We start from the raw sequence: 56,765 nt of genomic DNA, 5'->3' as shown, positions 1-56,765 counted from the left end.
CGATCACGTCGCCACCAGCTGCGCCAGGCACGGCGCCGCGGATAGCAATCAGACCACGCTCGACGTCGACCTTGACCACTTCCAGGTTCTGCGTGCTTTGCTGCACGGCGCCCATGTGGCCCGACATCTTCTTGCCCGGGAAAACGCGACCCGGGGTCTGGCGCTGACCCAACGAACCCGGCGCGCGATGCGACAGCGAGTTACCGTGAGTTGCATCGCCCATACGGAAGTTGTAGCGCTTGATGGTGCCCTGGAAACCCTTACCCTTGGTGACGCCCTGGACGTCGACCTTCTGGCCGACTTCGAAGATGTCCGCCTTGATTTCGCCGCCGACGGCGAAATCGCCGAGCTGCGCATCTTCAACGCGGAATTCCCACAAGCCACGACCCGCTTCGACCTTCGCCTTGGCGAAGTGACCGGCGGCCGGCTTGTTGACCAGTGCGGCGCGACGCGCGCCAACGGTAATCTGCACTGCGCTGTAACCGTCGGTTTCAACGGTCTTGATCTGCGCGATGCGGTTCGGAGTTGCTTCGATCAGCGTAACCGGCACCGAGCGGCCGTCTTCAGTGAAGACGCGGCTCATGCCAGCCTTGCGGCCCACGAAGCCCAACGAATATTTCTTCGTCATGGTCGTAGTCCTCAGGTCAACTTGATCTGTACGTCGACGCCAGCCGCGAGCTCGAGCTTCATCAGCGCGTCCACGGTCTTGTCGTTGGGGTCGACGATATCGAGCACACGCTTGTGCGTGCGGGTTTCGTATTGGTCACGCGCATCCTTGTCGGCATGCGGGGATACGAGGATGGTGTAACGTTCGATCTTGGTCGGCAACGGGATCGGGCCACGCACTTGCGCGCCGGTCCGCTTAGCCGTTTCGACGATCTCGCTGGCCGAACGGTCGATCAAACGATGATCGAACGCCTTCAACCGAATCCGGATCTTTTGTTCCGACATGACGGAAGCTTCCTTCGTTAAAAGAGCGACGGGCAAGGCCTCTGGGATACCTGCCCCGATATTCCTGCGTTGGTGAAATCGCCAGACATCCTGCCGACGAGGGCTTTCCTCCGCCCAAAAACTGAGGCAGCCCGGTAAACCGGCCTGCCCAGACGGAAAAGTATAATGCGCAGATAGAGCACGGTCAACAACAGGTGAGTTGTTGAGTGCTCCATGCAACGCGACCTTCCCGGTCTGGCGAACACGAGCGGCATCCTGCCGTTCTTTTCGCTTGTGAACCCAGCGCCCTACCCAGGGACACCGAGCCGCGCATTATAGCGATGCGGATTTAGGTGCGCAAGCGCTTAACCAAAAAGAATCCGACACCCCGCCCGCACTCCAACGCAAAAAAAGGGCCGGCTTGCGCCGACCCCTTAGATTGCGTCGGCGACCGAAGCCGCCGAACTGCAGGTATTGCTTACTTGATGACCTTGGCAACCACGCCGGCGCCGACGGTACGGCCGCCTTCACGGATGGCGAAGCGCAGACCTTCGTCCATCGCGACCGGGTTGATCAGGGTCACGACCATCTTCACGTTGTCGCCCGGCATCACCATTTCCACACCTTCCGGCAGCTGGCAGGCGCCAGTGATGTCGGTGGTGCGGAAGTAGAACTGCGGACGGTAGCCCTTGAAGAACGGGGTATGACGGCCACCCTCATCCTTGGACAGCACGTAGACTTCGGCTTCGAACTCGGTATGCGGCTTGATCGAACCCGGCTTGCACAGCACCTGGCCGCGCTCGACGTCGTCACGCTTGGTACCGCGCAGCAGCAGACCGGCATTGTCGCCCGCCTGACCCTGGTCCAGCAGCTTGCGGAACATTTCAACGCCGGTGACCGTGGTCTTCTGCGTGTCGCGGATACCGACGATTTCGATTTCGTCGCCGACCTTGATGATGCCGCGCTCGATACGACCGGTCACCACGGTGCCGCGACCAGAGATCGAGAACACGTCTTCGACCGGCATCAGGAACGGGCGATCGACGTCGCGGGTCGGATCCGGAATGAAGCTGTCCAGCGCATCGACCAGCTTCAGGATCGCCGGCACGCCGATGTCGCTCTGATCACCGTCCAGCGCCAGACGCGCCGAACCATGGATGATCGGGGTGTCGTCGCCCGGGAAGTCGTACTTGCTCAGCAGCTCGCGCACTTCCATTTCGACCAGCTCGAGCAGCTCGGCGTCGTCGACCATGTCGGCCTTGTTCAGGAACACGACGATGTGCGGCACACCGACCTGACGCGACAGCAGGATGTGCTCACGGGTCTGCGGCATCGGGCCGTCAGCGGCCGAACACACCAGGATCGCGCCGTCCATCTGCGCCGCACCGGTGATCATGTTCTTGACGTAGTCGGCGTGGCCGGGGCAGTCAACGTGAGCGTAATGGCGGTTCGGGGATTCGTATTCGACGTGTGCGGTCGAAATCGTGATGCCGCGCGCCTTCTCTTCCGGCGCTGCGTCGATCGCGTCGTACGCCTTGAACTCGCCACCGAAACGCTCTGCACCGATCTTGGTCAGCGCAGCGGTCAACGTGGTCTTGCCATGGTCAACGTGACCGATGGTGCCGACATTGACGTGCAGCTTGGTGCGCTCGAATTTAGCTTTTGCCATGACTTATCTACCTCTAATTGGAAAATTTTTGAAGCGGCTGAGCGAACTCAGCCCTTCTTGGTGACGGCGTCGGCGATGTTGGCCGGTGCCTCTTCGTAATGGTCGAATTCCATCGAGAACGTCGCACGACCCTGGCTCATCGAGCGCAGCGAGGTCGCGTAGCCGAACATCTCGCCCAGCGGGATCATCGCGTTGATGATCTTGCCCGACGGGCTGTCGTCCTGACCCTGCAGCACGCCACGACGACGGCTCACGTCGCCCATCACGTCACCCAGGTAATCCTCCGGGCTGACGATTTCGACCTTCATGATCGGCTCCAGCAACACCGGGCTGGCTTTCGCAAAGCCCTGCTTGAACGCCATCGACGCGGCCAGCTTGAACGCCATTTCCGAGGAGTCGACGTCGTGGTACGAGCCGAACACCAGCTTGACCTTCACGCCCACCACCGGGAAGCCGGCGATCGGACCACTGGTGATCGTCTCGCGCAGGCCCTTTTCGACCGAGGGGATGAATTCCTTCGGGATGATGCCGCCGGTGATGTCGTTGATGAAGAGGAAATCGTCCTTGACGTTGTCGCTCTTGCGATCCTCCTCGCTCATCGGCGACAGCTCGATCACCACGTGACCGTACTGCCCCTTACCACCGGACTGCTTGGCGTGCTTGTAGTCGGACTTGACGTCGGACTTGCGGATCGTTTCGCGGTACGCCACCTGCGGCTTGCCGACGTTGGCCTCGACGTTGAACTCGCGACGCATGCGGTCGACGATGATGTCCAGGTGCAACTCGCCCATGCCGGAGATGATGGTCTGGCCGGATTCTTCGTCGGTCTTGACGCGGAACGAGGGATCTTCCTGCGCCAGACGGCCCAGGGCCATGCCCATCTTTTCCTGGTCCGACTTGGTCTTGGGCTCCACCGCCATCGAGATCACCGGCTCCGGGAACACCATGCGCTCCAGGGTGATGATCTTGTCCTGCGCGCACAGCGTGTCGCCGGTGGTGACATCCTTCAGACCCACGGCAGCGGCGATGTCGCCAGCGCGCACTTCCTTAATCTCTTCCCGATTGTTGGAGTGCATCTGCAGGATGCGGCCCACGCGCTCTTTCTTCGACTTGACCGGGTTATAGACCTGGTCGCCCGAATTCAGGGTGCCCGAGTAGACGCGGAAGAACGTCAGCGAACCCACGAACGGGTCGGTCATGATCTTGAACGCCAGCGCCGAGAACGGCGCAGTGTCGGTGGCAGGACGGGTGTCGTCCTTCTCGTCTTCATCGATGCCCTGGACCGGCGGACGATCGGCAGGCGACGGCAGCAGGTGCACGACACCGTCGAGCATGGCCTGCACGCCCTTGTTCTTGAACGCCGAACCACAGAACACCGGCACGATCTCGACCTTCAGGGTGCGCTCGCGCAGACCCTGCAGGATCTCTTCTTCGGTCAGGTCGCCTTCGGTGAGGTACTTGTCCATCAGGTCTTCGCTGGCTTCTGCAGCCGCCTCGACCATGAACGAACGCGCCTCGGTCGCGGTCTCGACCAGATCGGCCGGGATATCGCGATATTCGAAGGTGGTGCCCTGCGAGGCGGTATCCCAATGGATCGCCTTCATCTTGAGCAGGTCGACCACGCCCTCGAAGCCGTCTTCGGCGCCGATCGGCACCTGCATCGGCACGGCGTAGGCACCCAGACGGGCCTTCAGCTGCTCAACGACCTTGTCGAAGTTGGCACCGGTACGGTCCATCTTGTTGACGAAGGCCATGCGCGGCACGGAATACTTGTTGGCCTGGCGCCACACGGTCTCGGACTGCGGCTGCACGCCACCGACGGCACACAGCACGAACACCGCACCATCGAGCACGCGCAAGGAGCGCTCCACTTCGATGGTGAAGTCGACGTGCCCGGGGGTGTCGATGATGTTGAAGCGGTGCTGCGGCATGGACTTGTCCATACCCGACCAGAACGCAGTGGTCGCAGCGGAGGTGATGGTGATACCACGCTCCTGCTCCTGCTCCATCCAGTCCATCACTGCAGCGCCGTCGTGGACTTCGCCGATCTTGTGACTGACACCGGTGTAGAACAGGATGCGCTCGGAAGTGGTGGTCTTGCCGGCATCGATGTGGGCCATGATGCCGAAGTTGCGGTAACGCTCGATAGGGGTGGTGCGGGCCACGGGGAGCCTCTCAATTTCTTGGATTTCGGATGGCCGAACGCCGCCTTTCGGCGGCCTTCGGATTGGATGCGACGCGAGAAGCGTCGCAAACAGCACTCATATGGTGCTGAAGGGCCCCGTTACCAAGGCCCCCGAGGTCACCAGCGGTAGTGTGCGAACGCCTTGTTCGCTTCCGCCATGCGGTGGGTCTCTTCGCGCTTCTTGATCGCGCCGCCACGGCTTTCCGAGGCGTCCAACAGTTCTGCAGCCAGCTTGCGCGGCATGGTGTTCTCGCCACGCTTGCGCGCGGAATCGATCAACCAGCGCATTGCCAGCGCCATGCGACGGGAGGAGCGCACTTCGACGGGCACCTGATAGGTAGCACCACCGACGCGACGCGATTTGACTTCGACAGCCGGGGCCACGTTGTCCAGTGCTTTCTGCACCAGCTCGACGGCATTCGGATTCTTTTCGCCAATGACGTCCATCGCGCCATAGACAATTTTCTCAGCAACCGACTTCTTGCCACTTTGCATCACCATATTGATGAAGCGGGCAATGGTTTCGCTGCCATGCTTGGGATCAGGCAGGACGGTGCGCTGCGGAGTAGAACCTTTACGGGACATTGGAGTATTTCCTTAGCTCTTCGGGCGCTTGGCGCCGTACTTGGAACGACCTTGACGGCGCTTTGCGACGCCGGCGGCGTCCAGCGAACCACGGACGGTGTGATAACGCACACCGGGAAGATCCTTGACGCGACCACCACGAATCAGGACCACGGAGTGCTCCTGCAGGTTGTGGCCTTCACCACCGATGTAGCTGATGACCTCTTCCTGGTTCGTCAGGCGCACTTTGGCGACCTTACGCAGGGCCGAGTTCGGCTTCTTCGGGGTAGTGGTATAGACGCGTGTGCAGACGCCACGGCGCTGCGGACACTTGTCCAGTGCCGGAGAGGCACTCTTGTAGGTGGTCGCTTGCCGGGGCTTGCGGACCAGCTGATTGATCGTTGCCATCAGTCGATTCTTCTGATTGGAGGCCGAAACGGCCTTGCATGAAAACGAAGGCAGGCCGCGAAACGGCCCACCGAGACAGAGAAGTATAGCTGGCAGGACGAAACTCCGTCAACTTCACGGAAACCTAACCCTGCTGGCCCATCCAAAGGCCGGAAAACGGAGGGCCTCCTGCCCTCCTTTTCGCCTGGCTTACGGCAGTCTTGCGACTGCCGTCGGAGCGCTTACTCCTCGTCCGCGCCAGCGTCGGCCACGGCTGCGACCGGTTCGGCCACTGCGGGCTTGCCCGACAGCGTTTCCATTTCCGAGTCGGTCAGACCCGAAGACTTGCGACGGCCGGCGTGATACGCCAGACCGGTACCGGCCGGGATCAGACGTCCCACGATCACGTTTTCCTTCAGACCGCGCAGGTTGTCGCGGGTACCGCGCACGGCAGCCTCGGTCAACACGCGGGTGGTCTCCTGGAACGACGCCGCCGAGATGAACGACTCGGTGGCCAGCGAGGCCTTGGTGATACCCAGCAACACCGGGTCGTACTTGGCCGGCAGTTCGTTGCGCGTGGTCAGACGTGCATTTTCCTCGATGACGCGCTGGCGCTCGACCTGCTCGCCGTTGAGGAACTTGCTGTTGCCCTGGTCGACGATCTCGACCTTGCGCAACATCTGACGCGTGATCACTTCGATGTGCTTGTCGTTGATCTTCACGCCCTGCAGGCGATACACGTCCTGGATTTCCTTGACCAGATACGCGGCCAGCGGCTCGACACCCAGCAGACGCAGGATGTCCTGCGGGCTCGGCTCGCCGTCCACCACGGTTTCGCCCTTGGTCACGTGCTCGCCTTCGAACACGATGATCTGGCGGTACTTCGGGATCAGCTCTTCGTGTTCCGAACCATCGGTGTCCTTGATGATCAGGCGCTGCTTACCCTTGGTGTCCTTACCGAAACTGATGATACCCGAGCGCTCGGCCAGGATCGCCGGATCCTTCGGCTTGCGTGCTTCGAACAGGTCGGCAACGCGCGGCAGACCACCGGTGATGTCGCGGGTCTTGGACGCTTCCTGCGGAATCTTCGCAACCACGTCGCCCACGCCGACGGCAGCGCCGTCCTGCAGGTTGACGATGGAGCGCGGCGGCAGCAGGTACTGCGCCGGCAGATCGGTGTTCGGGATGGTCAGGTCGTTGCCCTTGCCATCGACGATGCGCACGATCGGGCGCAGTTCCTTGGCCTGTGCACCACGACGCTTCGGGTCGGTGATTTCGCGCGACGCCAGGCCGGTCAGCTCGTCGGTCTTCTCGATGACGGTGACGCCGTCGACGAAGTCGATGAAGCGGATGAAACCGGCCACTTCCGATACGATCGGGTGGTTATGCGGATCCCAGTTGGCCACGCCCTGCCCGGCCTTGACCGCATCGCCGTCCTTTGCGGTGATGGTGGCGCCGTACGGCAGCTTGTAACGCTCGCGTTCGCGACCGTGGCCGTCGAGCACGGACAGTTCGCCCGAACGCGAGACCGCAACCAGCGAGCCATTGGCATGCTCGACCGACTTCAGGTTGTTGAACTTGATCGAACCGGTGGTCTTGACGGTGATGTTGTCCACTGCCGCCGCACGCGATGCCGCACCACCGATGTGGAACGTACGCATGGTCAGCTGGGTACCCGGCTCGCCGATCGACTGGGCGGCGATGACGCCGACCGCTTCACCGATGTTGACCTGGTGACCGCGTGCGAGATCGCGACCGTAGCAACGTGCGCACACGCCGAACGAGGACTCGCAGCTGATGGTCGAGCGCACCTTCACCGACTGCACGCTGGCGTCTTCCAGCTTGGCAACCCAGGCTTCGTCGAGCAGCGTGTTGCGGGTGACGATGGGTTCTTCGTCGTTGCCCGGCAGGTACACATCCTCGGCCACGACACGACCCAGCACGCGCTCCTTCAACGGCTCCACCACGTCGCCGCCTTCCACGATCGGGGTCATGATCAACCCCTCGGTGGTGCCGCAATCGACTTCGGTGATCACCACGTCCTGCGCGACGTCGACCAGACGACGGGTCAGATAACCCGAGTTCGCGGTCTTGAGCGCGGTATCGGCCAGACCCTTACGGGCACCGTGGGTGGAGTTGAAGTACTCCTGCACGTTCAGGCCTTCACGGAAGTTGGCCTTGATGGGCGTCTCGATGATCGAGCCGTCCGGACGCGCCATCAGGCCGCGCATACCGGCCAGCTGACGGATCTGCGCCTGGCTACCACGCGCACCGGAGTCGGCCATGATGTACAGCGAGTTCATCGACTTCTGGTCGATGGTTTCGCCCTTGGCATTTTCGACCTTCTCGGTACCGATGGTGTCCATCATCGCCTTGGCGATGCGCTCGCTGGTACGCGACCAGATGTCCACGACCTTGTTGTAGCGCTCGCCGGCGGTGACCAGGCCCGACTGGTACTGCTCCTGGATTTCCAGCACTTCGGCTTCGGCCTCGGTGAGGATGCCCTTCTTCTCGTCAGGGATCAGCATGTCGTCGATGCCGATCGACACGCCTGCGCGGGTGGCGTAGGCGTAGCCGGTGTACATCAGCTTGTCGGCGAACACGACGGTGTCCTTCAAACCCAGCAGACGGTAGCTGGAGTTGATCAGACGCGAGATGTTCTTCTTGGTCATCTCGGTGTTGGCCAGCTGGAACGGCAGGCCTTCGGGCAGGATTTCGCTCAACAGCGCACGACCGACCGTGGTGTCCACGATCGAGGTGCCGCTGGTGCGCTTGCCATCGACGGCGTCAACGTCCACCTGGGTGATGCGGACCTTGACCTTGGCGTGCAGTTCCACCACGCGGTTGTCGTAGGCGCGCTTCACTTCGCTGGTGTTGGCAAACACCATGCCCTCGCCCTTCTTGTTCTCCAGGGCGCGGCTCATGTAGTACAGGCCCAACACCACGTCCTGCGACGGCACGATGATCGGCTCGCCGTTGGCCGGCGACAGGATGTTGTTGGTGGACATCATCAGCGCACGCGCTTCCAGCTGGGCTTCCAGCGAGAGCGGCACGTGGACGGCCATCTGGTCACCGTCGAAGTCGGCGTTGAACGCGGTACACACCAGCGGATGCAGCTGGATGGCCTTGCCTTCGATCAACACCGGTTCGAACGCCTGGATGCCCAGACGGTGCAGGGTCGGCGCACGGTTCAGCAGCACCGGATGCTCGCGGATCACTTCTTCGAGGATGTCCCAGACTTCGGCTTCTTCGCGCTCGACCAGCTTCTTGGCGGCCTTGATGGTGGTGGCCAGGCCACGACGCTGCAGCTTGGCGAACACGAACGGCTTGAACAGCTCCAGCGCCATCTTCTTCGGCAGGCCGCACTGGTGCAGCTTGAGGTACGGACCGACGGTGATGACCGAACGACCGGAGTAGTCCACGCGCTTGCCGAGCAGGTTCTGACGGAACCGGCCCTGCTTGCCCTTGATCATGTCGGCCAGCGACTTCAGCGGACGCTTGTTGGTGCCGGTGATGGCACGGCCGCGACGGCCGTTGTCCAGCAGCGCATCGACCGATTCCTGCAGCATGCGCTTTTCGTTGCGCACGATGATGTCCGGCGCATTGAGCTCGAGCAGGCGACGCAGGCGGTTGTTGCGGTTGATCACGCGGCGGTACAGATCGTTCAGATCCGAGGTCGCGAAACGGCCACCATCCAGCGGCACCAGCGGACGCAGGTCCGGCGGCAGCACGGGAAGCACGGTCATGACCATCCACTCCGGACGGTTGCCCGATTCCAGGAAGGCTTCGATCAGCTTGATGCGCTTGGTGAGGCGCTTGAGCTTGGTTTCCGAACCGGTGCTGGCGATTTCCTCGCGCAGGCGGGTCATTTCCGACTGCAGGTCGATCGTGCGCAGCAGCTCGTACACGGCTTCGGCGCCCATGGCGGCGTCGAAGTCGTCGTTGTACTCCTGGCGTGCGGTCAGGTACTGCTCTTCGGTCAGCAGCTGGCGGCGCTCGAGCGGGGTCAGGCCCGGCTCGGTGACCACGTAGGCTTCGAAGTACAGCACGCGCTCGATGTCGCGCAGGGTCATGTCCAGCATCAGGCCGATGCGCGAAGGCAGCGACTTGAGGAACCAGATGTGCGCGACCGGCGAGGCCAGGTCGATATGACCCATGCGCTCGCGACGCACCTTGGCCAGGGTGACTTCGGTGCCGCACTTTTCGCAGACCACGCCACGGTGCTTCATGCGCTTGTACTTGCCGCACAGGCACTCGTAGTCCTTGATCGGTCCGAAGATCGCGGCGCAGAACAGGCCGTCACGCTCCGGCTTGAAGGTACGGTAGTTGATGGTTTCGGGCTTCTTCACTTCGCCGTAGGACCACGAACGGATCAGGTCCGGCGACGCCAGCGCGATCTTGATCGCGTCGAAATCCAGCGTCTGGCGCTGCTGATTGAAGAGGTTGAGCAGGTCTTTCATTTGATATCTCCGGGTCGGAGGAATTTCGTATCTGAGATGAAACCGAGGGTCTTGCGTTCCGGCTCCCGGCACCGCATCGCGGCGCCGGGGTCCGGCTCGATCACTCTTCCAGTTCCATGTTGATCGCCAGCGAGCGGATTTCCTTCACCAACACGTTGAAGGATTCCGGCATGCCCGCGACCATCTCGTGCTCACCATCGACGATGTTCTTGTACATCTGGTTGCGGCCCTGCACGTCGTCGGACTTCACCGTCAGCATCTCCTGCAGGGTGTAGGCCGCGCCGTAGGCTTCCAGCGCCCAGACTTCCATCTCACCGAAGCGCTGACCACCGAACTGCGCCTTGCCGCCCAGCGGCTGCTGGGTGACGAGCGAGTACGGGCCGGTCGAGCGTGCATGCATCTTGTCGTCGACCAGGTGGTTCAATTTCAGGTAGTGCATGTAGCCGACCGTGGTCTTGCGATCGAACGCTTCGCCGGTACGACCGTCGTACAACTGGGTCTGACCGCTCTGCGGCAGCTCGGCCAGTTCCAGCATGCGCTTGATTTCCGCTTCGCTGGCGCCGTCGAACACCGGGGTAGCCATCGGCACGCCATCGATCAGGTTCTTGCCCAGGTTGAGCAGCTCCTCATCGCTGAACTGCGACAGATCCACGCGCTGTGCATTGATCGCGCTGTCGTGGTTGTAGATGTCGTCCAGGAACTTGCGCAGCTCGCTGACCGCCGCCTGGGCTTCCAGCATGCGCTGGATCTTGCGACCCAGGCCCTTGGCGGCCCAGCCCAGATGCACTTCCAGAATCTGGCCGATGTTCATACGCGACGGCACGCCGAGCGGGTTCAGCACGATGTCGACCGGCTCGCCGGTGGCCATGTACGGCATGTCCTCGACCGGCACGACATTGGAGACCACACCCTTGTTGCCGTGGCGGCCGGCCATCTTGTCGCCCGGCTGGATGCGGCGCTTCACGGCCAGGAACACCTTGACCATCTTCAGCACGCCCGGTGCGAGGTCGTCGCCCTGGGTGATCTTGCCGCGCTTGTCGGCAAAGCGTGCTTCGAATTCCTTCTCGTGCGCCTGGATCTGCTTCTGCGCGCGCTCGATGGCGTCGGCAGCGTCTTCGTCCTTCATGCGCAACTGGAACCAATCGGACTTCTTCAGCCCGTCCAGGTACGCGTCGGTGACGTTGTCGCCCTTCTTCAGGTTCGGACCGCCGTTGGCGACCTTGCCCACGATCTGCGAGCGCAGACGTGCGTAGATGGCCGCTTCCAGGATGCGGAACTGGTCGTCGAAGTCCTTCTTGACGCGCTTGATTTCGGACTCTTCGATCTGACGCGCACGCTTGTCCTTCTCGATGCCGTCGCGGGTGAAGACCTGCACGTCGATGACGGTGCCGTCCATGCCCGGGGGCACGCGCAGCGAGCTGTCCTTCACGTCAGACGCCTTCTCACCGAAGATCGCACGCAGCAGCTTTTCTTCCGGAGTCAGCTGGCTCTCGCCCTTCGGCGTGACCTTGCCGACCATGATGTCGCCGGCGCGCACTTCCGCACCGATGTACACCACGCCGCTCTCGTCCAGACGGTTCAGTGCCTGCTCGGACACGTTCGGGATGTCGGCGGAAATTTCCTCCGGCCCCAGCTTGGTGTCGCGCGCAACGCAGGTCAGCTCTTCGATGTGGATCGTGGTGTAACGATCCTCTTCCACCACGCGCTCGGAGAGCAGGATGGAGTCTTCGAAGTTGTAGCCGTTCCACGGCATGAACGCGATCAGCATGTTCTGGCCCAGGGCCAGCTCACCGATGTCGGTGGACGGGCCGTCGGCCAGCACGTCGCCGCGCGCGATCACGTCTCCCACGTTCACCAGCGGACGCTGGTTGATGCAGGTGTTCTGGTTGGAGCGGGTGTACTTGATCAGGTTGTAGATATCCACGCCGGCATCGGTGCCGCCGCCGATTTCTGCCTCGTTGACCTTGACCACGATGCGGGCCGCGTCGATCTGTTCGATCACGCCACCACGCAACGCATTGACGGTCACGCCGGAGTCGCGCGCCACCGCACGCTCGATGCCGGTACCGACCAGCGGCTTTTGCGAACGCAGCGTCGGCACGGCCTGGCGCTGCATGTTGGCGCCCATCAATGCGCGGTTGGCGTCGTCGTGTTCCAGGAACGGCACCAGCGCCGCGGCGACCGACACGGTCTGCATCGGCGACACGTCCATGAAGTGCACTTCGGCCGGCGGCTTCAGCAACGACTCACCCTGGAACCGGCACGGCACGAACTGCTCGGTGAGCATGTTCTTGGCGTCGGTCAGCGCGTTCGCCTGGGCGATCACGTACTCGTTTTCCTCGATCGCCGACAGGTACTCGACGTCGTCGGAGACCTTGCCGTCCAGCACCTTGCGGTACGGCGTCTCGAGGAAGCCGTACTGGTTGGTGCGGGCGAACACGGCCAGCGAGTTGATCAGGCCGATGTTCGGGCCTTCCGGCGTTTCGATGGTGCAGACGCGTCCGTAATGGGTCGGGTGCACGTCGCGCACTTCGAAGCCGGCGCGCTCGCGGGTCAGGCCGCCCGGGCCCAGTGCGGAGACGCGACGCTTGTGCGTCACTTCCGACAGCGGGTTGTTCTGGTCCATGAACTGCGACAGCTGCGAGGAGCCGAAGAATTCCTTGATCGCCGCAGCCACCGGCTTGGCGTTGATCAGTTCCTGCGGGGTCAGGCCTTCGGATTCGGCCATCGACAGGCGTTCCTTGACCGCGCGCTCGACGCGGACCAGGCCCACGCGGAACACGTTCTCGGCCATTTCGCCGACCGAACGCACGCGACGGTTACCCAGGTGATCGATGTCATCGACCACGCCGCGACCGTTACGGATCTCGGTCAGCACCTTGATCACTTCCAGGATGTCGGAGGTGTCGGTGTGCTCGGCGACCAGGCGCTTGGATTCTTCGTCGTTACGCTCGGCGAAGTACTTCTTGTCGTACAGCACCGACTCGCCCAGCACGTCCTTGCGGCCGACGCGACGGTTGAACTTCATGCGGCCGACCGTGGACAGGTCGTAACGCTCGAAGGTGAAGAACAGGTTGTGGAACAGGTTCTGCGCGGCTTCCTTGGTCGGCGGCTCGCCCGGACGCATCATGCGGTAGATCTCGACCAGCGCTTCCAGCTGCGTCTTGGTCGGATCGATGCGCAAGGTGTTGGACAGGTACGGGCCACGATCCAGATCGTTCACCCACAGGGTGCCCACCGCGTCGACGCCGGCCTTGCGGAAGGCAGCCAGCTGGTCTTCGCTGATCTCGTCATTGGCATTGGCCAGCAGTTCGCCGGTCGAGCCATCGACCACGTCGTGCGACAGGATGCGGCCGACCAGGTAGTCGTCCGGCACGGCCAGCGCGGCGACGCCGGCGGCTTCCAGCTGCTTGACGTGACGGGCAGTGATGCGCTTGCCCGCTTCCACGATGACCTTGTCGCCATCGGCCAGGTCGAAGTTCAGCGTTTCACCACGCAGACGCTCCGGCACCAGCTCCAGCTGCACGCCTTCGTCCGGGTTGATATGGAAGGTGTTGATCTCGAAGAACTCGGCCAGCATCTCTTCGTTGCTGTAGCCGAGCGCGCGCAGCAGGATCGACACCGGCAGCTTGCGGCGACGGTCGATACGGGTGAACAGCGCGTCCTTCGGGTCGAACTCGAAGTCCAGCCAGGAACCGCGGTACGGAATGATGCGGGCGCTGTAAAGCAGCTTGCCCGAGCTGTGGGTCTTGCCACGGTCGTGGTCGAAGAACACACCCGGCGAGCGGTGCAGCTGCGACACGATCACGCGCTCGGTGCCGTTGACGATGAAGGTACCGTTGCCGGTCATCAGCGGAATTTCGCCGAGGTAGACCTCCTGCTCCTTCACGTACTTGATGGCCTTGGTCGACGACTCGCGGTCGTAGATCACCAGGCGCACGGTCACGCGCAGCGGCGCGCCATAGCTCATTCCGCGCTGACGGCATTCACGCTCGTCAAACACCGGCTGACCCAGCTTGTAGCCCACGTACTCGAGCGCAGCGTTGCCGCTGTAGCTGGAGATCGGGAACACCGACTTCAGAGCGGCATGCAGACCGAGGTCCTTGCGCTTGGTCGGCTCCACATCTTCCTGCAGGAATTCGCGGTAGGAATCCACCTGGATGGCAAGCAGGAACGGCACTTCGAGGATCGAGCGCTGCTTACCGAAATCCTTGCGGATACGCTTTTTTTCGGTGAACGAATAAGACGTCATGAGGTCTTCACCCTAGGCTGCGGGGGCCGCGTCGCGGCGGCCCTGAAATAACAAAATTGTCAGTTGGAAGTCGCTGGTATTGCCGGCACCAGCACGCCTTCTCCCGCTACTTCCAACTACCAACTCGGTGAGGCCGGGAGTCGGGAATGGAGAAATGGGAATCGGATGAGCACGCGATGTTGCATTTGCGATTCCCCAATCCCGATTCTCGATTCCCGCCCGAAACGGCCAAAGGCCGGGAGCTCTACGCTCCCAGCCTTCAGTGCATCACCATGAAACGCTGGCGATGCAAGGTATTGCTTACTTGATTTCGACAGTCGCGCCGGCTTCGGTCAGTTCTTTCTTGATCTTCTCGGCTTCGTCCTTGGTGGCGCCTTCCTTCAGCATGCCACCGGCTTCGGTCAGGTCCTTGGCTTCCTTCAGACCCAGGCCGGTCACGGCACGGACGGCCTTGATGACGCCGACCTTGTTGGCGCCGCAGTTGGTCAGCACCACGTTGAACTCGGTCTGCTCTTCGACCACGGCGGCCGGGCCGGCTGCAGCGGCAGCGACCGGGGCGGCGGCGGAGACGCCGAACTTTTCTTCGATGGCCTTGACCAGCTCCATCACTTCCATCAGGGACTTCTCGGCGATGGCGTCGACGATCTGTTCGTTGGTAAGGGACATTGTGATTACCTTTTAGAAATTGATTCTGGAATGGTTTCTAGCAGACGCTAGGACATCAAGCTTCGGCAGTCTCGGCGACCGGCGCGGCGGCTTCGTCGCCACCACCCTGCTTGTCGCCAACGGCCTTGACGGCACGGGCGAACATGGCAGCCGGTTCGGACAGCACGCGTGCCAGCATCGCCAGAGCCTGATCGCGGGTCGGCAGCGAAGCCAACACGTCGACGTGGCTGGCCGGGAACAGTTCCCCGCCGATTGCCACAACCTTGGCCTGCAGCTTGTCGTTGCTCTTGGCAAATTCCTTGATCAGGCGACCGGCAGCGCCGGGCTCCTCCATCGAAAACGCATACACCAAAGGACCGACCAGCTTGTCAGACGCGACAGCAAATTCGGTACCTTCGACGGCACGCACGGCCAGGGTGTTCTTGACAACTTTCAAGAACACACCGGTTTCGCGGGCCTGCTTGCGCATCGCGGTCATCTGGGAGACCGTGGTGCCAGCGTATTCGGCGGCGATCAGGGAGTGGGCCTTGGCGGCGATGTCTGCCAGCTCGGCGACTACTTCTTGCTTCTGGGACAGATTGAGAGCCATTGCACTCCTCCGTTAAAGCCGGGATTGGTGATTGGTGATTGGTGATTCGTCGAAAGCCATGAAGCCGCTCCTGCAAATCCCCAATACCAGATCCCCTAATCCCCGCTTCAAACTACTCCGCTCGCGGCTCCTGCCGGTTGCGGTCCAGGGCAGCCTCCTTCCTGGAAGCCGGGAACATCGACCGATGTTCCTTTGGTGGCCGTTCTAGACCTGGAGTGGGCTCGATCCGGGATGTCCCAGACGCGCGTAAACCAGAAAACTCCAGAAGGGCGACACCATCTACGCCGGCCAGTTCGAAACGAACCAATTAAGCGATCCCGCTGCATCGACGGCGACTCCATGCCAGTGCGAGCATCCCTGCCCGTCGTCGATCTGCGCTGACCGCGCCTGCGGTCTTTGACGGCTACCGCCGGACATGCCGGCGATCGCCTTCAAAATGTCCGTTACCCCAAAGGAGGGAACGGACTCCCAGCACACGGTAACCCGGGCCGGAAAAACAATGCAGTACTGCACAAACACGTCAGGCGCATGACGCCCGACACGTTCGATTACTTCAGCGACAGGCTCGACTGATCAACCGTCACGCCCGGGCCCATCGTCGAGCTGACCGATACCTTCTGCAGGTAGGTGCCCTTCGAGGTCGCCGGCTTGGCCTTGACCAGATCCAGCAGCAGCGCCTGCAGGTTCGACTTCAGCGCTTCGTCGTCGAAACTGGCCTTGCCGATGGTGCAGTGGATGATGCCGGCCTTGTCGGTGCGGTAACGCACCTGGCCCGACTTGGCGTTCTTGACCGCTTCGCCCGGGTTGGCCGACACGGTGCCGACCTTCGGGTTCGGCATCAGGCCGCGCGGACCCAGCAGGGTGCCCAGCTTACCGACAACGCGCATGGCGTCCGGAGTCGCGATGACCACGTCGTAGTTCAGATCACCGGCCTGCATCTTCTCGGCCAGGTCGTCCATGCCCACTGCCTCGGCGCCCGCAGCCAGGGCTTCGTCAGCCTTTGCGCCTGCCGGTGCGAACACCGCAACGCGCACGCTCTTGCCGGTACCGGCGGGAAGCACGGTCGAACCGCGTACCTGCTGATCGGACTTCTTGGCGTCCACGCCCAGGCGCACGGCGACGTCGATGGATTCGACGAACTTGGCCTTGGTGGCGGTCTTCAGGATCTTGATTGCGTCTTCGAAGGCATAGCTCTTGCCCGGAACGACTGCGGCCGCAATGGCCTTAACGCGCTTGTTCTGTGCCATGTCTTAGCCCTCCACCGTCAAACCCATGCTGCGGGCGGTACCCGCAATCGTGCGAACTGCCGCTTCGAGCTCGGCCGCCGTCAGATCGGCTTCCTTGGTCTTGGCGATCTCTTCCAGCTGCTTGCGCGTCACCTTGCCGACCTTGTCGCTGTTAGGACGCTTCGAACCGGAAGTCACACCCGCCGCCTTCTTGAGCAGCACGCTTGCCGGGGTGCTCTTGGTCACAAAGGTGAAGGTACGATCGGAATACGCGGTGATGATCACCGGCGTCGGCAAACCCGGCTCCAGCTTGGAGGTCGCAGCGTTGAACGCCTTGCAGAATTCCATGATGTTCAAACCGCGCTGACCCAATGCAGGGCCGACCGGCGGTGCAGGATTGGCCTGACCGGCTTTGACCTGCAACTTGATGTAGGCAGTTATTTTCTTAGCCATTTCAATACTCTCCGGGTGCTAACGCCTGACAACAGGCTCCCCATCGGACCGGGAGAATCACGCGTCCCGGCGTCGCGTTGCGTACAACACGCAGATGGCCGCCATGCGGCAGCCATTGTTTACCCGGCGGTCGCCAGGTCAGCGAGCCGCGCACTATAGCAGCATTCAAGGCAGGCGCCTAGCAGGCGCCTGCTCGGGTCAGCCCTTCTCGACCTGGCCGAACTCAAGCTCGACCGGCGTGGAGCGACCAAAGATGAGCACGGCGACACGCAACCGGCTCTTCTCGTAGTTGACTTCTTCAACAACGCCATTGAAGTCGTTGAACGGGCCATCGGTGACACGCACCATCTGACCCGGCTCGAACAACACCTTCGGACGCGGCTTTTCGACACCATCCTGCACACGCTGCAGGATCGCATCGGCCTCTTCGTCGCGAATCGGCAACGGACGATCGGCGGTACCGCCAATGAAACCCATCACCTTGGAAGTTTCCTTCACCAGATGCCAGCTTTCGTTGTCGATGCGCGGAATACCGGCTTCTTCGTGGGTTTCGATCTGGACCAGCACGTAGCCGGGAAAGAACTTACGCTCGGACCGACGCTTCTGGCCGGCGCGCATCTCGATGACCTCTTCGGTCGGCACCAGCACTTCACCGAAACGATCTTCCATCTCGGTGCGGACGATGCGATCGCGCAGCGCCTGCGCAACAGATTTTTCAAAGCCTGAATAGGCGTGAACGACGTACCAACGCTTCACTGCTTGATTCTCCTCAACGAGCCAGGAACCACTGCGTGAGCTTCTGGATGACGAAGTCGAAGCCGCCCAACAGCAAACTCAGAATGATCACAACAACAATCACGACCCAGGTCGTGCGAATGGCTTCCTGACGCGTTGGCCAGACCACCTTACGCAACTCAAACCTGGATTCGGACATGAATTCGCGGGTTTCCCGGCCTTTGCCGGTCCCCAGAAAGACAAATGCACCTGCCACCAGCCCGACGATGACAGCCAGCGCACGCAGCTGCGGCGTCCAGGCTCCCAACTGCGTGGCGCGCTCCGGCGCAGAAAACCAGAACCACACAAACAGCCCCGCAACCACCAGGATCGCGGAGAGCACGTATTTCACGATATCAGCGCTGGCAGCAGACGCGCTTTTGGAAGGCTCGATTTTGCTATTCATCCGGCTCTAGTTACCGATCTGACCCGAATCGCTGGGCCGGAAAGAGGAGTGGCACGCCAGGAGGGACTCGAACCCCCAACCTGCGGTTTTGGAGACCGCTGCTCTGCCAATTGAGCTACTGGCGTATGTACTCGTTTACCGCAAACCCTAAGACAACGAAGGCGGACCGCGGTTCAGCCGGCCCGCCATTCGCGCAAATTCGGCGACCGAAGCCGCCGAACTGCAGGTATTGCTTACTTGATGACCTTGGCAACCACGCCGGCGCCGACGGTACGGCCGCCTTCGCGAATCGCGAAGCGCAGACCTTCGTCCATCGCGACCGGGTTGATCAGGGTCACGACCATCTTCACGTTGTCGCCCGGCATCACCATTTCCACGCCTTCCGGCAGCTGGCAGGCGCCAGTGATATCGGTGGTGCGGAAGTAGAACTGCGGACGGTAGCCCTTGAAGAACGGGGTGTGACGGCCACCCTCATCCTTGGACAGCACGTAGACTTCGGCTTCGAACTCGGTATGCGGCTTGATCGAACCCGGCTTGCACAGCACCTGGCCGCGCTCGACGTCGTCACGCTTGGTGCCGCGCAGCAGCAGACCGGCATTGTCGCCCGCCTGACCCTGGTCCAGCAGCTTGCGGAACATTTCCACGCCGGTGACCGTGGTCTTCTGCGTGTCGCGGATACCGACGATTTCGATTTCGTCGCCGACCTTGATGATGCCGCGCTCGATACGACCGGTCACCACGGTCCCGCGACCAGAGATCGAGAACACGTCTTCGACCGGCATCAGGAACGGGCGATCGACGTCGCGGGTCGGATCCGGAATGAAGCTGTCCAGCGCATCGACCAGCTTCAGGATCGCCGGCACGCCGATGTCGCTCTGATCACCGTCCAGCGCCAGACGCGCCGAACCATGGATGATCGGGGTGTCGTCGCCCGGGAAGTCGTACTTGCTCAGCAGCTCGCGCACTTCCATTTCGACCAGCTCGAGCAGCTCGGCGTCGTCGACCATGTCGGCCTTGTTCAGGAACACGACGATGTGCGGCACACCGACCTGACGCGACAGCAGGATGTGCTCACGGGTCTGCGGCATCGGGCCGTCAGCGGCCGAACACACCAGGATCGCGCCGTCCATCTGCGCCGCACCGGTGATCATGTTCTTGACGTAGTCGGCGTGGCCGGGGCAGTCAACGTGAGCGTAGTGGCGGTTCGGGGATTCGTATTCGACGTGTGCGGTCGAAATCGTGATGCCGCGCGCCTTCTCTTCCGGCGCTGCGTCGATCGCGTCGTACGCCTTGAACTCGCCACCGAAACGCTCTGCACCGATCTTGGTCAGCGCAGCGGTCAACGTGGTCTTGCCATGGTCAACGTGACCGATGGTGCCGACATTGACGTGCAGCTTGGTGCGCTCGAATTTAGCTTTTGCCATGGGTGCAAGTTCTCGGTAATCGTTTGGAGTTTAAGACGATTGAGTAATGGTGCTCACGAAAGGAATCGAACCTTCGACCTCCTCCTTACCAAGGAGGTGCTCTACCGACTGAGCTACGTGAGCGAGTTTTGCATTATGCCATGCATTTGCGTTCAATGGAGCGGGAGACGGGAATCGAACCCGCACCATCAGCTTGGAAGGCTGAGGTTCTACCGTTGAACTACTCCCGCGCCGGGAACTGCATACCACAACGTGAAACTGGTGGAGGGAGGTGGATTCGAACCACCGAAGGCGTAAGCCAGCAGATTTACAGTCTGCCCCCGTTGGCCGCTTGGGTATCCCTCCAGCTTTTACTACCGGACCGTGGCGCGGTGAGGCGATTCGGTTCGGGGTGAAGCAGCCCGTTATTTTGTTGTGGGACGCACCCGGTGTCAACAAAAATTTTGAACTCTTCGTCACTACTGAATGCGCGCGACGATCAGCGCCGCGCACACCGGATCAGACGTTGAAACGGAAGTGCAGCACGTCGCCTTCCTGGACCCGATATTCCTTGCCTTCCAGGCGCAGACGGCCCGCATCGCGCGCACCGGCTTCGCCGCGATACTTGATGAAGTCATCGAAGCCGATCGTCTCGGCGCGGATGAAGCCCTTCTCGAAATCGGTATGGATGACTGCCGCCGCCTGCGGTGCGGTGGAGCCCGCCCTGACCGTCCAGGCACGCACTTCCTTGACGCCTGCGGTGAAGTAGGTCTGCAGGCCCAGCAGCGTGTAGGCCGCGCGGATGACGCGATTCAGGCCGGGCTCGCTCAGTCCGAGATCGGCCAGGAAGGTGTCACGATCTTCGTCGTCGAGCTGGGACAGCTCCTCCTCAATCGCAGCCGAGACCGGCACCACTTCGGCGCCTTCGGTCGCGGCGTGCGCGCGCACTGCGTCCAGGTGCGGATTGTTTTCAAAACCATCCTCCAGCACGTTGGCGATGTACATCACCGGCTTGAGCGTCAGCAGGAACAGATCGCGTATCAGCGCCTTTTCCTCTTCATCCAGCCCGGCTGCACGGCCGGCCTTGCCGTCGGCCAGCGCAGCCTGCAACTTGACCAGCACCGGCTTGCGTGCCGCAGCGTCCTTGTCGCCGCCCTTGGCGCTGCGTTCGGCGCGATTGAGCGCCTTTTCCACGCTATCCAGGTCGGCCAGCGCCAGCTCGGTATCGATGGTTTCGATATCGGCAATCGGGTCGACCTTGTTGTTGACGTGGATGACGTCGTCGTTCTCGAAGCAGCGCACCACATGGGTGATCGCATCGACTTCGCGGATGTGCGCCAGGAACTTGTTACCCAGGCCTTCTCCGCTCGCCGCACCGGCCACCAGGCCGGCAATGTCGACGAACTCGACCGCCGTGGGAATCAGCTTCTGCGGCTTGACGATCTCGGCCAGCTGATTGAGACGCGGATCCGGCACCGGCACGATGCCGACGTTCGGCTCGATGGTGCAGAACGGAAAATTGGCCGCAGCGATGCCCGCCTTGGTCAGCGCGTTGAACAGGGTCGACTTGCCGACGTTGGGCAGGCCGACGATGCCGCATTTGATACCCATGGGTTTTCCAGTGAATGGAGAATCGGGAATCGAGAATGGCAAGAGCAGAGCTCCTCCCATTCCCGATTCCCCATTCTCTATTTTTTGGTATGCAGGCGCTTCATCGCTTCGTTGAAATTGCCATCCATCGCCAGCGGCAGGACATCGATGGCCGCATCCACCGCAGCACCGATCGCAGCATCGTCCTCGCGCCCTGCCCGCCCCAGCACCCACGGCACCACGCGATCCTTGTGACCGGGATGGCCGATACCGACCCGCAGGCGGTGGAATTTGCCGTGCCCCAGCAGGCGAATGGTATCGCGCAGACCGTTCTGGCCGCCGTGGCCGCCATCGAACTTGAGCCGCGCCGTGCCCGGCGCCAGATCCAGTTCGTCGTGTGCGACGAGCAGTTGCTCCGGCTCGATCTTCCAGAACCGCAGGGCGGCGGTGATCGATTTGCCACTGAGATTCATGAAGGTGGCCGGCTTGAGCAGCCAGACCGGTTGCCCTGCGATATCGACCTTGGCCGTTTCACCGAACAACTTGCTGTCCAGCCCCCAGCGGGCGCCACTGCGCTCGACGAGGGCATCGACGAAACGAAACCCGGCGTTGTGCCGGGTTTGCGCGTGTTCCGGACCCGGATTCCCGAGCCCGACGATCAGCCGAAGTGCAGACATGCCAGTCACCGCAGCCGATTCCCCGCGCATGCGAGGAATCGGCCGACGGATTACTTGGTTTCTGCGCCTTCGCTGCCTTCTTCACCGGCAGCGTCTTCTTCTTCGACGCGCACGTGCTTGGCAGCAACCACGGCAACATCGTGTTCCTTGCCCAGCTTCAGCTCGGGGATTTCGACGCCAGCCGGCAGCTTGATTTCGGACAGGTGGATCACGTTGCCCACTTCCAGGGCACCGAGGTCGACTTCGATGAACTCCGGCAGGTCCTTCGGCAGGCAGACCACCTGGACTTCGTTGAGCTCGTGGGTCACAACCACTTCGCTCGACTTGCCGGCCGGCGAGGTCGCTTCGTTGATGAAGTGCAGCGGCACGGCAGCGCTCAGCTTCTCGTTGGCGCTGACGCGCTGGAAGTCGATGTGCATGATCAGCTGCTTGAACGGATGGCGCTGCATGTCACGCAGCAGTACCTGCTGCACGTCGCCATTGAGGTTCAGGTCCAGGATCGACGAGTAGAACCACTCGTTCTGCTGGGCGAGCCAGATCTGCTCATGGTTGAGCTGGATGCTGACCGGCTCGAGTTCGCCACCGTAGACGATGGCCGGAATGACGCCAGCGTGACGCAGGCGGCGGCTCGCACCCTTCCCCTCGTCTGCGCGGCGCTCGACCTTGATTTCGTGAGTCTTTGCCATGTTGTTTCACTACCTAGATTGGAATACCGCCTCGCGGCGATGAAGCGTCTCACCCGCGACCAGGAGAGACGTAGTACCGGCACCCGGAAATCCGGGCGCCGAATGCGGGATCAGTCGACGTAGAGCGAGCTGACCGATTCGCCGAAGGCGATACGGCGGATCGTCTCGGCCAGCAGTTCTGCCACGCTCAACTGACGAATCTTCGGGCAGGTGCGCGCCGCTTCGTTCAACGGAATCGTGTCGGTCACCACCAGCTCGTCGAGCTGCGAATTATTGATGTTGTCCACGGCCGGGCCGGACAGCACCGGGTGGGTGATGTAGGCCACCACCTTGAGCGCGCCGCGCTGCTTGAGCGCTGCGGCAGCCGCACACAAGGTACCGGCGGTGTCGACCAGGTCGTCGACCAGCACGCAGGTCTTGCCCTGCACGTCGCCGATGATGTTCATCACTGTGGCGACATTGGCGCGCGGGCGGCGCTTGTCGATGATGGCCAGGTCGGCATCGTCCAGGCGCTTGGCGACGGCGCGCGCGCGCACCACACCACCCACGTCCGGCGACACCACGATCAGATTGTCGGTGCCATAGGCGCGCCAGATGTCGGCCAGCAGCAGCGGCGAGGCATAGACATTGTCGACCGGCACATCGAAGAAGCCCTGGATCTGGTCGGCATGTAGGTCGACCGTCAACACGCGGTCGGCTTCCATCGCGCAGATCATCTTGGCGGCAACCTTGGCGGTGATCGGCACGCGCGAGGAGCGCATACGGCGGTCCTGACGCGAATAGCCGAAGTACGGGATCACCGCAGTGACGGAGGCGGCACTGGCGCGCTTGAGCGCGTCGATCAGCACCAGCAGTTCCATCAGGTTTTCAGCGCTCGGCGCGCAGGTCGGCTGGATCACGAACACTTCCTGCCGGCGCACGCTCTCTTCGATCTCCACCTGCACTTCGCCATCGGAAAAGCGCGTGACCAGCGCCTTGCCCATGCGCACGCCGAGCTCCTTGCAGATGCTCTGGGCAAGCGGCTTGTTGGCATTGCCGGAGAACACCAGCAGGTTACGTTGGTCTTGCATGGGATCTCTCGGGCGGCGGCAAAGAGCGTGCGGGCGATGATGGAACTGGACAAAGCCGACCAAATGCCGGGCTTTTCGTTGAATCCCCGCACATGGATATGCGGACTACTGCAGAGGGATCTGCATATTGGCAGGGGCGGTAGGATTCGAACCTACGAATGCCAGGATCAAAACCTGGTGCCTTGGGCCTCTTGGCGACGCCCCTGCATCAAAACCTTGTCGCGTCCAGTACGTCGAGCAATGGCGAGTGCGCTGCACCTTCCACGACCCACGCCCGCAGGCTGTCCGGCAACTGCGCCAGGGCCTGCTCTGCAGCAGCGCGCGTGGCGAATTCGACGAAACACCCACTTCCCGACCCGGTCAAACGTGGCGTGCCGATCTGTGACAACGCCTGGAACACGGCCTCGACGGCGGGTTCGCGGCGCCGCAGGACCGGCTCGAACGCATTGTCGAGCAGAGAACCGGAAGCGAAGTCCGCTATTTTCACGGGCGCAGCATCCCGCGTCAATTCCTGTGATTGAAATAACGCCGGCGTGGGCACATGAACGCCCGGATCGACCAGCACATAGGCGGCCTGCGGAAGGACGATCGGGGTGAGTTGCTCGCCCACGCCCTCGGCCCAGGCATTGCGCCCGCGCACGAACACCGGCACGTCGGCACCCAGCCGCAGGCCCAGCCCGGCCAGTGCATCGACCGGCAAGCCCAGGCCCCATAAGGCATTGAGCGCCACCAGCACGGTCGCCGCGTCCGACGAGCCGCCGCCAAACCCGCCACCGGCGGGGATGCGCTTGTCGAGGCGAATCTCCGCGCCGACCCGTGCGCCGGTGGACGATTGCAGCAGGCGCGCGGCGCGGATCACCAGATCATCGTCTTCGGCAACGCCGGGCAGACTGTCGCCGATGCGGCGGATCAGGCCGTCACTGCGCACACGAAGATGAATGGTGTCCCCCCAATCCAGCAGCCGGAACACGGTCTGCAGCAGGTGGTAGCCATCGGCGCGGCGCCCGACGATCTGCAGAAACAGGTTCAGTTTGGCCGGCGCAGGCCATGCCGACCAGCCGTCCGGCGCTACCATCAGGGCGATACCGTCCACTGATCGACCAGCAGGCGGACCTTGGCGCTGCCGTTATGGGCTTCGATGCGCTGCGGCAGCTCGGGCTGGCCGTCGCTGACAGGTGCCCAGGCAAGAAATTCGATGGTCCAGCCATCCTGTTGCACGGTACGCGGGCGCCCGGCAGCGTCGAGATCGACGCGTTGCGCGCCGGCATCGGCAATGCGCAGCGCGCGCACCCAGTCCGGCATCTGGTTGACCGGGATGGTCCAGCCGGTCGCCTCCTGCAAGACCTGTTCGGCATCGGGGCCGCTGCGCGGACCGCCGTCCAGCCCCTCAAGCCGACCGGCGCCGGTGGTGGTATCGCCAGTGAGCACCCAGCTCTGGCGGGTCACCGGGGCACTGAGCTGCACGCGGTAACGGGGGCCATCCTGCTGCCAGTCGATGCGCCCGCTACCACCGTTGCGGTCCTTGCTGATCGCCACCCGCCCCTGGAACGACCACTGCGGATGGGCCTGCAGCCAGGCCTGGCGCGCAGTTTCGGCCGTGCGCGCTTGATCGGACACGCGCTCGACCACCGCCGCGCCACCGCCCTGTCCGCGCGGCACGCTTACGCAGCCGGACAGGGCGAATAGCACCAGCCCGCTCAGGGCCAGCGTCCGTCTTGCGGCGCTCATAGACCGAACTTCTCCGCGGCGCGTTGCAGCGCGCGATTGTCCGGATCCAGCCGACGCGCTTCGTCGAAGTAGCGGCGTGCCTCGTCCTGCTTGCCGCTGACCCAGAGCACCTCACCCACGTGTGCGGCGATCTCCGGGTCCTTGGCCAATGCCCAGGCGCGGCGCAGCTGCACCAGGGCTTCCTTGGTGCGGCCCATGCGGTACAGCACCCAACCGTAGCTGTCGACGATGGCCGGGTTGTCCGGGTCGGCGGTGCGGGCGCGGTCGATCAGCGCCAGCGCTTCCTTGTAGCGGGTGGTGCGGTCGGCCAGGGTGTAGCCCAGCGCGTTCAGCGCCGCGACGTTTTCGGGCTCGGCCACCAGGATCTTGCGCAGGTCGGCCTCGGCGCGCGCCACGTCGTCGCGACGCTCCCAGGCCAGGCCACGGGCGTACAACAGCGCACCGTCGTCCGGGTAGGCGGCCAGGCCACGCTCGAAGGCGTCCAGCTCGCCCGGTGCGTCGTCGGCACGCTGATGCAGCTCGGCTTCCAGCACATAGGCATCGCGACGGGCATCGTCGTCGGCGGTGGCATCGCCCTGCAGTGCACGCACTTCCGCCAGCGCTTCGGGCTTGCGACCCAGCTCGTACAGGGCACTGGCCGCGCGCAAGCGCGCTTCGCTCAGCTGCGATCCGCCAGGCACGCCGCGGTACCACTCCACCGCTTCGTCATAACGCTTGAGGAATTCGGCGATCTTGCCCAGCAGCAGGCGGCGGTCCGGGTCGGGCTTGGTGGCGTTGCTCTTGAGCTCGCCATAGAGCGCCTCCAACGCTGTGCGGTCCTTCTCTTTGGCGAGCATGGACGCGCGCAACCCATAGGTCTGGGTGTCCTGCGGCCCGGTGGACAGCACGCGCGCGGCCGCTTCGGTCTGGCCCATGGCATCGTAGGCGAAGGCCAGCGCGCCACGCAGTTCGGAATCCTTCACGGCCTTCGGTTCGACGTTCTTCAGCAACGCCAGCGCTTCGTCGTTTTTGCCTTCCTGTTGCAGCTGGGTGGCGTGCAGCAAGGCCACGCGCGGCTCCTCGGGGAAGCGGCGTACCACCTCGTCGACGATGCGCTTGGCCAGCGCCGGGCGCTCCATGCGCAGCGCGAGCCGGCCAAATTCCTGCCAAACCTCGATCTGGTTGGGGATGGCGCCGGCCTTGACCAGGTCTTCGAGGACGTCGGCGGAGGCTTCCGGCTCGCGGCCGCCGTTGGCCAGCGCAATCAACGCAAAGCGCCAGCCGCGCGGGTCGGGCTCCTTGAGCAGGCCGAGCAGGTCGCGGCGCGCGGTGCGCAGGTCGTTACGGCGCAGGGCCAGCGAGGCTTCGGTGCTGCGCATCGACATTGACGACGGCGCGCGGGCGCGCCACAGCGCCAGGGCCTCGATGGCACGCGGGTCGTCGTTGGCCAGCATGGCGATGCGGGCGGCGCGCTCGGCCAGGCCGGCGTCGCCGGCCTCGGCCTTGGCAGCGTCCAGATAGGCGCGGGCGGCATCGTCCAGTTGCCCGGCCTGCAAGGCGAATTCGCCGGCGAGCACAGGTTCCAGCGAGGTGGCGCCGGCACTGCTGGCCGGTGGAGCGGGCGGTGCTTTCTTGGGTGCTGCCGTGGCGTTGGCGGACACCGCTACGAGCAAAAGAACACTCAGGATGCGAATCGGTACAGGCATCGGGGGCAACCGGGCCGTAAAATGGGGCCCTGAATGGCCGCCAGCTTATCGCAAGCAACTGAACAATGACGTTGTGGGTGCTCGGACTGAATCACCAGACCGCACCTGTGGACCTGCGCGAACGCGCGGCGTTCGCAGGTGACGCGCTGCCGCGCGCGCTCGAATCGTTGCGCGCCTTGCCGCAGGTACGCGAGGCCGCGCTGCTGTCGACCTGCAACCGCACCGAGCTGTACGCGATGGCCGACGATGCGCAGACGCTGGCCGGCTGGCTGGACGCGCATGCGCCGGGACTGAGCGGCTATCTGTACCAGCATCAGGACGCCGACGCGGTGCGTCATCTGTTCCGGGTCGCCACCGGGCTGGACTCGATGGTGCTGGGCGAGCCGCAGATCTTGGGCCAGGTCAAGGACGCCTGGGCGGTGGCGCGCGCGCACGGCGCGCTGGGCAGCGGGCTGGATCGGCTGTTCCAGCAGACCTTTTCGGTGGCCAAGCGTGCGCGCACCGATACCCGTGTCGGCGCCAACCCGGTGTCGGTGGCCTCCACCGCGGTGCGGCTGGCGCAGGAATCCTTTGCGCGGCTCAACGAATCGACCGTATTGCTGATCGGCGCCGGCGAAACCATCGAGCTGGCCGCCAAGCATCTGAGCGAAGGCCGCGTGCGCCGGTTGCTGATCGCCAATCGCACCCTGGCGCATGCGCAGACACTGGCAAGCCAGCACGGCGGCTATGCCTTGCCGCTGACCGATCTGGAACGCCATCTGGCCGAGGCCGATGTGGTGTTCTCGGCCACCGCCGCGCGCGAGCCGATCGTGACGCGGGCGCAGGTGGAACAGGCGCTGCGCGCGCGCAAACGCAAGCCGATGCTGTTGTTCGACCTGGCTGTGCCGCGCGATATCGAAGCCTCGGTGGCGACACTGGGTGATGCCTATCTGTACACCGTGGACGATCTGGAGCGCGCGGTGGAAGACAACCGCCGCAGCCGCCGCGAAGCCGCAGACCAGGCCGAGGCCATCATCGACCTGCAGGTGGCGCGCTATGTCGAGACCGTGCAGGCCAACGCACGCCAGGCACCGCTCAAGCGGCTGCGTGCATTCGGCGACAGCACCCGCGACGAACTGCTGGCCAAGGCACGCCAGCAATTGAGCAACGGCAAGCCGGCCGACGAGGTGCTGGAGCAGCTGGCGCATGCGCTGACCAATCGGCTGCTGCATCCGCCCACCGCCGCGCTGCGCGAGGCCGCGCTCAGCAACGACCTGGAATTGACCAGCGCGGCCGACCGGCTTTTCCCGGAAAAACCCGGTTACCAACATCCCCCTGTAGCTACCCCGATCGTGAGGACTGATGACGCCGACCCTGCGCCGTAAGCTCGAAGCGCTGGCCGAGCGCCGCGAAGAACTGCAGCACCTGTTGTCCGACCCGGACGTGGTGAGCAACAACGACAGGTTTCGCACACTGTCGCGCGAACTGTCGCAACTGGAGCCGGTGGCGGTGGCGCTGGAAGACGAGGCGCGCGCCAAAGCCGATCTGAGCGCGGCCGAAGCCATGCGCAACGACCCGGAAATGCGCGAGCTGGCCGAAGAGGAAATCGCCGCCGCACAGGCACGCCTGGACGAACTGGATGCGCAGCTGGCGTTGCTGCTGGTGCCGCGCGACCCGCGCGACGACGGCAACCTGTTTCTGGAAGTGCGCGCCGGCACCGGCGGGGACGAGGCGGCGATCTTCGCCGGCGACCTGTTTCGCATGTATGCCCGCTATGCCGAGCGCCAGGGCTGGAAGGTCGAGATCGAATCCGACAGCCCCGGCGAGCACGGCGGCTACAAGGAAGTGGTGGCACGGGTGGTCGGGCGCGGCGCGTATTCGCGCCTGAAGTTCGAATCCGGCACCCACCGCGTGCAGCGCGTGCCGGCGACCGAATCGCAGGGCCGCATCCACACCTCGGCGGCGACGGTGGCGATCATTCCCGAGGCCGACGACGTGGAAGAGATCGTGATCAACCCGGCGGACCTGAAGGTGGACACCTTCCGCTCCTCCGGCGCCGGCGGACAGCACGTCAACAAGACCGAATCGGCGATCCGCATCACCCACGTGCCCAGCGGCGTGGTGGTGGAATGCCAGACCGAGCGCAGCCAGCACGCCAACCGCGACAAGGCGATGAAGCGGCTGAAGGCGCAACTGGTGGAAGCCGAACGCAGCAAGGCCGCCGCGGCCGAAGCGCAGACGCGCAAGTTGCAGGTCGGCAGCGGCGACCGCAGCCAGCGCATCCGTACCTACAGCTTCCCGCAGGGCCGCATCACCGACCACCGCGTGGAAGGCCTGACCTTGTACGACCTGCCCAACATCATCGAAGGCGATCTGGATGCACTGATCGCACGCCTGCTGCACGAGCATCAGGCCGACGAACTGGCACGGTTGAGCGACAGCCCGTGAGTGCGCAGGTCCCGCGCGAGCTGCTGCAGCTGCGCGAGGCGGTGCGGCGCCAGCCGGGCGATTTCATTGCGTGGTTGATGCTGGCCGATGCCGAACTCGGCATGGGCGGCATCGCCGCCGGCGAGTTGGCCGTGCAACGCGCATTGGCGTTGCATCCGGGCCACCCGGAAGCGATCGCGCGGCTTGGCCGCGTGCGCTGGGCGCAACAGCGGCATACAGAGGCCTCGCGTTTGCTGCAGCAGGCATCGGACCTGGTGCCACAGCATCCGGGCATTGCGCTATGGCTGGGCCATGCCTTGGAAGACGCCGATCAGCCGGAGCAGGCGGCGGCAGCCTACACACGCGCGCATCAGCTGCTGCCCGACGAGCCGTACATCGCCGCGCAGCTGCTCAACTGGCGCCGTCGTTTATGCGACTGGCGCGATCTGGATGCCTTGGCCGCGCAGGTGCGCAACGCCGTGGCGCACGGCACAGCGGCGGTGGAGCCGTTCGCGTTCCTGAGCGAGGACGCCACTGCGGCCGAGCAACTGGCCTGTGCGCGAACGCGTGCGCAGGCGATCGCCTCAAGCCTGCAACCACTGTCGCCGATCGAGGTACGCAGCCGCGGTGCGTTGCGCGTAGGCCTGGTGTCCAATGGCTTCGGCGCGCATCCCACGGGGCTGTTGACGGTGGCGTTGTTCGAGGCATTGCAGCAACGCCAACCGGCGCTGCAGTTGCACCTGTTTGCGACCAGCCAGGACGACGGCAGCGCGATTCGCGCGCGCCTGGCTCAGGCCACCACGCTGCACGATGTCACCGCGCTCGGGCACCTGGCCACCGCGCAGCATATCCGCGCGCAGGGGATCGATGTGTTGTTCGATCTGCGCGGCTGGGGGGGGGGCGGGCGCCCGGAAGTGTTCGCCCTGCGGCCGGCGCCGGTGCAGATCAATTGGCTGGCATACCCGGGCACCTCCGGTGCGCCCTGGATGGATTACGTGCTGGGCGATGCATTCGTATTGCCGCCGTCGCTGGCGCCGTTCTACAACGAGCAGGTGCTGCGCTTGAACCGCGTGTTTCAGCCGTCGGACATCACGCGCACGCTTGGCGAGCCGCCATCGCGCACCGCGTGCGGCTTGCCTGCGCATGGCGTGGTGTTTTGCTGCTTCAACAACAGCTACAAACTCAACCCGCGCAGCATGGCGCGCATGCTGGCAGTCTTGCGTGCGGTGCCCGGCAGTGTGCTGTGGCTGTTGTCGGGGCCGGGCCAGGCCGATGCGCGCTTGCGTGCGGCAGCACAGGCGCGGGGCGTGGATGCGCAGCGCCTGGTCTTCATGCCGAAGTTGCCCCACCCGCAGTATCTGGCACGTTACCGGCACGCCGATCTGTTTCTGGATACGCATCCGTACAACGCGCATACCACCGCCTCCGATGCGTTGTGGGCGGGTTGCCCGGTGCTGACCACGCCCGGCGAGACCTTTGCCGCACGGGTGGCGGGCAGCCTCAACCAGCACCTGGGGCTGGATGAAATGAATGTGGCCGACGACGCCGCGTTTGTGGCCAAGGCGGTGGCGTTGGCGGGTGATCCAGCCGCGTTGAGTACGTTGCGTGCGCGGGTGGCGGAGCGTCGGCGCGAGTCGGGCGTGTTCGATATGGATGGGTTTGCCGACGGGTTCGCGGACCTGATGCAAGCACTCGCGCGCCAACATGGTTGGTCAGGTAACTAGCGGCCTGCTTGCCTTTCCAAAGTAGATGGCTGTCTTTTGCTCCCCACCCCAACTCCCGCTCCGTGCCCCGGCACGCGCTTGCGGCGCGGGCGCTCCAAGGCACGCGCGCCCAGCTGTGCCTCCTCGCCCCTGCGGGAGAGGTGCTTGAAAGCGTCATTGAATTTCTTCGAGACGTTTTCAGGCCATGGAAACAACGTGCAGAGCGGCAGCGTGGCCGGGGATTGGCGGAGAGCGGCACACGGATGTGCCGCGGCGGCGCGTCAGGCAGGATGTCTGCCGCGCCGAGGAGCCAATCCCCGGCCGCGCTGTCGCCCGGACCGAAGCGAGTACCGACAGGCATCTTGCTTCGCCGTACCTTCACCCCAACCCATCTCCCGGCGGGAGAGGGGCTTCAAGCGGCGCTTCATTAGCTTGTTCAAGCTTTTCAGGTCATGGAAATAACGCGCCGAGCGGCAGCGTGGCCGGGGATTGGCGGAGAGCGGCACACGGATGTGCCGCGGCGGCGCGTCAGACAGGATGTCTGCCGAGCCGAGGAGCCGATCCCCGGCCGCGCTGCCGCCCTGACCGAAGCCAGTAGCGGAGTTGTGCGGCTTCACACCGTGGTGCTGTACCCGGTCGTTCCGGATCGCTAGGCTTGGGCCATGCCTTCCAATCTCGACTTCATTCCCTTGCACCTGTGCGTGCTGACGGTATCCGACAGCCGCACGCTGGCCGATGACCGCTCCGGCGACTATCTGGTTGATGCCCTCACCCATGAAGGTCATGTGCTGTACGACCGCGCGCTATGCCCTGACGACCGTTACCGCATGCGCGCGATCGTTTCTGCATGGATTGCCGATGCGCAGGTGGACGGCATCCTGGTCACCGGCGGTACCGGCTTCACGGGCCGCGACAGCACGCCGGAGGCGATCACGCCGTTGCTGGACAAGATCATGCCGGGCTTCGGCGAGATGTTCCGGGCTATCAGCGTGGAAGAAATCGGCACGTCTTCGCTGCAATCGCGTGCGTTTGCGGGCCTGGCCAACCACAGCTTCGTGTTCTGCCTGCCCGGCTCCACCTCGGCCTGCCGCACGGCTTGGGAAAAGATCGTGCGGGCGCAGCTGGATGCGCGTACCAAGCCCTGCAATCTGGCGACACTGCGTCCACGGCTGGGCGAATAGCCTGCGCGCTCGATCGCCGAACGGAACGCGCATGTCGCACCTGAAACGCAAGGCCTACAAGAAGCTGCTGGCACCGTTGCAGCTGGAACTGGTCAACATGGCGCGCTGGCTGCGGCATACCAACCAGCGCGCACTGGTGCTGGTGGAGGGCCGCGACACCGCCGGCAAGGGCGGCGTGATCCAGGCCATCGCCAGCCATCTGAATCCGCGCCAGTGCCGGGTGGTGGCGTTGCCGACACCCAACGACCGCGAAGGCACGCAATGGTATTTCCAGCGCTATGTGGCGCATCTGCCGGCGGCCGGCGAATTGGTGCTGATGGACCGCAGCTGGTACAACCGCGCCGGCGTGGAACGGGTGATGGGCTATTGCACCGACGCGCAGTACGAAGCGTTTCTGGAGCAGGCGCCACGCTTCGAACAACTGCTGGTCGACGACGGCATTCTGCTGTTCAAGTACTGGCTGTGCGTGGATCAGGCCGAGCAGGAACAGCGCTTTGCCGAACGCCAGGAAGATCCGCTCAAGGGCTGGAAGTTGTCGCCGGTGGACCTGCAGTCACGCAGCAAGTACGAGGACTACACCGCAGCACGCGAGCGCATGCTCGAAGCGACACACACGCCGGACGCACCGTGGACGCTGGTGGATTTCAACGACCAGAAGCGGGGCCGGCTGAGCCTGATCCGCAACCTGCTGGATCGGCTCCCGGACACCGCGGTGCCCGATGACACGTTGCAGCTGCCACCGCTGGATGGCAAGCCGCACAAGGAGCGCTACGGCATACTGGAACCGATCGACGATTACGCCGGCCAGTCCTGAGAGACCTCGTCGCTGGCCGTGGTGGCGCGCGGCAGTGGATGCAGGCCGGCCCGACGTTCGGCCTGCTCGGCCTGCACCACCAGCTGGCTCAGGCGCTGACTGAACAGCTGCATGAAACCGCGGTGCAGCGGGCGCATGGCTTCCATGTAGTCCACATCGTCGGCCTGCGCGCCGAGCGGGCTGCAGGACGACAGCAGCACTTCGTCCAGGCGCAGGGCGCTGTCGGGCAGGCGCACCAGCGCAGCGCGACGCAACCAGTCGCGCATGCCTTCGCGGTATTCGGCGGCCAGGATGTAGGCCACTTCGACCTGGTCCAGGTCCACGTCCGGGTTCCATGCCAGCACCTGGATCACCTGCGAGCGCTCGTCGAGCATGCGGCCTTCGGCGACCAATGCATGCAATTGCTGCAGCAGCCGCCACTGCACGCCGGCCGCATCACGTTGCGCGGCCGGCATCGCTTCGATGGCCAAGGCCAGGCGGCGCGCGAACAGCGCCGGCACGTCGGCCAGGACGATCGGGCCTGCATCGGCACCCAACAGGAAGCGCTCGGTGCGCAGCGCAGCGGTGTCGGGCAGGTAGCCGTCCTGCAGCGGGCGCATCACGCCGTGATCGAGCAGCGACAGCACCACGTCGAGCCAGTAGCGACGCTCCTGCTGCAGCGTGCGGTTGACCGACGCGTTCTGCCAGGCGCTGCGTACTTCGTCCAGGCGTGCGATGCAGGCCTGGGCATCCATCGCATCCCACGGCGCACGGGTGGCATCGTTGGGGTCGAAGGTTTCGGCGCTGAGCATGCCGGCGCCGAAGCGGTGCCAGGCAGCGCCACGCTGGGTGTCGGCCGGGTCGAGGCGGGGCGCGACCACTGCGGCCGGAGCCGCCGGGCGCAGCAACGCCGCATAGGCATCGGTCCACGATTCTGGCAGGCGTGCCGACATCGGGTAGGTTGCCGATGGCTGCGCCAGACCCTGCCGCGCCAGACGCAGGCTCCATGCCACCGCGCCGATCACGATGCCGACAAACGTCCACGCCAGCAGCCAGCTGGTAGCCGCCTGCTCGGGTTGCAGGACGCGAGTGGACGGCTGCACGAACAGCAACCAGCCACTGCCCAGCAGCGCGCCGAGATACAGCCAGGGTCCGAACTGCGTCAGCTGGCGATTGCGGCGAGATGCCGCCAGTTCGTGCCCGTCGTTGTGATCTTGAGATGGAGCGGCCATTACATTCCCCTGAACGCCTGATCGCGTTGAGAAGGTTATCGGCGAGGCAACGCAACTCTTTTGCCCCGCCATGGCGGCACGCACTCAGCCAGTTACAAATTCTTCAGTCGGCGGAATGGCGCACGCCGTGCGCGTCACCGACGTCACCTGCGCCGCTGCCGGGCCCTGCCATAGCCACGCTTCCAGCACCTCCAGCGCGGCCTCACTGCCGGCGGCGACCACCTCCACGCTGCCGTCCGGCTGGTTGCGCGCATGCCCGTGCAGGCCCAGCGCCAGCGCGCGCTCGCGGGTGGAGCCGCGGTACCACACGCCCTGCACTCTCCCGCTGACCACGAAGCGCGCCGCCTGCATCATCCCGCCTTGCCGGTGATGCCGACTGCCGCTTCGATGTCGTGTGCGGTGACCGGGCCGAGGAACTGCTTGGCCACCTTGCCGTCCGGGCCGATCAGATAGGTCATCGGCAGGCCGCGCGGGGTGGCGAAGTCCTGCGGCGGCTGATACGGGTCCAGGATCGCCACCGGGTAGGACACCGGGTGATCCTTCAAAAACGCCTGCATGTCGGCGGCGGTGATGTCTTCATAGGCCAGGCCAACCACTTCGACGCTGTCGCGCATGGTGTGCAGTGCCGACAGCTCCGGCATTTCCTTCAGGCAAGGCGCGCACCAGGTCGCCCAGAAGTTGACCACCACCCACTTGCCGCGATGCGCAGCCAGGTCGTAGGTCTCGCCCGACACCGTCGGCAGCGACAGCTTGGGCATGTCGGCGGTCTGCTGCACCACCGAGGTGTGGGCTGCACCTGCCGGGTCGGCGGCGGGTTCAGAGGTCTGGGGGGCCGTGGCAGGCGCAGCCGTCGAATCGGCCGCAGCAGGGGTGCCCTGCCCGGTGGGCTTGCAGGCGGTCAGTAGCAGCAACGGCAACAGCAGCGCGCACGCGCCGCGCACAAGGCGCATCGTCATGGAGGGTCTCCGGGGAGGTGGGTGTAGAGGTCGCCGACCGGTTGCGCCAGCACGCCGCGCAACGGTTGACGCAATTGTTCCAGCGCGGCGGCGGCGGCCTGGCCGTAGGCATCGTCGCGGCATGGCAGCGGGCGGTCTTCGATCGGCACGCGCAGCTGGCAGTTTTCGTAGAGTTCGGCCAATGGCACCACATCCAGGTCGCGCGCCAGCAGCCATTGGCCGCGCTCGTCGCGCCGCAGCAGGCGGATGCGTTTGAGCTCGCACAACAGCTCCTGCATCAGCGTGTCGGTGAGCATCGGCTCCAGCGCAAGAATGCGGTCCTCGTCCAGGCCGTTGCCGTGGATGCGCGCCTGCCGGAACCGGCCGAGCAGACGCAGCAGGCCGTAGATTTCGAAACCCGGTGGCAGGCGCATGGCTTCGGGCTGATAGCGAAACGCCGACATCGACGACGCCAGCGACGCGCCCAGCAGCACCGACACCCAGCTCAGATAGATCCACAGCAGCAGGATCGGCAGCGCCGACAGCGCGCCGTAGATGCGCTGATAGGTCTGGAAATTTCCCAGGTAGAAGCCGAAGCCCCATTTGACGATTTCCATCAGGATCACCGCCAGCAGCGCGCCCGGCAGCGCGTGCCGCAGCCGTACCGCATGCTGCGGCACCACGCGGTAGATCAGCACGATGCAGACGAACTCCACCGCCATCGGCGCCAGCCGCCAGGAAAATTCGGCCAGCCATTGGCCTTCGGTGGTGCGGAACAGCGGCAGCGCGAACACATACGCAGCCATCGCCATCGAGGCGGCGGCGAGCATCGTGCCCAGGGTGAGCACCGTCCAGTAAATCAAAAAACGCGTCACCTTGGGCCGGGCGGCTGCCACCCGCCAGATGCTGTTGAAGGTCTGCTCGATGCTGTGCAGGGTGATCAGTAGCGAAGCCACCAGCGCCACCATGCCGGCGACGGTGAACTTACCAAGATCTTCCAGCGAGCGGTTGAGATAGTTCTGGACCGAGCGCGCGGCGCCGGGCACGAAGTTGTTGAAGATGAAGTCGGTGAGCGCGTCCTTCCACTCGTTGAATGCGGGAAACGCCGACAACACGCCGAACACCACGATGGCCAGCGGTACCAGCGCGAAGACCGTGGTGTAGGCCAACGAGGCCGCTGCCTGGAACAGGCGGTCGTCCAGAAAGCGACGCCACAGAAAGCGCCCGAAGCTCACCGTCCGCGCGCGATCGCGCAGACGCTCTTTCCATTGGTGGAGTTTGTTCACACGCGACATCGCGCAAGGGTACCCGATGCGCCGTCATCACGGCCTTGCCGCACCTGCGGCGTGCAGGCAGGCGGTGGCATGGCCGATACTGCGGCAACTCAACAGGCGGCAGAGGCACGATGGCGGAGATTCTGGTGCTGTATTACAGCCGTGGCGGCTCGGTGGCGCGGCTGGCGCGGCAGATCGCGCGCGGCATCGGCGAGGTGCCGGGCATGAGCGCGCGGCTGCGCACGGTGCCGCCGGTGGCTGCGGTCACCCAGACCAGCGCCCCGCCGGTGCCGGACGAAGGCGCGCCGTATGTGGATCGGGCCGATCTGGCCGAATGCAGCGGCCTGCTGCTGGGCAGCCCGACCCGCTTCGGCAATATGGCCGCACCGATGAAGCACTTCCTCGACAGCCTGGGCGCCGAGTGGGCCACCGGCACCCTCGCGGGCAAGCCGGCAGGCGTGTTCACCTCCACCGCCTCGATGCATGGCGGCCAGGAATCGACCTTGCTGTCGATGCATCTGCCGCTGCTGCACCACGGCTGCCTGATCGTGGGCATCCCGTTCACCGAGGCCGCACTCAGCCACACCACCAGCGGCGGCACGCCGTATGGCGCCAGCCATGTCTCCGGCGCTGGTGGCGACCCACAGCCGAGCGAGGACGAAGCCCTGCTGGCGCGCGCATTGGGGCGGCGGGTGGCCGATGTCGCGCGGCGGCTGGCACCTCCGTGAGCGTGCGCGCCATGCATTGGCTGCTGACCGCGGCGCTGCTGGCGCTGGCGGCGTTGTTCGCGGTCTGGTTTCACGACGACCCGCGCCCGCTCGCCGCGCTCATCGTGTTCGTGCTGCCGGCAGCGCTGACCGGCGTGCTGGCGGTGCGCAGCGCGCGTGCGCGTTTCTGGGCCGGCGTGTTCGCGCTGGGCTGGTTCAGCCACGGCGTGATGGCGGCCTGGAGCCAGCCCCAGGCCCGCGGACTGGCCTGGCTGGAATTGCTGCTCGCGCTGGCCGTGGTGGCCCTGGTGGGTGGCCCCGGGATGGCGGCGCGCTTCGGCCGCACTCGCCCTCAACGTTGACCCAGCTTGGGCAGCGCACGCGCCGGGGTCGTATCATGACGGCCCTCGCGCGGCCTGCACCGCGCACGTTTGAAGGATTGGCAGCAATGGAAGACCTCCTGATCGTCACCACCGGTGGCACGATCGACAAGATCTACTTCGACGACAAATCCGACTACCAGATCGGCGACCCGCAGATCGGCCAGATTCTCAAGGAACTGGGCGTGACCTTCCGCTTTTCGGTGATTCCGATCATCCGCAAGGATTCGTTGCACATCACCGAGGCCGATCGCGAGCTGATCCGCGCCACCATCGCCGCCCAGCCGACCCGCCACGTGCTCATCACCCACGGCACCGACTCGATGGTGGAAACCGGCAAGGTGCTGCAGTCGATCGCCGACAAGACCATCGTGATGACCGGCGCGCTCAATCCGGCGCGGTTCCGCGGCTCGGATGCCGAGTTCAATATCGGCTGCGCGGTCGGCGCGGTGCAGTCGCTGCCGGCCGGCGTGTACATCGCCATGAACGGACGCATCTGGAATCCCGAGAAAGTGCGCAAGAACGTCGCAGCCAACCGCTTCGAACCGGTCTGAGGCCATGAGCAAGGCCACCCGCGCGACCAAGGCATTGGACGCTGCAGGCGTGGCCTACGCGCTACACCCCTACGACTATCAACACGATGCAGACGCCAAAGGCCTGCAGGCGGCAAACGCGCTTGGGCTGGCACCGCAGACGGTGCTGAAGACCTTGATGGCCTGGGTCGACGACCTGGCCGTGTGTGCGGTCATTCCCTGCGACCGGCGCCTGTCGCTGAAGAAACTGGCCAGCGCGTGCGGCGGAAAGTCCGCACGCATGATGGACGTGGCCGATGCACAACGCCGCACCGGCTACAAGGTGGGCGGTATCAGCCCGCTCGGTCAGCAACGGCAGACGCCGGTGCTGATCGAAGCCACGGCGCTGGACGCACCGGCGCTGTGGATCAACGCCGGCCAGCGCGGGTTGCTGCTGGAATTGCCCGGCGCACAGCTGCTGCAGGCACTCAGTGCGCGGGCCTGCGCACTGTGCGACTGAGCCGCGGCGGCATCACCGCCGCCACCCTGCTCAGTACGCCGCCGTGACGCTGACGCCTGAAAACGCCAATGTCGCCTTCAACCGCACGTAGTACGTACCGGCCGCCGGTGCGTTGACTGTGCAGCTGTCGGCATTGCCGGGCAGCAGGCTGCGGCAGCTGTAGGCGGTATCGGTCGGCAATGCACCTGCGCGTAGCGACAGATCGGCATTGCCGCTGCCACCGTTGAGCGTCACCTTCAGCGTGCGCGTGCCGGCCGGCACGTTGATCTGGTAATACAGCACATCCGACTGCGCCGCACTCAAGCCGGTACGCGCCACATTCCGGGCAAGGGTGGTCGACTCGATCACCGCAGCAACCGCGCCATCGGCATTGACCAGGCCCGCACCGCAGCCCTGCGTACAGGCAACCGGCAACGGCCGGGCGCTGCTCTTGAGCAGGGCTTTCACCGTGGCCGGCGTCAGCGGATTCAGCGCCACCGATTGCATCAACGCCACCACACCGGCCACATGCGGTGCAGCCATCGAGGTACCGCTGTACGACGCATACGCCGCATTCCCCGGCACCGTGGTGCCGCTGTTGAGCGTGGAGACGATGGCCTGTCCCGGCGCCGCGATATCCACGCCCTTGCCGAAGTTGGAGAAGCTGGCCTTGGCGCCCGCCGAGGTGGTGGCCGCCACTGCGATCACGTTCGGGCAATTGGCCGGCACGCTGGTGGACACATCCATATTGCTGTTGCCCGCCGCCACCACCACCGAACTGCCACGTGTCACCGCAGCGGCGATGGCATTACTCATCGTTGCCGAGCAACTGCCGTAGCCGCCCAGCGACAGGTTGATCACCGTGGCAGGATTCGGGTTGGCCGGCACACCGTTGACCTTTCCGCCAGAGGCCCAGACGATCGCATCGGCGATGTCGGACATGTAACCGCCGCAGCGGCCAAGCACGCGCAGCGGCAGCACCCTGGCATTGAACGCGGTACCGACCACGCCGACCGCATTGTTGCCGACCGCCGCCACGATGCCGGCCACATGCGTGCCATGCCAGCTGGAGCTGGACGCGGACGCACCCGGCCCGCACTCGTTGGCGGCGGTCCAGTCGCCCTGGTCGGCGGCACTGGCATCGCGCGCATTGCCATCGCGCGCCGTCGCCGGGTCGATGATGAAGTCGTAGCCGGGCAGGACATTGGCGTCCAGATCCGGATGCTTGGTGATGCCGGTATCGATCACCGCCACCACGATGCCCTTACCGGTGGTGCGATCCCACGCCGGTCGGATATTCATGCTGGCGGCGGTGGCGCCCATCGCCCATTGCTGCGGCACGCCCGGATCGTTGGGCACCAGCAAGGGGCGCATCAACACGTCCACTTCCACGCGCTTGACGGCCGGGTCGGCGGCAAGGCGCCGCATCAGGCTTTCTGCGTCCACGCGGTCCAGTTTGCGATCGGCCACCAACAGCATCGGGCCCGTGCTGAGCCGGCGAGTGGCCGACAAGCCCAACGCGCGTCCGCGCTTTGCAGGCACGGCGCTGGCGATATCGCGCCATGGCGCAGACAAGCCGGTCGCACGGCTGCTGCCGACGCGGTCCTTGTAGCTGACGATGAAACGTTGATGGGTGGAGCTGGACGCCAGCCCTTGCAGGCTGACCTCGCCAGCAGTGGCATAAAACGTGCAGGACAACGCGCAGACCAAGACAGCGTGGCGCAGCGCACCAAGCGAGACATGCGACATGGATCAACCCTCCCCAAGGCGTTGAACGTTCGGAAGACAACGCGCTGACGCCCTCTGCGACGCGCACTGCCTGATCGTGGGGCGGTTGCACACGGCCATGCCTCACGTGGGCTGGCTATCGGCGTGCCATCTGCATGGCTGAAGCGGCCGGACGGCAGTGCCATGCGCTTTGTTCAGCCATTGCCGCCGCCGGTTGGCCAACGCCCAGGCGTGGCCGAGGCCCAAACGCACACTGCCCCGCCGAAGCGGGGCAGTGCAGGTTTCAAAACACCGACAGCGACGTCGGGGCTGGCCCGACGTCGATGCCGGCGGTCAGGCCGGCATCGCGCATGGCCTTCGCCTTACGGGGTCTGGCTGACCGCGCCCGCCGCATTGACGATGCCGGCGCCGCAGCCGCCCGAGCAGGTGCCCGGCAACGGACGCGCGGTGTTCTTCAGCAGGGTTTCCACTGCCGCGGGCGTCAGCGGACGGCTGGCTGCCGACTGCACCAGCGCCACCACGCCTGCCACATGCGGGGCCGCCATCGAGGTGCCGTTGTAGGACGCGTAGCTGGCGCTGCCCGGCGTGGTGGTGCCGCTGTTCAAGGTCGACAGGATCGCCGAGCCAGGGCCGGAGATGTCGATGGTGCTGCCGAAGTTGGAGAAGCTCGAACGCGCGCCGGCCGAGGTGATCGACGCCACCGAGATCACGTTGGCGCAGCTGGCCGGGGTGAAGTTGGCCACGTTGGCGTTGCTGTTGCCAGCCGCCACCACCACCGTGGTGCCGCGCGACACCGCGCCGTTGATGGCGTTCTGGTAGGTGCTGGAACAGGTGCCACTGCCGCCCAGCGACATGTTGATCACCTCGGCCGGGTTGGCATTGGCCGGCACGCCCGAGACCGTGCCGCCGGAAGCCCAGACGATGGCATCGGCGATGTCGGAGGTGGTGCCGCCGCACAGGCCCAGGGCGCGGATCGGCACGACGCGCGCATTGAACGCGGTCCCGGCCACACCGGTGCCGTTGTTGGTGACCGCGGCAATGGTGCCGGCCACATGGGTGCCGTGCCAGCTGGAATTGGCGGCCGGCACGCCGGACCCGCACTGATTGGCAGCACGCCAGTCGCCCTGGTCGGCCGGATTGTTGTCGCGGCCATTGTTGTCGCGCGCACGCGCCGCGTCGCTGATGAAGTCGTAGCCCGGCAGCACGTTCGCATTGAGGTCTGGGTGGCTGGTGATGCCGGTGTCGATCACTGCCACCACCACGCCGGTGCCGGTGGCGGTGTCCCAGGCCGGGCGCACGTTGATGCTGGAAGCGGTGGTACCGAAGCCCCATTGCTCGGACAGCCGCGTGTCGTTCGGGGTCAGGGTCGGATACATGATCTGGTCGACTTCCACGTAGTCCACGCTCGGGTCGGCAGCGATGCGGCGCATCAGCGTTTCGGCCTCCGCACGGTCCAGGCCACGGCTGGCCTTGAGCACTTCCGACCCCAGCGCGGTGCGGCGCACGTGGCTCAGGCCCAGCGCGCGACCGGCGCGGGCCGGCACTGCGGTGGCGACGGAATTGAGCGATGCGCGCATCGACGTCGGGCTCACTGCCGGGCTGCTGCCGTCCTTGTACTTGACGATGAAGCGGTCCAGCGTGGGCTGCGATTCCAGGCCGGACAGGTTGACCTGACCGGCAAACGCCGGCACGGCCAGCAGGGAGGTCAGCGCGGAAACACCCAGCACCACCAGTGCGCGTGCAGGTGCACGACGTTGCGACACATTGGACATCGATCGTTCCTCAGTTTTTTATGAAGTGCCGCGGTTGCGGCGAGATGGCCGCCCTTGCCGCAGACTGCGGATCGGGTCGGAATGGACGGGCACGGGCGCCCGTCGAAACGACTGACCGGTGTCCATTCCGGCCGAGCGGCAATGCCTCGCCAGCGCCTGCCCAAACGGCAGACGTGGACGGACATCGCAGATGGGAGGCAGCGCTAGGCGGCGCTGCCTGGCCAGGCGGCCAGACAGCGCAACAGCGTCGAACGACAGGCTTAGTAGCTGGCGCGCAAGGTCACACCGGAGAACGTGCTGTACGCCTTGACCCGCACGTAATACGTGCCCGAGGGCGCAGTGATGCTGCAGGTTTCGGCATTGCCGCTGCGGTACGGGCGGCAGGTGTAGGTGGTGTCGGTCGGTGCACTGCCGGCGCGCACGTACAGATCCGCATCGCCGGTACCGCCGCTGATCGCCACGGTCAGCGTGCCGCTGCCGGCGGGAACGGCGATGGTGTAGTTCAGCTCCGCACCGCTGGCCGCACCCAGGCCGGTGACGGGCGTGCCGTTGGTCAGCGTATTGCCGGTTCCGCCACCGCCCCCACCGTTGCTGCCGCTGATGGCCGCCGTCACTGCGGCGTCGGCATTGACGATGCCGGCGCCGCAACCGCCGGAACAGGCACCCGGCAACGCGCGTGCGGTGTTCTTGAGCAAGGTCTCGACTGCGGCAGGCGTCAACGCGGTCGGCGCAACCGACTGCACCAGCGCGACCACGCCAGCCACATGCGGGGACGCCATCGAGGTGCCGTTGTAGGACGCGTAGCTGGCACTGCCCGGGGTGGTGGTGCCGCTGTTGAGCGTGGAAAGGATCGCCGAGCCCGGTGCGGACACATCGATACCGGCACCGAAGTTGGAATAGCTGGCCTTGGCACCGGCCGAGGTCGTGGCGGCCACTGCGATCACATTGGCGCAATTGGCCGGCAGCGAGCCGGACACGTTGGCCGAGCTGTTGCCGGCTGCCACCACCACGGTGGTACCGCGCGATACCGCCCCGCTGATCGCGTTCTGCATGGTGGTCGAGCAGGCGCCGCCGCCGCCGAGCGACATGTTGATCACTTCGGCCGGGTTGGCATTGGCCGGCACGCCGCTGACGCTGCCGCCGGAAGACCAGACGATGGCGTCGGCGATATCCGACAGCGAACCGCCGCACTTGCCGAGTACGCGCACCGGCACGACCTTGGCGTTGTAGGCGGTACCGGCCACGCCGGTGCTGTTGTTGGTCACCGCGGCCACCGTGCCGGCGACGTGGGTGCCGTGCCAGCTGGAGTTGGCAGCGGGAATGCCGGTGCCGCATTCGTTGGCGGCATACCAGTCGCCTTCGTCGGCCGGGTTGCTGTCGCGTCCATTGCCATCGCGCGCCGTGGTGGCGTCGCTGATGAAGTCGTAGCCCGGCAGGATGTTGGCATTGAGGTCGGCGTGCGTGGTGATGCCGGTATCGATCACCGCAACCACCACGCCGGTCCCGGTGGCCTTGTCCCAGGCCGGACGGATGTTGAGGCCGGCGTTGGTGGTGCCAAAGCCCCATTGCTCGGACAGCCGGGTGTCGTTGGGCGTCAGCGTGGCATGCAGGATCTGGTCGACTTCCACGCTCTGCACGTTGGGGTCGGCGGCCAGCTGGCGCATCAGGGTTTCGGCTTCGGCGCGGTCCAGCGCGCGGTCGGCCTTGATCAGTTCCGGCCCCAGTGCCAGACGGCGGACGGAGGCCAGGCCCAGCGCCTTGCCGGCCTTGGCCGGCATCGCGCGTGCGGCGGCACGCAACGAACTGCTCAACGCGCTCGGACTGGCCAGCGCAGTGCTGCCGTCCTTGTAGGTCACGATGAATTTCTGATGGGTTTGGGCAGTTGCAAGACCATCCAGGTAGACCTCACCGGCAAACGCAGGCGTCGCCAGCAACAGGGAGGTCAGCGCGGTAGCGCCCAGGACGGTAAGCGTGCGAGGACGCTTGCGGAAAGACTCGTTCGACATCGAATTCCCTTCCAAATCAAAGAGAACCGCCTTGGCGGTGTAATCCGGCACCGCCTGCACAGGTCGGCGCCGAGTCCCCGGCATCGATCCCCTGTTATCGATCCGTTCAGCGAACCTATCCCACTGCAACCAGACTGGACAATACGAAATCGACACTTTTGAAACTTAAATATCAGTTTTGTGACAAGCATCATGTCTGTTCAGTCCGCTTCCCACAGTTTTTTGACGGTGCACCTGTCGTTATTGCTGCACGGCAGCCAAAAAAAAGCCCCTGCGCTGACGCGCAGGGGCCTGTTTTTGACGATGTGCCGCTGACTCAGGACAAGCGCACCAGCCACCCATGCCGGTCGGGCACGCGGCCGTACTGGATATCGGTCAATTCCTGACGCAGCGACATGGTGACTTCGCCGGCAGGAGCCGACAGGTCGCCCACCGCAAAGCCGTCGCCCTTGAGCTCACCGATCGGGGTGACCACTGCGGCAGTGCCGCAGGCGAATACTTCGCTGATCTCGCCCGACGCCACGCCCTGCTTCCATTCGTCGATGGACACCTTGCGCTCGATCACGCGCATGCCGCGGTCGCGCGCCAGCTGCAGGATGCTGTCACGGGTGATGCCTTCCAGAATGCTGCCGGACAATTCCGGCGTCACCAGCGTGCCGTCCTTGTAGACCAGGAACACGTTCATGCCACCCAGTTCCTCGATGTACTTGCCTTCCACCGGGTCCAGGAACAGCACCTGCGAGCAGCCCTGTGCATAGGCCTTCTGCTGCGGCAGCAACGAAGCGGCATAGTTGCCGCCGCACTTGGCCGCGCCGGTGCCGCCCTTGGCCGCACGTGCGTACTCGGTGGACAACCAGATCGACACCGGCGCCACGCCCTTGGCGAAATACGGGCCGGCGGGACTTGCGATGACGTAGTAGGAGGCCTTGTGCGCGGCGCGCACGCCCAGGAAGGCCTCGTCGGCAATCATGAACGGACGGAAATACAGGCTGGTTTCCGGCGCCGACGGCACCCAGCCGGCATCCACGGCCACCAGCTGGCGCAGCGATTCGACAAACAGGTCCACCGGCAGTTCCGGCAGCGCCAGACGGCGCGCCGAGCGCTGCAGGCGCTCGCCATTGGCCTGCGGACGGAAGGTCCAGATCGAGCCGTCGGCATGCCGGTAGGCCTTGATGCCTTCGAAGATTTCCTGGCCGTAATGCAGCACGGAGGCAGCCGGGTCCAGCTGCAGCGGCCCGTAGGCGCGCACCTGGGCGTCATGCCAGCCCTGCTCGTTGTTCCAGGAAATGGCGACCATGTGGTCAGTGAAATGCAGCCCGAAACCGGGCGCGGCCAGGATCACGGACAGTTCGTCGGCGCTGCGCGGCGACGGAGAACGGGTGGAAGCGAAGGACACGGACACCGGAAGATTCCTGTATGGCGGGCGATAAGGACGCGGCGCCACATCTACGGACATGGCGCCTGACGGTCAGAGCATGCCGGTCTCGAGACGGGCCGCTTCGGACATCATATGCCGGCCCCACGGCGGGTCGAACACCAGCTCGACGTCGGCCTCGGCAATGGTCGGGATCATTTCCACCTTGCTGCGCACGTCGTCGACCAGGATCTCGCCCATGCCGCAACCGGGCGCGGTGAGGGTCATCTTCACGTCCACCCGGCGCTGGTCGTCCTCTTCGCGATGGCTGACCACCGCCTCGTAGACCAGGCCCAGATCGACGATGTTGAACGGGATTTCCGGGTCGAAGCAGGTGCGTAGCTGCTGCCACACCAGGGCTTCCACTTCCTCGTCGCTGGCGTTGTCGGGCAATTCCAGCCCCGGCGGGGCCTCCTTGCCGATCGCATCACCATCCTTGCCGGCAATGCGGAACAGATTGCCTTCGACAAAAACCGTGTAGCTGCCACCCAGGGCCTGGGTGATATAGCCATAACTGCCTGCGGGCAGGGTCACCGAATCGCCCTGCGGCACCATGACGGCATCGCAATCGCGTTCGAACTGGACGGGTTCGCTGCTACGGGAGTACATGGGCTGGATATGGGGCCGCGCCGGACGCGCGCAAGTCGGCCATTCTAGCCGACCAAGGCGATGCCGCTGCCGGTCGTGCCGCCGACGCTGCATTCCATCTGAAACACAGTCATCTGCAGCCACCGTGGCTCAGGCCGGCAATGCAGCGCAAAGCGCGCCACGCGCTCTATCATGTGTGCACTGTCAGGAGCCCCAATGCCGCCCACTTCCGCGTCCGCCAGAACCGCCCACTGGCTCTGGCCCCCGCTCCTGCTGCTGGGAAGCGTTACCGCCCTCATCGCCTGGCTGCTGATTGCCCTTGCGCTGGGCAACCAGGCCGGCTGGATGGCAGTGCTGGTTGCGCTGGAAGTGGCGTGGATGCTGCGCCTGGGTACGTTGCGCGCCGGCCGGTTGCGTATCGGGGTGACAGTGGCGACCACCGCACTGATCATCGTCGGCGCCAACTGGGGCATCGCCTCGGCGCAGCTGGGTAGCGCACTGGGCCTGGACCCGTGGACCTCGGCACAAAAGATGGGCACCGGGCTGGCATGGACCCTGCTGCAACTGGCCAACAACGGCTTCGACCTGCTGTGCTATGCCGCCGCGCTGGTCCTGGCGTGGTGGGCGGCGCGCTGAGTCGGACGTGCTCGCAACGGCTGCTGATAGGCATCCGTTGAAGCTGATGCTTGATGTGCACCGCTCAAGTCACGCCGCTCCTGCTTAGCGCTGGCGCTTTATTTTCCTGACGCAGCGATATCCGGGAGAGCTCTGCGGCTTGGTTGCGGGGCCCTTGCCAGCCCACCCTCGCGGGACACGCCGCAAGTACGTCCTTGTAGGCTCTTACGCGGCATCCATGCCGCGTAAGGTCCCGCGACGGTGGACGGGCAAGGACCTGTCGAGATGGTCGGTGGTTTGGTTGCAAGCAAGGCATGGTGTGCGTGGTTCAGATCACCGTGCGTTCGATCAGCTTTCCAGCGCAAACCGAATAACGGCAGCGGCTCAACAAAGCAACCTGCAAACTTTTCAGCGTCCCAACGCAAGACTTGCAATCGCAACAGGCAGCTTTTCATTCGAGCACCGACCAACTCCTGGTGCGGTGTCCTCGCCGGTTGCGGGACCCTTGGCGGCATGGATGCCGCCAAGGAGCCTCCACGGACGGATTCACGGCGTGTCCCGCAAGCGGTGAGGGCACCGCGCACTCGACGAGCCGAGCGTTTGACTGTCACTAAGCACTGCTGTGACTCAAAAGCTCGGTGGCTTGTTTCGGGCTGGCTGATAAGGCTGGCCAGATAGTGCGAATAGATCGCTCGTGAAGCAGCCGATCTGCGCTCAGCTGCAAGGAACTGGCAGCGAGAACACCGCCCCTCGACCAAGTGGCTTCGCAAATTCATCCGCTAAATCAGTCGCACAACGCCTCAGTGCCCGCCCCCATCCAGCGCCTTCAACTCACTGACCAGCGCGCCGGCCGCTTCCGCACCGTCGCCATACAACATGCGGGTGTTGTCGGCGTAGAACAGCGCATTTTCGATGCCGGCAAACCCGGTGCCCTTGCCACGCTTGATCACCACGGTGTTGCGTGAATTGACCACGTCCAGGATCGGCATACCGTAGATCGGGCTGGCCGGGTCGGTCTTGGCGACCGGGTTGACCACATCGTTGGCGCCGATCACCAGCGAGACATCGGTGCTGGCGAACTCGGGGTTGATGTCGTCCATATCGGCGATGAGGTCGTAGGGCACGCCGGCTTCGGCCAGCAGCACGTTCATGTGCCCCGGCATGCGCCCGGCGACCGGGTGGATCGCGAACTTCACCTTGACCCCGCGCGCGATCAGCCGCTGCGCCAGCTCCCAGATCTTGTGCTGCGCCTGCGCCACCGCCATGCCGTAGCCAGGCACGATCACCACCCGCTCGGCGAAGGCCATCATCGCCGCCACATCGCCGGCCTCGATCGGCTTTTGCGCCCCGCTGATCTCCTGCGCCTGACCACCGCCGCCGAAGTGGGAGAACAGCACGCCGCTGATCGGCCGGTTCATCGCCTTGGCCATCAAGCGCGTCAGCAGGATGCCGGCCGCGCCGACCATCATGCCGGCGATGATTAGCGCCTCGTTGCCCAGTACATAGCCTTCGAACGCCACCGCCAGGCCGGTGAACGCGTTGTACAGCGAGATCACCACCGGCATGTCGGCGCCGCCGATCGGCAGCGTCATCAACACGCCCAACGCCAGCGCCACCACGAAGAAGCCGATGATCGCCAGCGGCTGCAGACTGGTGGCCGCCCAGATGCCGAGCACCACCAGCGCCAGCGCGATCAGCAGATTGACCGCCTGCTGGCCGGGAAAGGTCACCCGACGGTCGAGCCGGCCGTCCAGCTTGGCCCAGGCGATGATCGAACCTGATAAGGACACCGCACCGATGGCCGAGCCGATCACCGCCAGCACCACGGTGGTGGTGTCCGGCCGCCGCGCCGCCAGCTCGGCGATCGCCTGGGCGCTCCAGTGCGCGGTGTCGCGATTGGCGAAGAACGAAAACCGCAGCAGCTCCACCGCCCCGATCGCCGCCGCCGAGCCGCCGCCCATGCCGTTGTACAACGCCACCATCTGCGGCATGTCGGTGATGGCCACCTTCTTGGCCGACCACCACGCAACCCCGCTGCCGATCGCCAGTGCGGCCAGGATCAACGGCACGTTGTGCAATTCGGGCAGGAAGAACGTGGCCACCGTGGCGATCAGCATGCCCAGCCCGGCCCAGCGGATGCCGCTGCGCGCGGTCAGTGGCGAGGCCATGCGCTGCAGGCCGAGCAGGAACAGCGTGGCTGCAATCAGGTAGCTGGACTTGACCAGCCAATCCAGCAATTCGGGGGTGGAGACGTTCATGGCGCATCTCCGCCAGGCTTACGGCTGGATTTGAACATCTCCAGCATCCGCTCGGTCACCACGTAGCCACCGGCCGCGTTGCCCGCACCCAGTACCACCGCGACGAACCCCAGTGTTTTTTCCAGGGTGGTATCGGCATGCCCCAGCACCACCATCGCACCGATCAGCACGATGCCGTGGATGAAGTTGGAACCGGACATCAGCGGGGTATGCAGGATCACCGGCACCCGCGAGATGATGACGTGGCCGGCGATGGCCGCCAGCATGAAGATGTACAGCGCTACGAATCCGTCGCTCATCGTCTTTCGCTCCACTGGCCGTTGCGGCCCGCCGATCATACCCACGCATCGGGCATGTCAACCGAATCGGCGCTGGGCCGTTGACGTCGTATCGTCCTCGCGGAAGCTACGCTGTGCTGGTGGGAACCCCTTTCGATCCGCAGCCTTCTGCAACGGCCGCCGCCGTCCCGGTGTCGCTGGACGCCTTCCTGGCCGGCATCGGCCCGCGTGCGTTCCGGTTTGCCGAGGCCGGTCTGCGTCACCGCGAAGACGCGCTGGATGCCGTGCAGGACGCCATGGTCAAGCTGCTCGGCTACCGCGAACGGCCGGCAGAGGAATGGACGCCGCTGTTCTGGAGCATCCTGCGCAGCCGCATCATCGACCTGCAGCGCCGCCGGAGCTTCCGCCTGAAATTCTGGGCGCCGGCCGAGCGCGCCGATGACGAGGGCCCGATCGATTGGGCCGACCCCGGCATCGGACCGGTCGGCGAGCAGCAACATCAGCAGGCCTACCGGCGACTGGTCCAGGCGCTGCGCAACCTGCCGGCACGCCAGCGCGAGGCATTCACGCTGCGCGTGCTGGAAGACCTGGATGTGGCCACCACCGCCAAGGCGATGGGCTGCTCCGAAGGTTCGGTCAAAACTCATCTGTCGCGCGCGCGCGACGCGTTACAAAAACAGTTCGAGGATTTCCTGTGAACCGCTCCCACGATCCGGCCCAGTTCGATGCGCGACTGCGCCAACTGCATGCCGCCGCGCTCACCAGCCTGCCACCGCAGACCCTTGCACGCCTGCGCCAGGCCCGCCAGGCGCCGGCCGTGCGCGCGCGCCGCGGCTATTGGTTGCTGGCCACCGCCTGTTCCGGCTTGCTGGCCATCGGCATCGGCTTGCAACTGCGACCGGGCGACAACGCCCCCGCAGGCGCGTCCGCGACCCCGGCCACGACCGTGGCCGGCAATGCCGCCAGTACCGACACCGACGACCTGCTGACCCAGAACCCCGACCTGTATGTCTGGCTCGGGTCCGATACCGCCCTGGCCATGGAATGAGCACGATGACCCGCACCACCCGCCTGCTGTTGACCCTGTTGCTCTGCGCCGGGCCATGCGTGCCGCTGTTGGCGCAGGACCGCCCGCCAGGTCCCCCGGGGCCTGGGCCGATGGACGGACCCGGCCCGCATGGCCCGGGACCGCGCAACGAGACCCCGATGCCGGAGTGGGACAAGCTGACCCAGCAGCAGCGTCAGGTACTGATCGATGCGCTGCGCGAGCGCTGGAACGATGTGCCCGAAGAACGCCCGCGCATGTACCGGCACGCCAGTCGCTGGCTGGACATGACCCCCGACCAGCGCAAGCAGGCCAAGGCCGGGATGGACCGCTTCCGCAACATGAGCCCGGACCAGCGCCGCGAGGCCAAGGCCTTGTTCGACCGCATGCGCACGCTCAACCCGCAGCAACGCAACGAGCTGCAACAACGCTGGCAGAAGATGAGCCCGGCCGAACGCAGCGCCTGGCTGCGCGAGCACCCGCCGACGGAGGATTGAACGCAGCGCCGTCGCGGCGAGCGCGACACGCCAGCGCATGGGTGCACCCCGGTCGCATGCGGACAGGCGCGCGGCAACCGTAGGAGCGCGCTGGCGCGCGATGAAGCCTTACCGATAAAGCTCCATCGCGCGCCAGCGCGCTCCTACCTGGAACGCCAATGTTCGAGGTACATGGACCCGGCGTGGCTAAGCAGTCGATGGCGCCGACCAGCGCGTCCTGGCCAGCAGTTCGTCGTCCCAGTCGAACGACAGTGCGCCTTCCTTGATCAACAACGCCGCGAACGCGTAGACGTTGCGCGCAAACATCTCGCTGGCATGCACCGCGCCCTGGCTTGCCAGATTGAGCGGCCCGGCGATCACCACGCCATCGAGCTCAAGGGTTTCGCCCGGACGCGTGGCCGCACAGTTGCCGCCGGTTTCCGCGGCCAGGTCCACCAGCACGCTGCCGGCGCGCATGCCCTGCACCATTTCGGTGGTCACGATCTTTGGCGCAGGCCGCCCCGGCACGGCCGCGGTGCAGACCACCACATCCACGCCCTTGAGATGCTCGGCCAGGCGGCGCTGCTGCTCGGCGCGTTCGTCGTCGGTGAGTTGGCGTGCATAGCCGCCTTCGCCGGCAGCGCTCACGCCCAGATCCAGAAAGCGCGCGCCCAGGGACGCGATCTGTTCGCGGGTTTCCGGGCGCACGTCGAAGCCTTCCACCTGCGCACCCAGCCGTTTGGCCGTGGCGATCGCCTGCAGGCCGGCCACGCCCGCGCCGATTACCAGGACCTTGCTGGGGCGCATGGTGCCGGCGGCTGTGGTGAGCATCGGGAAGAACCGCGGCGCCAGTTGCGCGGCGATCAGCACTGCCTTGTAGCCGGCCATGCCGGCCTGCGAACTCAGCACGTCCATCGCCTGCGCGCGTGTGGTGCGCGGCAGGCGCTCCAGCGGAAACGCAACCAGCTCGCGCGTGGCAAATGCCTGCGCACGCGCCGGGTCGGCATCGGGGGCGAGCATGCCGATCACCACCGCCTGCGGCTTGCAGTGCAGCAGCGCCTCGGTCGGCGGCGCCTGCACGCACAGCACGACGTCGGCCTGGGTCAGCGTCTGCGTGTCGGCAAGCTGCGCACCGGCCGCGATATATGCCGCATCGTCCATGCTGCTGGCGTGGCCGGCAGCCGGCTCGATCCACACGCTGGCGCCGAGCGCGACCAGCTTCTTGACCGTTTCCGGCGTTGCTGCCACCCGGCGTTCGCCTGCCGCCCGTTCTTTCAGCACCAGCACCTGCACAGCCATGGGTTGCTCCGGTCGCGCGCTTCAGTCGCCGCGATGCTAGCAGAGCGCACCGGCCGCGCCGGCGGTGATGCACCGGTGTGCCATTGGAAGGCAGATCGCCAGCGCGTGGACTGTGCGATCGCCTGCCGGCTGCGAGCCTGGCGCCTTGCAACTGCATTACGGCTCCAGCAACCCCTTCAACAGGGGCGCCATCACGGTTTCCGGCGCGAAGGCGCGCAATCGCTCGTGCCTGCCGTCGATCACCAACGAGGCATACCCGTGCACCGCGCTCCAGCTCAACAGGGTGCGTTGCTCCAGCACCGCCGGATCCGGGTCGCTGCCATGGCGAGCGATCCACTGGGCGCGCACCGTGTCGCGCAGGTAGGCCATCGCCGCCTCGCTGATCTGCACCAGCCGTGGCAGGCCGCTGGCACGCACGTCCAGTGCCAGCATCAAGCGGAACTGCTGCGGATAGTCGACAGCAAAGCGGATATAGCCCAGCCCGCAGCCCAGCAGCGGGTCGTTCACTTCCTGCTGGGTCGCGCGGATGCGATCGAGCATGCGCGCGTAGCCATCGGCCGCCAGCTCCGCCAGCAGTCCATCCAGCGAGCCGAAGTGATGCGCCGGTGCGGCGTGCGACACGCCCGCGCGCCGCGCGCACTCGCGCAGGGTGAGTCCACGCAGGCCGGATTCGCCCAGCAACTCCCACCCGGCACGCCGCAGTGCGGCCGGCAGGTCGCCGTGGTGATACGCAGCCGGGGCGTCTGGTCGTGGCATGGCGGTTCGCTTATCGGGCCCCCAGTGCAGCAGATAATCTTGACGCTGACAAGATTCAGGCACCAGACTCTGCACGCATCTTGTCATCGACAAGATGGCTCACTCCCCAAGGAACGCCCATGAGCTCATCACTTACCAAGCTGCGCGCGAGGTTGCTGCGCAGCCTGATGGCCGGCGCCAGCCGCCTGGCTCCTGGCCCGACCGGCCGCTACCTGGCACGCCGCTTCGTGACCCCGGGCCCGGCCGGACGTCGACAGGCTGCCGCTATCGCGGCCACGCTGGACGATGTGCAACGCCAGACGCTGCGCATCGACGGTTTCGACATCGCGGTGTACCAGTGGGGCGACCCCACCCGGCAGCCGTACGTACTGCTGTCGCATGGCTGGGCCAGCTACGGCCTGCGCTTTGCCGCCTGGGTTCCGCAGCTGCGGGCGCTCGGGTATGCGGTGCTGGCCTTCGACCAGGCCGCACACGGCCTGAGCAGCGGGCAGATCAGCAATCTGCCGCATTTCGTGAAGATCCTGCGCGAGATGGGCAGCCGCTTCGGGCGCCCCGCCGTCTTTATCGGTCACTCGCTGGGCGCCGCCGCTGCGGTGTTTGCCGATGATCCGGCCTGGCGCCCTGCGCGCTATGTATTGATCGCCCCGCTGGTGGAGCCTGCAGGCAGCGCAAGGCGCCAGTTCCAGGCGGCCGGCCTTGCGCCTGCGACCTTTGTGCCGTTCGAGGACTGGCTGATCGAGCTGACCGGCACCTGTTTTGCCGACTTCGACGCGTCCTCGCATCTGCCGCAGTTCGATCGCCCGGCGCTGGTCATCCACGACCGCCGCGATCGCGAAACGCCCTGGGAAGAAGGTGCACGCTTTGCCGCGCTCTGGCCGGGCGCGCAGCTGTTCAGTACCGAAGGGCTGGGGCATAACCGCATGGTCGATCACCCCTCGGTGATCACGCGCGCATTGGAGTTTGTCGGGCCGGCAGCGCCGTAGGCACGCACCGCCAGGGCATCGAGGTTGACCTGGCCGCAGGCCTTAGATGCGATCGGCATCAGTGGACTGCGCTGGCCGACGCGGTGCCGCACGCACGCACGCCAATCGCGAGCAGGCACGTGGGTGATGTGAGTTCTGCAGTCGTTCCACCGGCCTGCCGGCCAGGGCAACGCCAGCGTGCCTTCAGTGCACCGTGCCGTTGGTGTGCAGCGGATCCAGCCGATCGATCACGCCCTGCATCGCACTGTCGAACGCGCCGTCGTTGATGTGTTCGCGCAGGCGGCCCAGCCGCACCATCACTGCCAGCTCTTCGGGCGAGGCGACGCAGAAACGCACACCGCGGCGGTTGACGAACAACAGCCGCTGCGAGATCGGGCTTACCCACGATAGCTTGCCGGCCTGGACCTTGCCGTCCTTGTCGACAAAATCCAGCCAGGTACCGATGTCCATCGCACGGAAACGTTCGGCGTCGGCACTGTCGATGCTCTGCGCCACCGCTTCGGCACCCAGCACCACGCTGACGCTTTCGGCGGCCGGCGGCGGCAGGTTGACCTGCGGCAGTTCCGGCAGGGCCTTTTCCAGCTCCGGGCGCGCCTCGGCAATGGCCTGCAAGGTGTCGTGCAATGCGGTGATCGCCACCACCACCGCGTCGCCATGCAGGCCCACGCTGGCAAATACGCGATGCAACGCCGGTTGCCAGACCTGCAGCCATGGCTTGCCGATGATGTGGCGGCGCGCCTCACCCAGTTCTTCCAGCACGCCATCGGCCAATGCCAATGCCTCCAGCGTGCCGGGGCCTTCGTCGCCGTCGCGCAGGATGGCCATGGTCAGATGATGCAGCCACGGCTGGCGCAGGAAGTCTTCCACCGCCTTGGGCAACGGCGCACCGGCCAGCACGCGCTGCTCCAGCTCCGTCAGCGCGCGGCTGCGCGCGAGCTCGAGCTTTTCCTGGCCGCGCTGGGTTTCGGTGGCGCGGCGCTCGGCAATTTCCACACGGCGACGGTGCTGCGACAGGAAATCGCGGAACTCTTCTTCCAGGGTCAGGAAGATCGCCAGGTTCTCGTTGAATTCGGCCACCAGGCGGTCGACGATTTCCTCGACCTTGCCCATCAGCACGCGCTCGGCGGCACTGTCGCCGTTGTTGCCCTCGCAGGCCTCGGCCAGCGAATTGAGCAGACGCCGCGCCGGGTGGGTCTTCTGCACGAACATCTTGCGGTCCAGCAGCGCCACCTTGACGAATGGCACCACCAGCCGGCCAATCATCTCGCGCGAGCGGTTCTCCAGGTCGCGCTCGTCCAGCATCACGTCGAACAGCATGCCGACCAGATCGATCGCATCCTCGTCCATCGGGTCCAGCTTTGCGGTAGCCGGGTCCACGCCAAGACGCGTGGCGCTGTTGAGCACTTCATTCTTCAAACGCTGCGCAAGCGATTCGTTGTCGTCGCCGATGGCCGCCTGCAGCGTCGCGCTGGGGGTGGCCTGCAGCAGCGACAACACCGACATCATTTCGCGCTGACTCAGCGGGCGTTGCTGGCCCACCGCCACCGACGCGGCCGACGCCGTGCTGTCGCGCACGCTACGGGTCTGCTGCAACAGCTCATGCAGCGCATCCAGCAGCATGCCCTGGCTGCCGCCCGGATGATCGGCGTCGCCGTCCATGCCGCCGGCGCCAGACCCATCGGCATGGCCGCGTTGCGCGGCGGCCTGCATGCGGCCACGGCTATGCGCCCAGCGGTCCAGGAAGCGATTGGCCCAGGCCGGCGCGTATTGATCGTTCTGATCGTCGCCGTCCATGTCGGCGTTGCCGCCCTGCGCTTGGGCCTGCGCATGCTCTTCGGGCGTCTGCCCGCGCGGCTGCATGCGCGGTGGCGGGCGCTTGGGCTGCGAAATCTCCGGCATCACGCCGGCCTTGGCCAGGGTTTCGTCCAGGCGCGCGTACAACTTGCCGATCGGCTCGGCCAGGTCGCGTTCGCACAGCTTGATCAGCACCAGCCGCACTTCCGGGGCCAGGTCGCAGGTGGCGAACGCTTCGTGGATCGCCACGCCCAGATGTTCCGGACCGATCGGGTTGGTGTCGGCCACCAACTCCAGGCCACCGGCAACCCAGCCCAGGCGGCGGTCGACGCGCGCCAGCACCTGCTTGAAGTCGCGCAGCAGCACGGTGGCAAGGTTGCGCACCGCCAATCGCGATTCGAGCACGTGCTCGGGCACCAGGCTGAGCGGGCCGGTGCCCATGTCGCCGGCCAGCACCACTTCGGCCGATAGCGGCGTGCCCAGCAGTAGCGCCTGCCAGCCGTCTTCCAGCTGTTGGCGGAATTGCGTTGTCACGTCTTCGCGCTTGCGGCGCAACTCGCGCATGCCATCGAGAAAAAGCAACTGTGACGCGCCAGCGGATTCGGCGCGATCGAACAGGACATCATCGAAATGCGCCACTGCAGCTGCAAACACCTGCACGAGCGCGGGCACGAACACGTCGTGCGCCTGTTCGAGCAAGCGTTGGTCACGGCCCGGGTGTCCCGACGGAC

50 protein-coding genes and 5 tRNA genes (2 of these 55 only partly in view) are annotated in these 56,765 nt (G+C 65.1%); 14 read left to right on the top strand and 41 right to left on the bottom strand.

Features of this window, described 5'->3' with window-relative positions; genetic code table 11:
- From rplC to VZ068_RS05450, 27 genes are all read right to left on the bottom strand, one after another.
- Window positions 1–628, bottom strand: the 5' portion of a protein-coding gene (gene rplC, locus VZ068_RS05580; protein WP_005993363.1) for a 50S ribosomal protein L3. The gene continues 23 nt to the left of window position 1, outside the view; 628 of the gene's 651 nt are visible here — the first part of the coding sequence; the start codon lies at window positions 626–628; its stop codon lies beyond the left edge, outside the window.
- 11 nt (window positions 629–639) lie between these two features.
- Entirely contained in the window at window positions 640–951 is a 312-nt protein-coding gene (gene rpsJ, locus VZ068_RS05575; protein ID WP_003486723.1) for a 30S ribosomal protein S10, read from the bottom strand.
- 457 nt (window positions 952–1,408) lie between these two features.
- Window positions 1,409–2,599, bottom strand: a complete 1,191-nt coding sequence (gene tuf, locus VZ068_RS05570) for an elongation factor Tu (RefSeq protein WP_005993360.1) — start codon at window positions 2,597–2,599, stop codon at window positions 1,409–1,411.
- Between the two features lie 47 nt (window positions 2,600–2,646).
- Window positions 2,647–4,764, bottom strand: a complete 2,118-nt coding sequence (gene fusA / locus VZ068_RS05565; protein ID WP_259160032.1) for an elongation factor G — start codon at window positions 4,762–4,764, stop codon at window positions 2,647–2,649.
- A gap of 137 nt (window positions 4,765–4,901) precedes the next feature.
- Window positions 4,902–5,369, bottom strand: a complete 468-nt coding sequence (gene rpsG, locus VZ068_RS05560; RefSeq protein WP_005993356.1) for a 30S ribosomal protein S7 — start codon at window positions 5,367–5,369, stop codon at window positions 4,902–4,904.
- Window positions 5,370–5,381: 12 nt separating this feature from the next.
- Window positions 5,382–5,756: a 30S ribosomal protein S12 gene (gene rpsL / locus VZ068_RS05555; protein ID WP_003469157.1), complete on the bottom strand. Its 375-nt coding sequence runs from the start codon at window positions 5,754–5,756 to the stop codon at window positions 5,382–5,384.
- Window positions 5,757–5,977: 221 nt separating this feature from the next.
- Window positions 5,978–10,195: a DNA-directed RNA polymerase subunit beta' gene (rpoC, locus tag VZ068_RS05550; protein ID WP_046964545.1), complete on the bottom strand. Its 4,218-nt coding sequence runs from the start codon at window positions 10,193–10,195 to the stop codon at window positions 5,978–5,980.
- Between the two features lie 100 nt (window positions 10,196–10,295).
- A complete protein-coding gene (gene rpoB, locus VZ068_RS05545; RefSeq protein WP_046964546.1) occupies window positions 10,296–14,447 on the bottom strand; it encodes a DNA-directed RNA polymerase subunit beta in 4,152 nt (1,383 codons plus the stop codon).
- Window positions 14,448–14,747: 300 nt separating this feature from the next.
- Window positions 14,748–15,113 (bottom strand): 50S ribosomal protein L7/L12, encoded by a 366-nt coding sequence (rplL, locus tag VZ068_RS05540; protein ID WP_029219218.1) that lies wholly within the window; start codon window positions 15,111–15,113, stop codon window positions 14,748–14,750.
- Between the two features lie 55 nt (window positions 15,114–15,168).
- Window positions 15,169–15,702 (bottom strand): 50S ribosomal protein L10, encoded by a 534-nt coding sequence (rplJ, locus tag VZ068_RS05535; RefSeq protein ID WP_005993339.1) that lies wholly within the window; start codon window positions 15,700–15,702, stop codon window positions 15,169–15,171.
- A 548-nt stretch (window positions 15,703–16,250) separates the two neighbouring features.
- Window positions 16,251–16,949, bottom strand: coding sequence for a 50S ribosomal protein L1 (rplA, locus tag VZ068_RS05530; protein WP_005993337.1), 699 nt, complete (start codon window positions 16,947–16,949; stop codon window positions 16,251–16,253).
- Window positions 16,950–16,952: 3 nt separating this feature from the next.
- Window positions 16,953–17,381, bottom strand: coding sequence for a 50S ribosomal protein L11 (rplK, locus tag VZ068_RS05525; RefSeq protein ID WP_259160048.1), 429 nt, complete (start codon window positions 17,379–17,381; stop codon window positions 16,953–16,955).
- Window positions 17,382–17,579: 198 nt separating this feature from the next.
- Window positions 17,580–18,137 (bottom strand): transcription termination/antitermination protein NusG, encoded by a 558-nt coding sequence (gene nusG, locus VZ068_RS05520; protein ID WP_029219215.1) that lies wholly within the window; start codon window positions 18,135–18,137, stop codon window positions 17,580–17,582.
- Window positions 18,138–18,150: 13 nt separating this feature from the next.
- Window positions 18,151–18,561: a preprotein translocase subunit SecE gene (gene secE / locus VZ068_RS05515; RefSeq protein WP_046964549.1), complete on the bottom strand. Its 411-nt coding sequence runs from the start codon at window positions 18,559–18,561 to the stop codon at window positions 18,151–18,153.
- Window positions 18,562–18,610: 49 nt separating this feature from the next.
- Window positions 18,611–18,686: transfer RNA gene (locus VZ068_RS05510), tRNA-Trp, on the bottom strand.
- Window positions 18,687–18,794: 108 nt separating this feature from the next.
- Entirely contained in the window at window positions 18,795–19,985 is a 1,191-nt protein-coding gene (gene tuf / locus VZ068_RS05505) for an elongation factor Tu (RefSeq protein WP_005993360.1), read from the bottom strand.
- A gap of 47 nt (window positions 19,986–20,032) precedes the next feature.
- Window positions 20,033–20,108 (bottom strand) — tRNA-Thr (locus VZ068_RS05500).
- 33 nt (window positions 20,109–20,141) lie between these two features.
- Window positions 20,142–20,215 (bottom strand) — tRNA-Gly (locus VZ068_RS05495).
- A 29-nt stretch (window positions 20,216–20,244) separates the two neighbouring features.
- Window positions 20,245–20,330 (bottom strand) — tRNA-Tyr (locus tag VZ068_RS05490).
- A gap of 153 nt (window positions 20,331–20,483) precedes the next feature.
- Entirely contained in the window at window positions 20,484–21,575 is a 1,092-nt protein-coding gene (ychF, locus tag VZ068_RS05485) for a redox-regulated ATPase YchF (RefSeq protein WP_259154087.1), read from the bottom strand.
- A 77-nt stretch (window positions 21,576–21,652) separates the two neighbouring features.
- Window positions 21,653–22,231, bottom strand: a complete 579-nt coding sequence (gene pth / locus VZ068_RS05480) for an aminoacyl-tRNA hydrolase (RefSeq protein ID WP_259168402.1) — start codon at window positions 22,229–22,231, stop codon at window positions 21,653–21,655.
- Window positions 22,232–22,281: 50 nt separating this feature from the next.
- Window positions 22,282–22,917 (bottom strand): 50S ribosomal protein L25/general stress protein Ctc, encoded by a 636-nt coding sequence (locus tag VZ068_RS05475; protein ID WP_046964355.1) that lies wholly within the window; start codon window positions 22,915–22,917, stop codon window positions 22,282–22,284.
- Between the two features lie 110 nt (window positions 22,918–23,027).
- Window positions 23,028–23,987 carry a ribose-phosphate diphosphokinase gene (locus VZ068_RS05470; protein ID WP_055851346.1) on the bottom strand — a complete coding sequence of 320 codons (960 nt, stop codon included), beginning with the start codon at window positions 23,985–23,987 and terminating at the stop codon, window positions 23,028–23,030.
- Window positions 23,988–24,115: 128 nt separating this feature from the next.
- A tRNA-Gln gene (locus VZ068_RS05465) sits at window positions 24,116–24,192 on the bottom strand.
- A 3-nt stretch (window positions 24,193–24,195) separates the two neighbouring features.
- Window positions 24,196–25,080 carry a 4-(cytidine 5'-diphospho)-2-C-methyl-D-erythritol kinase gene (ispE, locus tag VZ068_RS05460; RefSeq protein ID WP_349657126.1) on the bottom strand — a complete coding sequence of 295 codons (885 nt, stop codon included), beginning with the start codon at window positions 25,078–25,080 and terminating at the stop codon, window positions 24,196–24,198.
- Window positions 25,062–25,715 (bottom strand): lipoprotein insertase outer membrane protein LolB, encoded by a 654-nt coding sequence (lolB, locus tag VZ068_RS05455; protein WP_259154110.1) that lies wholly within the window; start codon window positions 25,713–25,715, stop codon window positions 25,062–25,064. Before lolB ends, ispE begins: the two co-directional genes overlap by 19 nt.
- Entirely contained in the window at window positions 25,712–27,400 is a 1,689-nt protein-coding gene (locus tag VZ068_RS05450; RefSeq protein ID WP_046964358.1) for a tetratricopeptide repeat protein, read from the bottom strand. Before VZ068_RS05450 ends, lolB begins: the two co-directional genes overlap by 4 nt.
- Before the next feature lie 65 nt (window positions 27,401–27,465).
- Between VZ068_RS05450 and hemA the strand changes: the two genes are divergently transcribed.
- The 5 genes from hemA to ppk2 all read left to right on the top strand — a co-directional run bounded on the left by hemA (window position 27,466) and on the right by ppk2 (window position 33,504).
- A complete protein-coding gene (gene hemA, locus VZ068_RS05445) occupies window positions 27,466–28,764 on the top strand; it encodes a glutamyl-tRNA reductase (RefSeq protein ID WP_259168394.1) in 1,299 nt (432 codons plus the stop codon).
- Window positions 28,742–29,827: a peptide chain release factor 1 gene (prfA, locus tag VZ068_RS05440; RefSeq protein WP_259154112.1), complete on the top strand. Its 1,086-nt coding sequence runs from the start codon at window positions 28,742–28,744 to the stop codon at window positions 29,825–29,827. The genes hemA and prfA overlap by 23 nt, the downstream gene beginning before the upstream one ends.
- Complete coding sequence (locus VZ068_RS05435) at window positions 29,824–31,530, top strand: tetratricopeptide repeat protein (RefSeq protein ID WP_349657125.1); 1,707 nt, start codon at window positions 29,824–29,826, stop codon at window positions 31,528–31,530. The genes prfA and VZ068_RS05435 overlap by 4 nt, the downstream gene beginning before the upstream one ends.
- A gap of 641 nt (window positions 31,531–32,171) precedes the next feature.
- The gene (gene moaB / locus VZ068_RS05430) at window positions 32,172–32,690 is read left to right on the top strand and encodes a molybdenum cofactor biosynthesis protein B (RefSeq protein ID WP_349657124.1); all 519 of its coding nucleotides are present in this window, start codon (window positions 32,172–32,174) and stop codon (window positions 32,688–32,690) included.
- 31 nt (window positions 32,691–32,721) lie between these two features.
- Window positions 32,722–33,504 (top strand): polyphosphate kinase 2, encoded by a 783-nt coding sequence (gene ppk2 / locus VZ068_RS05425; protein ID WP_349657123.1) that lies wholly within the window; start codon window positions 32,722–32,724, stop codon window positions 33,502–33,504.
- On the opposite strand, the gene VZ068_RS05420 is transcribed toward ppk2, so the two are convergent.
- The 4 genes from VZ068_RS05420 to VZ068_RS05405 all read right to left on the bottom strand — a co-directional run bounded on the left by VZ068_RS05420 (window position 33,486) and on the right by VZ068_RS05405 (window position 36,945).
- Complete coding sequence (locus VZ068_RS05420) at window positions 33,486–34,715, bottom strand: hypothetical protein (protein WP_349657122.1); 1,230 nt, start codon at window positions 34,713–34,715, stop codon at window positions 33,486–33,488. The genes ppk2 and VZ068_RS05420 overlap by 19 nt on opposite strands.
- An 84-nt stretch (window positions 34,716–34,799) precedes the next feature.
- Window positions 34,800–35,066, bottom strand: coding sequence for an acylphosphatase (locus VZ068_RS05415; RefSeq protein WP_349657657.1), 267 nt, complete (start codon window positions 35,064–35,066; stop codon window positions 34,800–34,802).
- Window positions 35,066–35,671, bottom strand: coding sequence for a TlpA disulfide reductase family protein (locus VZ068_RS05410; RefSeq protein WP_349657121.1), 606 nt, complete (start codon window positions 35,669–35,671; stop codon window positions 35,066–35,068). Before VZ068_RS05410 ends, VZ068_RS05415 begins: the two co-directional genes overlap by 1 nt.
- Window positions 35,668–36,945, bottom strand: a complete 1,278-nt coding sequence (locus VZ068_RS05405) for a YihY family inner membrane protein (RefSeq protein WP_259154126.1) — start codon at window positions 36,943–36,945, stop codon at window positions 35,668–35,670. Before VZ068_RS05405 ends, VZ068_RS05410 begins: the two co-directional genes overlap by 4 nt.
- A gap of 110 nt (window positions 36,946–37,055) precedes the next feature.
- Between VZ068_RS05405 and wrbA the strand changes: the two genes are divergently transcribed.
- The 4 genes from wrbA to ybaK all read left to right on the top strand — a co-directional run bounded on the left by wrbA (window position 37,056) and on the right by ybaK (window position 39,043).
- Window positions 37,056–37,652 (top strand): NAD(P)H:quinone oxidoreductase, encoded by a 597-nt coding sequence (gene wrbA, locus VZ068_RS05400; protein ID WP_259154128.1) that lies wholly within the window; start codon window positions 37,056–37,058, stop codon window positions 37,650–37,652.
- On the top strand, window positions 37,649–37,993 hold the full coding sequence (locus tag VZ068_RS05395) for a DUF2069 domain-containing protein (protein ID WP_349657120.1): 345 nt from the start codon (window positions 37,649–37,651) through the stop codon (window positions 37,991–37,993). Before wrbA ends, VZ068_RS05395 begins: the two co-directional genes overlap by 4 nt.
- Window positions 37,994–38,079: 86 nt before the next feature.
- A complete protein-coding gene (locus VZ068_RS05390) occupies window positions 38,080–38,565 on the top strand; it encodes an asparaginase domain-containing protein (protein WP_259154139.1) in 486 nt (161 codons plus the stop codon).
- 4 nt (window positions 38,566–38,569) lie between these two features.
- Window positions 38,570–39,043, top strand: coding sequence for a Cys-tRNA(Pro) deacylase (gene ybaK, locus VZ068_RS05385; RefSeq protein WP_259154146.1), 474 nt, complete (start codon window positions 38,570–38,572; stop codon window positions 39,041–39,043).
- A gap of 30 nt (window positions 39,044–39,073) precedes the next feature.
- On the opposite strand, the gene VZ068_RS05380 is transcribed toward ybaK, so the two are convergent.
- The 5 genes from VZ068_RS05380 to sufT all read right to left on the bottom strand — a co-directional run bounded on the left by VZ068_RS05380 (window position 39,074) and on the right by sufT (window position 46,551).
- Entirely contained in the window at window positions 39,074–40,771 is a 1,698-nt protein-coding gene (locus tag VZ068_RS05380; protein WP_349657119.1) for a S8 family peptidase, read from the bottom strand.
- Window positions 40,772–41,112: 341 nt separating this feature from the next.
- On the bottom strand, window positions 41,113–42,522 hold the full coding sequence (locus VZ068_RS05375; protein ID WP_259154150.1) for a S8 family peptidase: 1,410 nt from the start codon (window positions 42,520–42,522) through the stop codon (window positions 41,113–41,115).
- Between the two features lie 260 nt (window positions 42,523–42,782).
- Window positions 42,783–44,528: a S8 family peptidase gene (locus VZ068_RS05370; protein WP_259168369.1), complete on the bottom strand. Its 1,746-nt coding sequence runs from the start codon at window positions 44,526–44,528 to the stop codon at window positions 42,783–42,785.
- 316 nt (window positions 44,529–44,844) lie between these two features.
- Window positions 44,845–45,930, bottom strand: coding sequence for a branched-chain amino acid aminotransferase (locus VZ068_RS05365; RefSeq protein ID WP_349657118.1), 1,086 nt, complete (start codon window positions 45,928–45,930; stop codon window positions 44,845–44,847).
- 66 nt (window positions 45,931–45,996) lie between these two features.
- A complete protein-coding gene (sufT, locus tag VZ068_RS05360) occupies window positions 45,997–46,551 on the bottom strand; it encodes a putative Fe-S cluster assembly protein SufT (protein ID WP_029219190.1) in 555 nt (184 codons plus the stop codon).
- A 195-nt stretch (window positions 46,552–46,746) separates the two neighbouring features.
- On the opposite strand from sufT, the gene VZ068_RS05355 reads away from it, so the two are divergent.
- Entirely contained in the window at window positions 46,747–47,166 is a 420-nt protein-coding gene (locus VZ068_RS05355) for a hypothetical protein (protein ID WP_259168365.1), read from the top strand.
- Between the two features lie 779 nt (window positions 47,167–47,945).
- Here the strand turns inward: VZ068_RS05355 and VZ068_RS05350 are convergent.
- Window positions 47,946–49,403 (bottom strand): NAD(P)(+) transhydrogenase (Re/Si-specific) subunit beta, encoded by a 1,458-nt coding sequence (locus VZ068_RS05350; RefSeq protein ID WP_349657117.1) that lies wholly within the window; start codon window positions 49,401–49,403, stop codon window positions 47,946–47,948.
- Complete coding sequence (locus tag VZ068_RS05345) at window positions 49,400–49,702, bottom strand: NAD(P) transhydrogenase subunit alpha (RefSeq protein WP_349657116.1); 303 nt, start codon at window positions 49,700–49,702, stop codon at window positions 49,400–49,402. Before VZ068_RS05345 ends, VZ068_RS05350 begins: the two co-directional genes overlap by 4 nt.
- A gap of 113 nt (window positions 49,703–49,815) precedes the next feature.
- On the opposite strand from VZ068_RS05345, the gene VZ068_RS05340 reads away from it, so the two are divergent.
- The 3 genes from VZ068_RS05340 to VZ068_RS05330 are packed head-to-tail and all read left to right on the top strand — an operon-like array spanning window position 49,816 to window position 51,223.
- The gene (locus VZ068_RS05340) at window positions 49,816–50,379 is read left to right on the top strand and encodes an RNA polymerase sigma factor (protein WP_349657115.1); all 564 of its coding nucleotides are present in this window, start codon (window positions 49,816–49,818) and stop codon (window positions 50,377–50,379) included.
- On the top strand, window positions 50,376–50,729 hold the full coding sequence (locus VZ068_RS05335; RefSeq protein WP_349657114.1) for a hypothetical protein: 354 nt from the start codon (window positions 50,376–50,378) through the stop codon (window positions 50,727–50,729). The genes VZ068_RS05340 and VZ068_RS05335 overlap by 4 nt, the downstream gene beginning before the upstream one ends.
- A 5-nt stretch (window positions 50,730–50,734) precedes the next feature.
- The gene (locus VZ068_RS05330) at window positions 50,735–51,223 is read left to right on the top strand and encodes a DUF3106 domain-containing protein (protein ID WP_349657113.1); all 489 of its coding nucleotides are present in this window, start codon (window positions 50,735–50,737) and stop codon (window positions 51,221–51,223) included.
- 186 nt (window positions 51,224–51,409) lie between these two features.
- Here the strand turns inward: VZ068_RS05330 and VZ068_RS05325 are convergent, their stop codons facing one another.
- Window positions 51,410–52,501 (bottom strand): NAD(P) transhydrogenase subunit alpha, encoded by a 1,092-nt coding sequence (locus VZ068_RS05325; RefSeq protein ID WP_349657112.1) that lies wholly within the window; start codon window positions 52,499–52,501, stop codon window positions 51,410–51,412.
- A gap of 156 nt (window positions 52,502–52,657) precedes the next feature.
- Window positions 52,658–53,257, bottom strand: coding sequence for a TetR/AcrR family transcriptional regulator (locus VZ068_RS05320; RefSeq protein WP_349657111.1), 600 nt, complete (start codon window positions 53,255–53,257; stop codon window positions 52,658–52,660).
- Between the two features lie 119 nt (window positions 53,258–53,376).
- On the opposite strand from VZ068_RS05320, the gene VZ068_RS05315 reads away from it, so the two are divergent.
- Window positions 53,377–54,240 carry an alpha/beta fold hydrolase gene (locus tag VZ068_RS05315; RefSeq protein ID WP_349657110.1) on the top strand — a complete coding sequence of 288 codons (864 nt, stop codon included), beginning with the start codon at window positions 53,377–53,379 and terminating at the stop codon, window positions 54,238–54,240.
- A gap of 183 nt (window positions 54,241–54,423) precedes the next feature.
- On the opposite strand, the gene VZ068_RS05310 is transcribed toward VZ068_RS05315, so the two are convergent.
- Window positions 54,424–56,765 carry the 3' portion of a DUF1631 domain-containing protein gene (locus tag VZ068_RS05310; protein ID WP_259168355.1) on the bottom strand. Its footprint extends 16 nt past the window's final position, so the window shows 2,342 of its 2,358 coding nt (coding positions 17–2,358); the start codon falls outside the window, past its right edge; its stop codon occupies window positions 54,424–54,426.

Source organism: Xanthomonas sp. 10-10 (assembly GCF_040182365.1).
GTDB lineage: Bacteria > Pseudomonadota > Gammaproteobacteria > Xanthomonadales > Xanthomonadaceae > Xanthomonas > Xanthomonas arboricola_F.
The sequence above is the reverse complement of the archived record's forward strand: the minus strand, read 5'-3'. Positions and strand labels throughout refer to the sequence as shown.

What these genes read in the sequence shown, in the direction of transcription:
- VZ068_RS05450 (WP_046964358.1), bottom strand. Translation starts at nt 27,400, where the DNA reads ATGCCTGTACCGATTCGCATCCTGAGTGTTCTTTTGCTCGTAGCGGTG.
- VZ068_RS05325 (WP_349657112.1), bottom strand. Translation starts at nt 52,501, where the DNA reads ATGGCTGTGCAGGTGCTGGTGCTGAAAGAACGGGCGGCAGGCGAACGC.
- VZ068_RS05405 (WP_259154126.1), bottom strand. Translation starts at nt 36,945, where the DNA reads ATGTCGCGTGTGAACAAACTCCACCAATGGAAAGAGCGTCTGCGCGAT.
- VZ068_RS05380 (WP_349657119.1), bottom strand. Translation starts at nt 40,771, where the DNA reads ATGTCGCATGTCTCGCTTGGTGCGCTGCGCCACGCTGTCTTGGTCTGC.
- VZ068_RS05370 (WP_259168369.1), bottom strand. Translation starts at nt 44,528, where the DNA reads ATGTCGAACGAGTCTTTCCGCAAGCGTCCTCGCACGCTTACCGTCCTG.
- rplL (WP_029219218.1), bottom strand. Translation starts at nt 15,113, where the DNA reads ATGTCCCTTACCAACGAACAGATCGTCGACGCCATCGCCGAGAAGTCC.
- VZ068_RS05350 (WP_349657117.1), bottom strand. Translation starts at nt 49,403, where the DNA reads ATGAACGTCTCCACCCCCGAATTGCTGGATTGGCTGGTCAAGTCCAGC.
- rplJ (WP_005993339.1), bottom strand. Translation starts at nt 15,702, where the DNA reads ATGGCTCTCAATCTGTCCCAGAAGCAAGAAGTAGTCGCCGAGCTGGCA.
- ychF (WP_259154087.1), bottom strand. Translation starts at nt 21,575, where the DNA reads ATGGGTATCAAATGCGGCATCGTCGGCCTGCCCAACGTCGGCAAGTCG.
- rpsG (WP_005993356.1), bottom strand. Translation starts at nt 5,369, where the DNA reads ATGTCCCGTAAAGGTTCTACTCCGCAGCGCACCGTCCTGCCTGATCCC.
- tuf (WP_005993360.1), bottom strand. Translation starts at nt 19,985, where the DNA reads ATGGCAAAAGCTAAATTCGAGCGCACCAAGCTGCACGTCAATGTCGGC.
- secE (WP_046964549.1), bottom strand. Translation starts at nt 18,561, where the DNA reads ATGAATAGCAAAATCGAGCCTTCCAAAAGCGCGTCTGCTGCCAGCGCT.
- VZ068_RS05390 (WP_259154139.1), top strand. Translation starts at nt 38,080, where the DNA reads ATGGAAGACCTCCTGATCGTCACCACCGGTGGCACGATCGACAAGATC.
- VZ068_RS05345 (WP_349657116.1), bottom strand. Translation starts at nt 49,702, where the DNA reads ATGAGCGACGGATTCGTAGCGCTGTACATCTTCATGCTGGCGGCCATC.
- hemA (WP_259168394.1), top strand. Translation starts at nt 27,466, where the DNA reads ATGACGTTGTGGGTGCTCGGACTGAATCACCAGACCGCACCTGTGGAC.
- VZ068_RS05410 (WP_349657121.1), bottom strand. Translation starts at nt 35,671, where the DNA reads ATGACGATGCGCCTTGTGCGCGGCGCGTGCGCGCTGCTGTTGCCGTTG.
- rplK (WP_259160048.1), bottom strand. Translation starts at nt 17,381, where the DNA reads ATGGCTAAGAAAATAACTGCCTACATCAAGTTGCAGGTCAAAGCCGGT.
- tuf (WP_005993360.1), bottom strand. Translation starts at nt 2,599, where the DNA reads ATGGCAAAAGCTAAATTCGAGCGCACCAAGCTGCACGTCAATGTCGGC.
- rpsL (WP_003469157.1), bottom strand. Translation starts at nt 5,756, where the DNA reads ATGGCAACGATCAATCAGCTGGTCCGCAAGCCCCGGCAAGCGACCACC.
- rpsJ (WP_003486723.1), bottom strand. Translation starts at nt 951, where the DNA reads ATGTCGGAACAAAAGATCCGGATTCGGTTGAAGGCGTTCGATCATCGT.
- ybaK (WP_259154146.1), top strand. Translation starts at nt 38,570, where the DNA reads ATGAGCAAGGCCACCCGCGCGACCAAGGCATTGGACGCTGCAGGCGTG.
- ppk2 (WP_349657123.1), top strand. Translation starts at nt 32,722, where the DNA reads ATGTCGCACCTGAAACGCAAGGCCTACAAGAAGCTGCTGGCACCGTTG.
- VZ068_RS05330 (WP_349657113.1), top strand. Translation starts at nt 50,735, where the DNA reads ATGACCCGCACCACCCGCCTGCTGTTGACCCTGTTGCTCTGCGCCGGG.
- rpoB (WP_046964546.1), bottom strand. Translation starts at nt 14,447, where the DNA reads ATGACGTCTTATTCGTTCACCGAAAAAAAGCGTATCCGCAAGGATTTC.
- sufT (WP_029219190.1), bottom strand. Translation starts at nt 46,551, where the DNA reads ATGTACTCCCGTAGCAGCGAACCCGTCCAGTTCGAACGCGATTGCGAT.
- VZ068_RS05420 (WP_349657122.1), bottom strand. Translation starts at nt 34,715, where the DNA reads ATGGCCGCTCCATCTCAAGATCACAACGACGGGCACGAACTGGCGGCA.
- VZ068_RS05320 (WP_349657111.1), bottom strand. Translation starts at nt 53,257, where the DNA reads ATGCCACGACCAGACGCCCCGGCTGCGTATCACCACGGCGACCTGCCG.
- wrbA (WP_259154128.1), top strand. Translation starts at nt 37,056, where the DNA reads ATGGCGGAGATTCTGGTGCTGTATTACAGCCGTGGCGGCTCGGTGGCG.
- VZ068_RS05415 (WP_349657657.1), bottom strand. Translation starts at nt 35,066, where the DNA reads ATGCAGGCGGCGCGCTTCGTGGTCAGCGGGAGAGTGCAGGGCGTGTGG.
- VZ068_RS05375 (WP_259154150.1), bottom strand. Translation starts at nt 42,522, where the DNA reads ATGTCCAATGTGTCGCAACGTCGTGCACCTGCACGCGCACTGGTGGTG.
- VZ068_RS05470 (WP_055851346.1), bottom strand. Translation starts at nt 23,987, where the DNA reads ATGCAAGACCAACGTAACCTGCTGGTGTTCTCCGGCAATGCCAACAAG.
- moaB (WP_349657124.1), top strand. Translation starts at nt 32,172, where the DNA reads ATGCCTTCCAATCTCGACTTCATTCCCTTGCACCTGTGCGTGCTGACG.
- prfA (WP_259154112.1), top strand. Translation starts at nt 28,742, where the DNA reads ATGACGCCGACCCTGCGCCGTAAGCTCGAAGCGCTGGCCGAGCGCCGC.
- lolB (WP_259154110.1), bottom strand. Translation starts at nt 25,715, where the DNA reads ATGAGCGCCGCAAGACGGACGCTGGCCCTGAGCGGGCTGGTGCTATTC.
- rpoC (WP_046964545.1), bottom strand. Translation starts at nt 10,195, where the DNA reads ATGAAAGACCTGCTCAACCTCTTCAATCAGCAGCGCCAGACGCTGGAT.
- VZ068_RS05315 (WP_349657110.1), top strand. Translation starts at nt 53,377, where the DNA reads ATGAGCTCATCACTTACCAAGCTGCGCGCGAGGTTGCTGCGCAGCCTG.
- rplA (WP_005993337.1), bottom strand. Translation starts at nt 16,949, where the DNA reads ATGGCACAGAACAAGCGCGTTAAGGCCATTGCGGCCGCAGTCGTTCCG.
- VZ068_RS05355 (WP_259168365.1), top strand. Translation starts at nt 46,747, where the DNA reads ATGCCGCCCACTTCCGCGTCCGCCAGAACCGCCCACTGGCTCTGGCCC.
- VZ068_RS05475 (WP_046964355.1), bottom strand. Translation starts at nt 22,917, where the DNA reads ATGGCAAAGACTCACGAAATCAAGGTCGAGCGCCGCGCAGACGAGGGG.
- pth (WP_259168402.1), bottom strand. Translation starts at nt 22,231, where the DNA reads ATGTCTGCACTTCGGCTGATCGTCGGGCTCGGGAATCCGGGTCCGGAA.